This window comes from Duganella sp. CF458 (genome assembly GCF_900113115.1).
In the GTDB taxonomy this organism is placed as follows: domain Bacteria; phylum Pseudomonadota; class Gammaproteobacteria; order Burkholderiales; family Burkholderiaceae_D; genus Rugamonas.
Genome location: NZ_FOOF01000017.1, coordinates 1 through 57,671 on the forward strand (window position 1 = coordinate 1; position 57,671 = coordinate 57,671).

Sequence of the window (57,671 nt, forward strand, 5' to 3'; positions counted from 1 at the left end):
AAGGTACTACGGGGCAGCGCCGAGCAGCTGTTGAGTTGGAAATGGACGCAGCTTAAATTACCCGGCAAAGTGTCTTGACTGATGGGTCCACTTTAGACAACGCATGTCGGATTGAGCCTGAGCAAGGACAATTCGTCCGCGCCAGCATCTAACTCGCCTCGCCCAAATAAGGAAAGGGCCAGGATGCACTCGTGCATCCTGGCTCTTGGCGACTACATTACTGGCGATTGCCGCGGTCGATCAGCTCGTCAGTGGCATCGTCGATCGCTTCACGCAGATCGCCACGCTGCTTCTGCAGCTTGCCTTCGACCTGGTTGGCGACGCCCTTCACCTGCTGCTTCGAGCTGCCCACCAGTTCACCGGCTTCCTCCTGGATCTTGCCGCCGATTTCCTTAGCCTTGCCCTTCACTTGGTCCTTGTTCATGATTGCGCTCCTCTTAAAAAGTTCGCGGTGAGCAAATCATACGGACTGGAATATTTACCAACTGTACGCGAGCTAACAGAACTAGGCCTTACGCCAGACTGAAGCCAACCATGGCTGCTGTTCACGCGGCAAGCCTGCCGGACGGTAATAGTGGGTGATGGGTTCGAAGCCAGCCGCGGTGACTACTTTGGACCAGGTTTCGACATCGTAGTAACAGCCATAGCGCGGGCCATTCCAGCCTTCTTCATTGTGGCCGCGCGGGTTGGAGCTGAACAGCACTCCGCACGGCTTCAAGGCCGCGTGCAGGCGCCCCAGCACATCGGGCAGCACGGCACTGGGAACGTGGAACAGGGATGCGTTGGCGAAGATGCCGTCGAACGATTCCGGCGGCAAGTCCAGCGCGACGAAGTCCTGGTGCAGGACGGTGCAGCCACTCCAGCGCTGCGCCATCTTCACGAAGTGGGCCGAGCCGTCGAGACCGACCGGCTCGTGTCCAAGCGACTTGAAGGTGCACAGGTCGCGGCCGGGGCCGCAACCTAAATCGAGGATGCGGAACGGAGCCGTTCCTTCAATCGCATCGAGCAGTGCCGCAATATTCTGGCTGACGTCGTGATCGCGTGTGCCTTCCAGGAAGGCTTGCGCGTTGCGTTCATAATGTTCCAGCGTGCGGCGGGTGATCTGCTCGATGTCGTCCATCCCCCTACTTTACCAGACGCGTACGCGCTGTTCCGGCGCCAGGTACAGCTTCTGGCCAGGCTTCACGTCGTAGGCCTGGTACCAGGCGTCCAGGTTGCGCACGGTGTAGGTGCGCCACTTCGCCGGCGAGTGGCCATCGGTCATGACCTGGTTACGCAGCGAGGCATCGCGCGCCTTGTTGGCCCAGCTTGCAGCATAGCCGTTGAAGAAGTCGCGGTCCTGTGCCGGAGTGGCTTTGCCGCCCAGCGAAACGTGGTACGCATCCAATGCCGCAGCAAGGCCGGCCAGGTCGGCCAGGTTTTCGCTCAGGGTCAGGGTGCCGTTCAGTTTCAGGTCTGGGAATGCCTCGTACGCGTCGTACTGCGCCACCAGCTTGGTCGCGGCTTGCTTGAAGTGCTCGCCGTCTTCCTTGGTCCACCAGTCGCGCAGGCGGCCTTTGGAGTCGAACTGCGCCCCCTGGTCGTCGAAGCTGTGGCTGATCTCATGGCCGATCACGGCGCCGATCGCGCCGTAGTTCAGCGCATCGCTGGCCTTCATGTCGAAGAATGGCGGCTGCAGGATGGCGGCCGGGAAGTTCAGCGCATTCTGCATCGGCATGTTCACCGCGTTCACCACGTGCGGCGGCATGCACCATTCGGTTGGGTCGACCTTCTTGCCCAGTTTTGCTAGTTGCTGCTTGTAGTGGAATTGCTCGGCGCGCAGGGCGTTGCCCATTGCGTCGTCGGGCTTGATTTCCAGGCCTTCGTAGGAAGTCCATTTATCCGGATAGCCTACGCCCACGTACAAGGTGCGCAGTTTTTCCTGTGCTTCCTTCTTGGTGGCGGGCGCCATCCACTCCAGCGCATCGACGCGCTTGCGGAAGGAGTCGACGATGTTGGACACCATGGTTTGCAGGCGTGTCTTGGCTTCGGCCGGGAAGTAGCGCTCGACGTACATCTTGCCGGCGGCATCCGGCAGCGCGTTATTGACTGCGCCCAGGCCGCGCTTCCAGCGTGGCGACAGCTGCGGCGTGCCGTTCATGGTGCGGCCATAGAATTCGAAACGCTGGTCAACGAAGGCCTTCGGCAGGAAGCCGCCGAAGTGGTTCACGGTGTGGAAGGCCAGGAAGTCTTTCCAGGCTTGCAGCGGCATCTCGTTCACCAAGGCGGCGCCGCCGGTGATGGCGCTTGGGTGGTAGACGATGAATTTGTTCTGCTTGCCCAAGCCTGCCGCGCGGAAGAAGGCGCGCCAGTCCATGCCGGGTGCCTTGGCGGCGAAGTCGCGCATGGTCCAGGTGTTGTTGGCCTTCTGGATATCGGCGGAATCTTCGCGGCTGCCGTGAGCCTGGGCCAGTTTGCGCTCCAGTTCATAGACGCGGGCGGCGCGGGCTTCCGGCTCGCTGTAGCCGGCCAGCTTCAACATGGCGGCGATATGTGCCTGGTAGGCGGTGCGCAGTTGGTGCATGCGCTGGTTGTCATCCAGGTAGTAGGCGCGGTCCGGCATGCCCAAGCCGCCCTGCAGGATGTATGGGGTGTAGTGGTTCGGGTCGGTCAGGCCTTGCGCGATCCAGATGCCGAACAGGTTCTCGGTATAGAAGTTGGTAGAGTTCAGCGGGTCGACGTCGGCGCGGATCGAGGTGGCCAGGGCCCGTACCAGGGCGGCCTTGTCCTTGATGGCGTCGATCTTTTCAAGTTCCGGCTTGAGCGATTTCAGGCCGTGCGCTTCGATTGCCGCTTCGTCCATGAAGCTGCGGTAGAAGTCCGTCACGCGGCGGGTGTCGCCGGTCGGCGATTTGGCGGCGGTTTCGTCGATCAGCTTGACGATGCGCTCATTGGTCGCGTCGCCCAGCGCGGAACCGGCGCCCCAGCTGCCTTTATCGGCCGGGATCTGGGTCTTGGCCAGCCATTCGGCGTTCACATGGCCAAAAAAATCGTCGCCCGGATGCGGGACGGCGTCTTGCGTTTGCGCGGCTGGGGCCGGGGCTGCCTGTTGGGCAATCGCCGGGGCCAGCCCGAAGGCGGCTCCACAGAAGGCCAGGGTAAGGGCCAGCTTGAGCGGCGTGACGCGGGTGGAAGCTTGCATTTTTGTATCCCTATCTAGTTATAAGTGGCGGAATGAGCCAGGCTGCACTCTATCCGCAACGACGGCGTGACTCAGCCCATTTGCGACAGACTGCAAATTTGCGGGATCAACTGCAGAAAGCTGGGAATGCTGTGCAGCGCTGCCAACGTTTGTCGAAAAACTTGCTGCACTCCCCTCTGGAAAGGCTATATAGTTTCACCCACAGCAACGCCGAATTTAGAGGAGATTTTTCATGAAGCTCGAAGCACTGTTCCAGAATCCAACCGCGTTGCCAACCGCTCCGAAGGTTGTTGACGAATTGATCAGCAGCTTCGACAAGGCCAGCGTCTCCACCGAGGAAATTGCAAAGAAGCTGTCGGCCGACCCGGTGCTGAGCGCCAAGCTGCTGCGCCTGGCCAACTCCGCCTATTACCATGTGTCGCGCTCGATCGGTACCGTTGAGGATGCCATCCTGATGCTGGGCTTCGTCACTGTGCGCACGCTGGTGATCAGCTCCGGCCTGGTGAGCGGCTTCAAGACCGTGCCCGGCATGGACCTGCGCCAATTCTGGCGCTACAGCCTGCGCACAGCGGTGGGCGCCAAATTCATCGCCAAGGCTTGCAAGCAAAACACTGACCTCGCCTTCACCATCGGCATGATGCATGCGATCGGCCAGCTGGTGATCCACGCCGGCATGCCTGAGCAGGCGCAGGCGCTGGACAAGGTGGCCGGCCCGCTCGATGAGCGCCGCCTGGAAACGGAAAAAACTGCGCTGGGCTACACCTATGCCGACGTGGGCGCCGAGCTGGCCAGCCGCTGGAAATTCCCTCCCACCTTTGCTGAAACCATTGCCGCCATCCCCAAGCCGGGCGAGAACGACCTGGCCGCAGTGATACATTTGGCTGCCTGGCGCGCCCGCGTCGACGAGAACAAGCTCTCGCCGGAACAGATTGCGGCCTGTTATCCAACCGAGGTAGCGGAAGGCCTGGGCCTGGAAGAAAATGCACTGATTGACCAGATGCCATCGCTGGACGAACTGAGCGCGGGACTTGATGAATTGATCAAATAAGCAATATTTCGTTTCACTCCTGCCGTTGTGACCCTTGGGATGGGGGCGCAACGGCAATTTTTTTGGAATTTTCTCAAATATTTTTCAAAAAGACCCTCAAGTTCCTTTTGAGCCTGACGTTAATCCTGACATGCGGTAATCCGCGCACAGAATCCAAGGCTCAAAATGTCCTCGACCCAAGTTCTCGCTACTTACGAAAAGATTGCCGGTTTGACCAGCCAGATGGTGGGCGCCGCGCAAGCCAGCGACTGGGATTCGCTCGACCGCATGGAAAACCAGTGTGCAGCGGCTTCGGTAGCCCTGATGGGCGGCGCGGCTCCCGCGCAAGGCGATGCCCGCAAACGCAAGATCGAACTGCTGAAACAGATCATGGCCAACGACCGCGCCATCCGCGACGTGACCGACGTTTGGCAGAATCGCCTGCACGGCTGATGCCAGCGAACCCCAAGAAAGCGCCTCCGGGCGCTTTTTTTGTTTCCTGAAAAATGGGGACGTACCCCATTTTTCAGGAAACAAAAAGGCGCCCGCTTGGGGCGCCTTGGAATTCGGAGGGGCGAGCACCAGGTATCTCCTGGTGTCGCCTCAGCGCCGGTTGCACCCGGCGTTCATATCGCCTCAGTCGGCTATGAACTGCTTCCAGAAGGGGTCGTTTCTTCAACGTCGCTCTGCGGTTCGCGTCACACTATCGGTGGTGACTGCGGCAGAACCCGGTCTGTGTGAGCCCAGTATAACGCAGCTAAAAAATTCTTGTCCAGCACTGAAATGCAATGCTAGTTACTAGTGTGCAGCAACCTCCACCGCGTCTTCCAAGGTCGGTACGTCGTCTTCGGGACGGCCCTTCTTCCGGAACGATTGCCAGATCTTCAGCGGGCCTTTTACCTGGCGCTTGCGCAGGAAATAGATGAGGCCGCCGAGTGCGGTCAGGCCGGTGACCACGCCACCTGCGATCATCATCAGGCGTCTGCGCGGGTTGGCTGCCAGGTCGGCCGCGACGCCTGGCTTGACCGGGGTCGCGCCTGGTTTGCTTGGTGCTGCGGCTGGCTTGGCCGGGGCGGCTTCTGCTTTCGGCTCGCTCGGCGGCAACGGCGGCACCGGTGCAGTATTGGCGGGCGCCACTGCGGCGGGTGCGACGATCGCCGTTTGTAGGCGCTGCACCTTGCCTTCAATATCGGACAATTTGCTTGCCATGGCTTCGCATTGCCGGAGCTGCGCCTCCACTTCCTTCGCGGGGGCGCAAGACTGGGCAGGTGCGGAGACCGGCGCGGCAGCCGGCGCAGATGCGGCAGCGGGCGCGGCCACCACAGGCTTCGGCGCCGCTTTGCGGGGTGGCGGCGCCACCTCGGGCTCCCGGACAGGTGCGGCCTTCGGCGCCGCGACGAGTGCATTTTGCGGTGCTGGATTCGTATTTCGTTCCTGGGCTTTCGCCAGGGCGACTTGCTGGCGATGCGCGAATGCGCGTTGCGCAGCTTCGTTCAGTCCCGTCTCGCCGTTATCGGGCGATGCCGGGCTGGCCGTGGCTGGCGCTGGCGCCGGCAACGGCTCCGCCGCCCCCATCGCAGCCACAGTTGCCGCCCGCTGCCCCGGCGGCTCCGGCGTCAGCCAGAGCGAGGCCGCGCGGATGATTTTCCGCCCTCCACTATTCAACTCCAGGAATAGATGCAGAGCGTCGGCATTGACCGGCTGCAGCGTGGTCAGGTGCAGGAAGCGCTTGTTGTCGCGCTTGGCGATGGAAATGTACAGGCCGCCAAGCGCCGGCGGCATAGCCACGTTGGCGCCCTTGAAAACGTCGGGATTTGCGAGCCGCGCCTGGATGTCGGCCAGGTCGGCCGCAGTCAGGTCGACCAGCTCGATATCGGCCGAAAGCTGCTGGCCGATGTGGGAATTGACCTTTATCTCGCCCAGCTCAGCCGCCCGCAACGAACCGCACAGGGCGGCGGCGTGTAGCGCCAACGCAAGGGCGCGAATGGTCAATCGTTTGCTTAGCATGGAGGACAGGCCTGTTTCTTCGATGTATTCATTAACGGCAGAATATCGCGATTTTGTAGGCCTCGGCAGAGTGAGTGGCATTGGCGTTAAAATTCAGACACCACTTTCCAACGAGGGAGCCATACATGAACAGCAGAACCGAGCGCGACAGCTTTGGGCCGATTGAAGTCCCCGCCAGCCAGTTGTGGGGTGCCCAGACCCAGCGCTCGCTCGAGCATTTCCGCATCTCCAGCGAACGCATGCCGGCCGAATTGATTGCGGCGCTTGCCAGCGTGAAGCGCGCCGCCGCCAAGGTCAACGTGGACCTCGGCGTGCTCGATAGCGCCAAGGCCAACGCCATCATGCAGGCTGCCGATGAAGTCCTGGAGGGCAAGCACCCGGGCGAATTCCCGCTGGCGGTATGGCAGACCGGGTCCGGCACCCAGTCGAACATGAATATGAACGAGGTACTGGCCAATCGCGGCTCCGAACTGATGGGCGGCGAGCGCGGTGACGGCCGCAAGCTGCATCCGAACGATGACGTCAACAAGGGCCAGTCGTCGAACGACATCTTCCCCACTGCGATGCATGTGGCAGCCGCACTGGCCATCGCCAACAATGTCCTGCCGGCCCTGCGCCAACTGCGCGCAACGCTGCAGAAAAAGGCGCAGGCGTTTGAGGGCATCGTCAAGATCGGCCGTACCCACCTGCAGGATGCGACCCCGCTGACCCTGGGCCAGGAGTTCTCAGGCTACGTGGCCCAGTTGGACTATGCCGAGAAGGCCCTCGAAGCTACCCTGCCCGCCGTGCTGGAATTGGCGGCCGGCGGCACTGCGGTCGGCACCGGCTTGAATTCGCATCCCGAGTATGCGACGCGCATTGCGGCCGAATTGGCGAGCCGCCTGAAGCTGCCGTTCCGCACGGCCGACAACAAGTTCGCCGCGCTCGCCGGGCACGACGCCCTGGTGTCGGCCCACGGGGCGTTGAAGACGCTCGCCACGGCGCTGATGAAACTGGCCAATGACGTGCGCTGGATGGCATCCGGGCCACGCTCCGGCCTGGGCGAAATCAGCATCCCTGAAAATGAGCCGGGCAGCTCGATCATGCCGGGCAAGGTCAATCCGACCCAGAGCGAGGCGCTGACCATGCTGTGCTGCCAGGTTTTCGGCAACGACGTGGCAATTACCGTCGGCGGCTCGTCCGGCAATTTCGAGTTGAATGTGTTCAAGCCGCTGATCGCCCACAATTTCCTGCAAAGCGCCCGCCTGCTGGCCGACGGCATGCGCAGTTTCGACGAGCACTGCGCCCATGGCATCGAGCCGAACCTGGGCCGCATCGAGGAACTGATGGCGCGCTCGCTGATGCTGGTCACCGCGCTGGCTCCCCATATCGGTTATGATCGCGCCGCGCAAATCGCGAAGCAGGCGCAGCATGAGGGCACGACCTTGAAGGAGGCTGCGTTAGACCTCGGTTTTGTGAACGAAAGCCAGTTCAATGAGTGGATTGTTCCGCTGGAGATGACCAAGCCAGGTGGCAAGGGTTAATGCCAGGTGGAAATACAACACCTCCGCACCAACCCAACAGAAAGAGGATTAAAATGCAGAAAGTAGATTTCGAATTGACAGGCGAGTACATCGAGCTGAACCAGCTCCTGAAGGTGGTTGGCCTGTGCGACAGCGGCGGTGCCGGCAAGCAGATTGTGGCTAGCGGCGATGTCAAGGTCGACGGCAAACAGGAGTTGCGAAAGACGGCGAAGATCCGGGCGGGCCAGAAAGTCCGGCTGGGCGACGTGCAGATCGACGTTCATGCCGAGGGCAGTGCGGCCTGATTGATCCGCGCGGAGGGTTAGCTCCATGGATGGTCCCCACGAGAAGCAAGCGCAGTCCCAGGAACAATTGATCGGTGACCTGCGACAGGTGATCGAGAATGCCGAGGAGCTGCTCAAGAACACCGATCATTACACCAGCGTCTTGTACCAGTCGGCACGCGCCAAGCTCGCGCAAGCCCTGCTGGCGGCGAATGAGGAGCTGGAACGGTGTGAGGATGCGCAACTCTTGCTCAGGATCGAGGCGACCCACCGCGCCAACCTGCTGCACCGGGATTTGTCCGGCGAGGACAAGTTAATGCGGGCGTTTGACTAGGATTTGCTGCTGCAGCCACTGCTGGAGGCTGGCGGCGACGTTGAAATTTTCATCCAGCGCAAAAGCGGCGTCGAGGGCGGCGCCGACTGTTTTCCCCTCCTTGAGTTCATGCAGCGCAGCATACTGCGGCGCTTGCAGCGGCGTGAGCTGGGCTGTCCATTCGGGACGGCTAAGCAAGGCGCGGCTCGCTTCGTTCATGTTTTGCGGGAATGGCATGCCCTGGTGGGCGAGCCAGAGGGGGACTACCGCCCATTCCGATTCGAACAGCTGGGCCGTGGCTTGCCAGACGAAGACTTGCTCTTCCACTGTTTGCGGGTTGATGTCCTGCGCTTGCAGCGCCAGCTCGTGGCGGGCGTAGTGGATGCGGTGCAGTTGCCATTCAAGGCGGGCCATGTCGGGCAGGTAAGGCAAGTCTTTTACGTGCGCGAAGCTGCGTAGGAAAGGCTCGAAATGGGCGCCGAAGCGGTTCAGGTCGCCACTGTCGGACGGGTGGGCGCGGCCGTATTCGCGGGCCATGGCGGCGAAGAATTCTCCGCCAACCAGTTGCGCAATGACGGGATAGGCGGCGGCCAGGGCTTTGGACCAGGTCGAAGCCAGGTTGCCTCGGTAGAGTCCGAAGCGTTCTTTGTGCTTGAGCTGCAACGCGGCTTCGGCCGCAGGCGCGAACAAAGCATCGGAAAACGCTTGCTGCTGGGCTGCCAATGCGTCGCTGCCGGCTGGTAAATTTTGTCCACTTTTGTTCCTGACCCCAAGCGGGACAATTTTTGGCAGATGGAAATTGGTGGCGAGGGTTGAGGCTTTGGCGGCTTCAGCGAGCAGGGTTTCCAGTGGGGGGATGTCGGTGTCCCATTCGATCAGCGTGGGGACGGCGCCGAACCGTGCCAGGGTGGCTTCATATAGGCGCCAGACGGGATCGGCGATGGCTGCACCGTGGTGGTCCACGACTGCATCGGGTGTGACGAGGTGGCCGGCCAGGTGGATTTCACCGACCGTGCCGGGGGCGATTGCGGCCAGTGCGGCCATGGCGTCTTCTTGGTGGTTGCATTGGTTGACGTACAGGTTGTTCACGTCCAGCAGCAGGCCGCAGCCGGTGCGGCGCGCCAGGGCGGTGAGGAATTCGGCTTCGCTCATGGCGTCGTCGGCGAAGCGCACGAAGCTGGAGACGTTTTCGAGCAGGATGGTGCGGCCTAACGCGTCCTGCATGCGACCTACCCGCTGCTCCAGCATTTCGAGCGCGGCGTGGTTCAGCGCCAGCGGCAGCAGGTCGTTCAGGTGACGGTCAAAGACCGCTCCCCAGCATAGGTGCTCGGAAACCAGCGCTGGCTGGATGCGATGGGCGAGACTGGCGACGCGCGCCAGGTGATCGGCGCTGAAGCCGCGGGCGGAGCCGAGGCCGAGGCCGACGCCGTGCAGGCTGATCGCGTAGTCGCGCCGCAGTTCCTGCAATACGTGGAAGTCGCCGCCGGCCTGGTCGAGGTAGTTCTCGGTGTGGACTTCGAGCCAGGCGGCGCGTGACCGCTGTTCGAGGAACTGGCGGTAGTGCGGGGCCCGCAATCCAACGCCAACTCCTTGAACCGCGGCGTGTTGCGTCATTGATTAATTTGCTGGCGCGGTGGTCTTGCCGCCGGCTTTTTCGCAAGTGCCCTTGGCGACGAACTTCCACTCGCTTTCCATATTGTCGGTCTTGGCCTGGTTGGAGCAGCCGTGGGTGCCGGTGGCGCAGTCATTCTGGCCGGCCTTGGCAATGCCATAGCACTTTTCTTTTTCCGCTGGCTTGTCCTGGGCTGCGGATGCAACGGTGCTGGCAGTGGCGCAGACGGTGGCCAGGGCGGCGGCGATCAGGGCTTGACGGTTTTTCATGCGGGGTCTCCTCGATAGGTTGGCAGGTGTGCGATTAGACCATAAAAAAAACCCGCTGGCACCGGTGCCGGTGCGGCGGGTTTCTTGCGGCCTGGGCGACGCTTGGCGATGCGCGTTCAGGCGGTGGTGTTGATGTTCTTGCCGAGGTGGGATGGCAGGTTCGCAGCGGCGGGAGCCGGCGGGATCGCTTCGATCAGGGCCTGGGCGCTGGAGGCTTGCACGTCTTGCGCTCTTTTCAAGACGGCGTAACCGATCTCCGTACGATTGCTCGTATCGGCCATTGTCGTTGCCAGTTTCGCAATGCTCATTGCATCCATTTAAATCTCCCGGGTGTGCCTATCCTAAATTACGGACAGCTTTGGGCAAACTTTAGGCTTGGCGCGGGATTTTTTTGATCAACCAGGCCAGCACGGTGTCGGGCCGGTTCAGGTCTAGCCATTGCAGGCGGGGCGGCAAGCCTTGCGGTGCGGGCTGGTCGGAGGCGACTGCGACGATGGTGTGGTCATCCAGGTAACGCGGCGGTTGGCCGGCGATGGCGCGGTAGACTTCAAGCTTGTCGATTTGCCATGCATGGAAGCCTTCGACCAGGGTCAGGTCGGCGGGCTGCAGGCGGGCCAACTGTTCGTCGGCACCGGGTTCTTCGGCGCCGCGCAGTTCGTGGATGATGGCGAAACGATAAGGCGAGGCGATCATCACTTCGGCAGCGCCGGCATGGCGGAAACGGGCACTATCTTTCCTTGGCGGCTCGAGTTCGAAGTCGTGGTGGCTATGCTTGATGACGTTGACTTTCCAGCCGCGCGCGGCGAGTTCCGTGACCAGGTATTCGATCAGGGTGGTTTTGCCGCTGCCCGAGGGGCCGGTGACGCCGATCACATTCTGTTTGTCGCTCATAGCGGCACCCGGTAGCGGTAGCCGCGGAAGCTGAACACGGCCTGCTTGGGTTGGAGCTTGTCCAGGATCAGGCCGGGGGCGACTTCCTCGCCTTCCCTGCGCAGGACTTTGTCGATCAGCAGCAGGCGATCGGCGGGGTTCTTCGAATACATGTAGCCACCAAGGGTGATCTGGGGGATGGCGCGCTGGATTGGCTCCGGGAGCTCGCGCAAGGATTGCACTTGTTCTTCTATCGGCGCCGGCGTCGGCACCGGGGCGGGCGGCGCGACCGGGGCCGCCTGCGCTTGGTCGCCCCCCCGCCCTGCGGATGCCTGGAGGCCGGCACTTCGCTGCGCCGGCGGCGTGTCTGCCGCGCGGGATGGCGGCGGCGTCGTTGCAGCAGGCGGTGGCTGCTGGACGGTTTTCCGGGCCGGCGGTTGGCCTGCGGCGGCTGGTTCGGCAGTGGGGGCTGCAGTGGGGGCTGCCAACGGGGCGCTGTCGGCACCCGCTGCCGGCTCCGGGGCCGCGACTACCGCGACCGGGGCGGCGGCCGCTTGGGGGGCAACGGTAGGCGCGACGGTGGCTGGTGGCGGGTTCGCGGGGGGCTGCTGGCGTACCAGCATGGTCGCGAGGCCGGCGATGGCGGCGGCCATCAGCGCCATCGCCACGATCACTGGCGTGCGTTTGCTGCGCGCGCCCTGCCCTGCCGGCGCGCTGGCCAGCGTGGGTGCATGGATGGTCGGGGCGCTGCCGATCTGACGCTCGGCCTGCGCTTTTTTCAGTGCTTCGAGAATATAAGACATATTATTTGCCCGCCTCGGCCAACAGGTGCGGCTCGGTCTCCCGGCCCGGCTGCGACAGGCGGATGAAAGTTCGTGGTCCCGCCACGCCGTCGGCCTTCAAGCCTTGGGCAAGCTGGAACTCCTGCAAGTATCGCAAAGTTTCACCGGCCAGTGCCTGGTTCTCACGCGGTTTCTTGACCCCGTTCATTTGTGCCAGTCGGCGCGCGAGCCAATCGACGTCCGGGCCTTTGTCTCCTTCGCGGACTTCTTCGCGCCAGGAACGCGGTGCGCGCCAGAAGGTGGTAAACGTGCCGTCGAAGCGCGCTTCCAATGCGTCGGTCGATACGATTTCGCTGCCGCGGGCGCCGACGAGGGTGGCACGCTTGTCGTCGACGGCGGTGAGCAGGACGTTGCGCGGCAGGGATTCGCCGTCGCGCAGCTTGATGATGACGGGACGGTCAAGCTTGCGGATTTCTTCCAGGCCGCCCTTGGTTTGCATGCAGCGCAAGTTGCGCTTGGCCGCTTCGGCACAGCCCTCACCTTCGGAAAGTTCCACTTCCCACTTTGCGGCCAGCTGGCGCAAGGCGCCGTCCATCGTCAGCCAGCTTGGCGCCGGCGCAGTCGGCGCGACGGGCGTGGCCGCCGGCACAGGCGCGGCGGCTTGCGGCGCTGCCGAATTTGCCGCAGGGCGTGCGGCAGGCATGGCCGCCTGGGCCGGGCTGGCCGACGGTGCTCGCGCGGCAGGCATCATCTGCCATGCCGCCGCCGCAGTCAGCGCGGCACCGGTCAACACGCCGGCAGCGGCCACGCGCCATGCGCGCGCTTTGACTGGGGCGGATTCGCCCGCAAACACCTCCGCTGCCGCGCGGCGCAGGATGGTGGCATTCACCTGGGCGCGGTTTTCCACGTAGGTGCCGAGCAGCGCCCGGTCGCACAACAGGTTGATCCTGCGCGGCACGCCTTTGCTCAATTGGTGGATGCGGCGCAGCAGGCCGCGCGGGAACAGCTCCACCGCGCCAGCGCCAGCCACCGCCAGCCGGTGCTGGATATAGCTTCCGACCTCCGCCTCGGACAATGGTCCCAGGTGGTAGCGCGCAATCACGCGCTGCGCCAGTTGCTCGAGTTCCGGCCGCGCCAGCATCTGCCGCAGTTCCGGCTGGCCGATGAGGATGATCTGCAGCAGCTTGCGCTCGCTGGTTTCCAGGTTGGTCAACAGGCGCAACTGCTCCAGCACATCGGCCGACAGGTTCTGCGCCTCGTCGATCACCAGCACATTGTTATGGCCGGCCGCGTGCGATTCCAGCAGGTAGCTGTTGACCGCGTCCACATAGGACTTGACGCTGGCCCCTTCCGGCGCCACGCCGAATTCATCGCACACCGACTGCAGCAGTTCTTCCACCGTCAGCTTGGGGTTGAAGATATAGGCCAGGCGGCAATCGGCCGGGATCTGCTCCATGAAGCAGCGGCACACGGTGGTCTTGCCGGCGCCGATCTCGCCGGTCAGCAGCACGAAGCCGCCGCCGCTGCCCACGCCATACAGGAGGTGCGCCAGCGCCTCGCGGTGCCGTTCGCTCATGAACAGGTATCGCGGGTCGGGGGCAATCGAAAACGGCTGCTGTTTGAGGTTGAAGTATTGCGTGTACATGATCGGCGCTTAGCGCAGCGCGGGCGGCAGTTGCTTGAATTTGGCGCAGTATATCTTGGAGCGCGTGTTGAAATAGACGATGCGGCTGCCTGGCTTGGACTCCCGCACCGGATAGCGCGAGGTGTCGATTTTCGCATAGGCCTGCCCGTCCTGGCGGAGGATGGCCTTTTCCAGCTCTTCGGGGGTGGTGTCGGTCACGGCGCCGACAAAGCTGTACGGATAACTTTCGTCGCTGATGATCACCTCCAGCACCGGGAAGCCCCACAGGATCGCGTCATTGGTGCGGAACCAGTAGGCGCCGCCCTCCCGCTTGTAGGGGCGCCCGAAGTACTGGCTGAAATAGTCAAAGTAATAACGGTTGGAGGTCTGGTCGCGGCACAGCAAGCCATTGCCGAGTACGTCGCCGAAATGGGATGGCGGCGCTGCCTGCGCCCCGAAACTGGCGGCCAGCAGGCCTGCCGCCGTGAGGAAGCGCCGCATCATTCAGAGCTTCTGGAACCAGGCGCGGTTAGCACTGATCTTGGCCTTGGCCGCAGGAGGCAACGCTTCGTAGCAGCCAGGGTATTGCTTCAGGGAACCCTCGCGGACCTCCTTCTGCAAACCATTGATCAGGAACACGTATACCGTTCCACCCTGGTCGGTCTTTTTGGTTCCTAAGTACTTGATCATAAGTGTCTCTCCTGACGAGCATTATGACATTTCAAGGCGAAATCACAACTTTTTGGCTGGTACCGTGTGCATTTCAGTATCGGAAAAATGCAGTTGGCTCCTCGTTTTTGCGCGTCTGTCTTTTTCCGGCCCGGCGCCGACGCGGATTCGCCTATCGTTCCAGCATCACCAATCCTGAACAGTGACAATCAAAATGAATAAGCTGATCACCTACGGCGCCGCTGCTTCCCTGATCGCACTGGGCGTTACGGCCCTGCATGCGAGCCCTCCGGAAAGCGAAAAGAAGGCCGATGTCACCCCGACCAAGGAAAACCGGCCGGTGACTGCGTTCTCGCGCATTGAAATCGACGGACCATACCGGGTATTGATCAACGCCCAGGGCGAACCGGCGGTGGAAGTCAGCGGGCCGAAACGCCAGGTCGAGCAGCTGGAAACCGTGGTCCAGGGCGATACCCTGCACGTGCGGCCGCTGCGCCGCAACCACTGGGTGTTCAGCTTTGGCAAACAGCGCGAACCGGTGATCGTGAAAATCAGCACCAGCGGCCTGAAAGTACTGAGCAACAGCGGCAGCGGCGACGTGGAGCTGGAGCGCGTGGACAGCAGCGAGCTGAAACTGATCTCCACCGGCCCCGGCGACTTCAGCGCCTCCGGCGCGGCCACCGAGCTGACCGTCAAGGCCAGCGGCAGCGGCGATATGCACCTGCACCGCATGCGTGCCACCAACGTCAACCTGGTCATGACCGGCCCCGGCGACGTGAGCGCACCGGCCATCAGCGGCGACCTGAATGCGGTCTTGTCCGGCTCCGGCGACCTGGAGGCGGGCGATGTGCGCGCCAACAAGGTGAATGCCGCGATGAGCGGCCCCGGCTCGGTCGAGCTGCGCGGCAGCAGCCGCGACATCCGCGTCGACATCAGCGGCTCGGGCGACCTGGAAGCCTGCAGCATGCAGGTGGAGAACGTCAGCGCCATGCTGAATGGCCCGGGCAGCGCCTGCATCAACGGCCAGATCAAGAAGTTCGACGCCGAAGTGCATGGTTCCGGCGACCTGGAAGCACGCGGCCTGCAAACCCAGAATACCCGCGTGAGCCTGAGCGGTCCTGGCAGCATGAACCTGTCCGGCAGCAGCGACACCCTGAGCGCCGATGTCAGCGGCTCCGGCGACCTGGACGCCAAGCATCTCAAGGTGGCCAAGGCGATTGCCCGCAGCAAAGGGCCCGGCAATATCTACCTCAGCAAGGTAAGCGATTCGCTCGATGCCGACGTGCGCGGTTCGGGCGACCTGGAGGCGGAACCGGAATGCAAGGACGTCAAAGTGACCATGAGCGGCCCTGGCGGCGTGCAACTGCGCGGCTGGACCAGCAACCTGAATGCGCAAGTGACCGGTTCCGGCAGCCTGGACGCGCGCGACATGCTTGCCAAGCAGGCCGAGGTCAATGTGCGCGGCCCGGGCAATGCCACCGTCAACGTAGAAGGCAAGATGGCCTCGCAAGGCCAGCAACTGATTTCCGACAAACAGCGTGTGTTAACGGTCGACCGTCGTGGCGCCCACACCGAATGATTGACGACATCGCTGCTGACGCCTGAGGCGCCGGCAGCGATTAGCTTTTTCTCCCTATTGCCCGGCCAGCGTGCCGGGCTTTTTTACGTCTACATTGCAACTTTGGCACCACAGTCCATACCAAAGTGCATACCATTCTTGCGGCTATCTTTTCACATATAAATCAAAGACTTGCCTTTTCAAAGCGATGTTTAGTCTCAGACCTAAACAATACCAGTTAAATACCTGTTGACAAGCTGGTGTGCTCCTCATATAGTCGCCACAGTTCTTTTCATCCCTTGAAAAAATGATCGAATTCCTGATAGGTGTCGACGGTGGAGGCAGCGGTACACGGGTACGCCTGGCGCGTGCCAACGGACAGTTGCTGGGCGAAGGCCAGGCCGGTCCATCGGCCCTGCTGCACGGTATTAAGAATGCGTGGAGCGCGGTCGAGGAAGCCGCGGCGCGCGCCTTCGAGTCGGCCGGCGTAACGCCACCGGCGCGCGCACACATCGCGGTAGGCCTGGGGCTGGCCGGCGTGCATAACCGGCAGTGGGCCGCCAACTTCGTGGCGGCCAATCCCGGCTTTGCCGCCGTGGCGCTGGAAACCGATGCCTTCACCACCGTGCTCGGCGCGCACGAAGGCCAACCGGGCGCCATCATCGCGCTGGGCACCGGCAGCGTGGGCGAAATCCTGCATGCCGATGGCTCGCGTCATGAAGTGGGCGGCTGGGGCTTCCCTTCCGGCGACGAAGCCGGGGGTGCCTGGATCGGCATGAAGGCGATCAACCATGTGCAGCAGGTTACCGACGGACGCGTTGCGGGCAGCGCCTTCTCGCAGGCGGTGGCCGATGCTTGCGGCGGCAGCCGCGACCGCATCCAGGTCTGGCTGGCCAATGCCAACCAGACCGCCTTTGCGCAACTGGCCCGCATCGTCCTGCAGTTTGCCGATAGCGATGCAACCGCGCGCACCATCCTTTCCGAAGCAGGCCGGCAAGTGGCGCTGATCGCCCACGGCCTGGACCCGAGCGGCACGCTGCCGATCGCATTGTGCGGCGGGCTCGGTGAGCCGCTGCGCGCTTTCCTGCCGCCTGCCCTGTTGCAGCGGATTGTTCCACCCAAGGGCGATTCGGCCGCGGGTGGCCTGCGCCTGATCCAACAACATTTGAAGGAGTAGCCCGTGCTATCCCAGTTGAGCGATTTCCGGCCCGACGCCGACAGCGACACCCCTCTGTATATGCAGTTGGCAAACAAGCTGTCCGACGGCATAGCGAGCGGCGACTGGCGCGCCAATGAGGCGCTGCCGTCCGAGCGCGTGCTTTCGGAAATACTCAATATCTCGCGGGTCACCGCGCGCAAGGCAATCGACATGCTGTGCGCACGCGGCATGCTGACGCGCCGCCGCGGTTCCGGCACTTACATCACGCCCAAGCTGGAACAGCCGCTGTCGCGCCTGACCAGTTTTTCGGAGGAGCTGCGCCAGCGCGGCTTTACCGCCGGCTCGCGCTGGCTGCAGCGTGAAATCGGCGTGGCGGCGCCGCTGGAATTGCTGTCGCTGGGCCTGTCGCCGAACATGCCGGTGGCGCGCCTGAAGCGCCTGCGTACCGCCGACGACGTGGTCATGGCGATCGAGACTTCAACCATTCCCGCCATGTACATGCCCGATCCGGGCACGGTGAACGGCTCGCTGTACGGCTACCTGGAAGCCACCGGCAATGTGCCGATGCGCGCGCTGCAGCACATCCGCGCCATCAATGCCAATGCCGAGCAAGCGCGCCTGGCCAATATCGCGCCCGGTACCGCCATGCTGCACATTACGCGCGTGAGCTACCTGGAGGGCGGCGCAGCGGTAGAACTTACCCACTCCTACTGCCGGAGTGACTATTATGAATTTGTAGCGGAGTCGCGTCGATGAACCAGGCAATCCAAGGCAATATCCTGACACCGTCCGGTTGGCTGAACGGAACGATTTCCTTCGGCGAGCGGATCGAAGACGTCGCGGGCAGCGGCACCGATCCGAAGCTGAACGGCGACGACTATATCCTGCCCGGCTTCATCGACCTGCACGTGCACGGCGGCGCCGGCAAGGACGTGATGGAAGGCGGCGACGCGGTGCATGCGATTGCCGCGATCCATGCGCGCCATGGCACGACGTCGATGCTGGCCACCACCATGACCGCCCCGCCCGAAGATATCGACGTGGCGCTGGCCGCCATCGGCAAGGCAGTGCGCCAGCGCGGCAAGGGTGAAGCGCGGGTGCTGGGCGCCCACCTGGAAGGCCCTTACATCAATAGCGGCAAGCTCGGTGCGCAGCCGAACTTCGCGCGCGCCGCCACGATTGAAGAAGTCCATCGCCTGGAGCAACTGGCGCCGATGCGCGTGATCACCGTGGCGCCGGAGATTTCGGGCCACCTGGAACTGGTGCGCGACCTGGCCGAGCACGGCGTTCGGGTGCAGATCGGCCACACCCTGGGTTCCTATGAAGAAGGCGTCGCCGCCCTGGATCATGGCGCCACCGGCTTCACCCATTTGTTCAACGCGATGAGCGGCCTGCACCACCGCGAGCCCGGCATGGTCGGCGCCGCCCTGGCGCACGCCGAATTCGCGGAACTGATTCCCGATCTGCTGCACGTGCATCCGGGTGCGATCAAGGGCGCGCTGCGCGCCATCCCGCGCCTGTACTGCGTGACCGATTCCACGGCGGCCACCGGCATGCCGGATGGCGAGTACATGCTGGGCCGCCACATCGTCCATAAGTGCATGGGCGGCGTGCGCCTGCCCGACGGCACCCTGGCCGGTTCCACGCTGACGCTGGACCAGGCCCTGCGCAACCTGGTCGGGCTGGGCCTCGACCTGGCGGACGCCTCCAAACGAGTTTCCACCCATGCAGCCGACTACCTCGGCCTGCAGGACCGCGGCCGCCTGGCACGCGGCGCGTATGCCGACCTGGTCGTGATGGACCGGGACCTGAAACTGAAAGCCGTTTATATCGAAGGAGAACGTTGTGACCTCAATGATGCTTAAAGAAGCCCTGTCTGCCGCCGACTGCGTGGAACAGCAGTTGGCGAACGACACCGACCGCTACGCGGAACTGGGCCGCAAACTGAGGAGCACTCCGTTCAACTCCGCGTTGACCGTGGCACGCGGCAGCTCGGACCACGCCTGCAATTACATCGCTTACCTGATCATGTCGCGCCTGGGTCGCGTGGTGGCTTCGCTGCCGATGTCGCTGGTGACGCTGCACAAATCGCCGCTGATCACGCGCGACACGCTGGTGGTGTCGGTTTCGCAGTCCGGTCAAAGCCCCGACGTGGTCGAACCGATCCGCTACTTCCGCGATGGCGGCGCCACCACCGTGGCGCTGGTGAACGATGCCGACTCGCCGCTGGCCCACAGCGCCGAGTGGGCGATGCCGCTGCGTGCCGGCAAGGAGCAAAGCGTGGCCGCCACCAAGAGCTTCATTACCTCCCTGGTGGCCGGCGCGCGCATGGTGGCGCACTGGCAGAACGATCCGGAACTGCTGGAGGGCCTGGCCGCCCTGCCCGATGCGCTGCGCGCAGCCTGCAACGTGGATTGGACGCCTGCCATTGAAGTGCTGGCGCCTGCCCGCAACATCATGGTGGTTGGCCGCGGCATCAGCTTCCCGGTGGCACTGGAGGCTTCGCTGAAATTCAAGGAAACCTCGGCACTGCAGGCGGAAGCCTTCTCCGGCGCGGAAATCAAGCACGGCCCGATGGCGCTGATCGAGGAAGGCTATCCCCTGCTGATCTTTGCAACCCGCGGCCCGACCCAGGCCGGCTTGCTGGCGCTGGCCGAAGAAATGCGCGGCCGCGGCGCGCGCGTGCTGCTGGCGGCGCCGGAGGATGTCGCTTCGCGCGACCTGACCCTGCCGGTGGCGGCAACGCCCGATCTCGATCCGATCGTGGCGATCCAGGCCTTCTATGTGATGGCGGCAAAGCTGTCCGCGGCGCGCGGCCTGGACCCGGATCGTCCGCGCCACCTCAACAAAGTCACCAAAACCCATTGATCCACTGAGATTCCCGCGCGCGGCCATCGATGAAGAACAGTCTCCTGCTTGCCGCATTGATGGCCGTTGCCGGCGCCACGCTTGCCGCGCCGCTGCAGCGCATCGAATTCTGGACCTTCAGCATGAAGCCGCGCTTCACGCCCTATTTCGAGGACGTGGTGAAACGCTACGAGGCCGCCAATCCCGGCGTCAAGCTGGAATGGGTCGACTTCCCGTGGGACATCATCCAGACCAAGCTGGTGACGCGCATCGTGGCCGGCAAGCCGCCGGCGCTGGTCAACCTGAACGTGCCGTGGGCCGAGGAATTCGCCCGCGACGGGCTGCTGGCGCCGGTCGATGCGATGCTCGGCGCCGAACGTTCGCGCTACCTGCCCAGCGCCTTGCAGGACCTTTCCTTCGGCGGCAAGACTTACGGCTTCCCGATGTACAGCAACGTTGCGGTGATCGCCTACAACCGCGAGATCTTCAGTGCGGCCGGGATTACCCATGCGCCACGCAATCTCGACGAGCAACTGGCTTTCGCGCGCCAGATCGCCCAACGCACCGGAAAGGCGGGCCTGTGCCCTGCCCTGTCCAAGGTCGATGGGCTGATGCTGCAGCAAGGCTTGCCGGTGCTGTCCGGCGGCCGGGCCGTGTTCAATTCCCCGGCGCACGTGGCGTTTGTCCGCAAACTGGCCGAGACGTATCGCGCCGGCGGCCTGCTGAAAGACGGCCTGTTCGCCGAGGATAACTTCCCGCCGGCCGTGGAGGCTTACAAGAGCGGGCGCTTGGGCATGTTGCTGGCGCCGCCGACAGCGCTGAAGCGCATCCAGGCCGATGCGCGCGATGTGTATGCGGTGACCGATGTGGCGCCGGCGCCGCTTGGGCCGACCGGCATTGCCGATGGTGGATGGCTGATCCACTTTGGCGTGCCGGCACGCGTGCCCGCAGCGGATTTGCCGGGCATCGGCAGGTTTGCGCGCTTTTTGACCAGCGATGCGAACCAGCTCGAATTTGCGCGGCAGGCCAGCGTGTTTCCGGCAGCAGCCCAGGCAGCCAATGATTCCTTCTTCACGGCAGTGCCGGCCAATGCCGGCGCAGCGGAGAAAGCCGTCGCTGCCGGCGCGGTATCAATGCCCTACTCGCGCACCATGTACGTGGCCGGCATCGAGGACTACGACGAATTGCGCCGCGCGCTGGTGAAAGCCGTTGAAGCCGGCGTCACCGGCCGCCAGGACATCCAGCAAGCACTCGACGCCGCCGTCGCGATCTGGAATCGCAAATTGTCCACTTTGCGGGGGATCGCGCCATGAAGCGCGCAGTGACCCCGTGGCTGTTCCTGGCGCCGGCGCTGGTGCTGCTTGCGGTGTTTGCATTCTGGCCGGTGCTGTTTGGGTCGGTGCTGGCGTTTACCGACTTTTCCCTGGTGCGGCCGACGCATTGGGTCGGCTTCGACAACTTCCGCTACATCTTCAACAACGAGATGTTCGTCACGGGCCTGAAGAACTCACTGGTATTCCTGTTGATCGTACCCTGCGTGCAACTGGGCGCCATTGCGCTGGCGGTGATGGTGAACAACCAGCTCCCGGGCATCAAGCTGTTCCGCGCCGCGTACTACGTGCCGGTGGTGACGACGGTCTCCGTGGTGGGCATCATGTGGGGCTTCATGTTCCACGAACAGGGAGCGCTGAACTACATCCTCGGCACCAACATCGGCTGGCTGCAGGACGACACCTTCGCGTTGGCCGCGATCATGTTCGTCACGCTGTGGCGCGGCCTGGGCTGGTATATGGTGATGTACCTGGCGGCCTTGCAATCGGTGCCGCAGGAAATGCAGGAAGCCGCGATCCTCGACGGCGCCTCGCGCTGGCAGCGCTTCTGGCATATCACCGTGCCCATGCTGCGCCCTACCATCATGGTCTGCACCATCCTCTCGGTACTGGGCGCGCTAAAGGCCTACCAGGAGGTCGACGTACTGACCCAGGGCGGCCCGATGAATTCAACGTTTACCGCCCTGTACTACGCCTACGACCAGGGCTTGAAGCACCTGAAGCTGCCGCGCGCGCTGGCCGCTAGCTTCATTGTTTCCCTGATCTGCATCGGCATCGCCCTGCTTTGCCTGCGCTACCTGAAGCCCAAGCACCGATGAAAAAGACCGCACAATACCTGCTGCTGGCCGCCATCGCGCTGCTCTGCATATTCCCGTTCTGGTGGACTCTGGTGACGGCGCTGTCGACGGAAGGCAATATCTTTTCCTACCCGCCGACCTTCTGGCCGAAGCAGCCATCGCTGGAAAACTTCGCCGAAGTATTCCGCGTGATCCCGATCTGGTCTTTCCTGAAAAATTCTATCCTGATCACCACCTTCACCGTGCTGTGGAAACTGGTGCTGTGCTCGATGGCCGCCTATCCGCTGGCGCGCCTGCATTTCAAAGGCAAGAAGCTGGTGTTCGGCCTGATCGTCGCGACCATGGTGCTGCCGTCCGAAGTGAACTTCCTGGTCAACTTCATCACGGTGACCGAGTTGGGCCTGGTCGACACCTATTCCGGCGTCATCCTGCCGAACGTGGTGAACGCCGTCGCGATCCTCCTGCTGAAACAGGCTTTAGAAGAAGTGCCGCAGGACCTGGTCGATGCCGCGCGTGTCGACGGCGCCTCGGAGTGGACCATCTTCACGAAAATCATGCTGCCGCTGATCGCGCCGTGGCTGGCAACAGTCGGCATCCTGACCGCCGTGGAAGCCTGGAACGAATACATCTGGCCATCGATCGTCATGAGCAAGCCGGACGAATTCCCGCTATCGGTGGGCGTGCTGTATTTGCGCGGCACCTTCGGCAGCAGCACGCGCGTCATCGCGGCAGGTACCATCATCACCATCGTGCCGACACTGGCGGCATTCCTTTTCACCCAACGTTACTTCATGCGCGGCATGGACGGAGCAGTTAAATGAGCACACAAGAACTACGAAAAATCGCGGGACAACTGATCATGATCCGTTTCCCCGGCACGGTGCTGGACCAGGCGACGGCCGATTTCATCCGCGCCAACGGTATCCGCGGCGTGTGCCTGTTCCGGGGGAATATGACCGACTCCGTGCAACTGGCCAAGCTAACCGCCGACCTGCGCGACGCCATGGGCCCCAATGCGCTGATCGCCATCGACCAGGAAGGCGGCGCCGTGGTGCGTTCGACCTGGGTACCCGCGCCGCCAGCGGCAATGGGCCTGGGGGCGGCCGACGACACCGACCTGGCTTATCGAACCGGCGCCGCCGTGGCGCGTGCCGCCAAATCGCTCGGCTTCAACTGGAACTTCGCACCGGTGCTGGACCTGAACAACAACCCGGACAACCCGGTGATCGCCGAGCGCTCCTTCGGCGCCGAGCCGCAACGTGCGGTGGAACTGGCCATGGCCTGGATGGCCGGCAGCCATGCCGAAGGCGTGGCCTGCTGCGTCAAGCACTTCCCCGGCCACGGCGATACCCACGTCGACTCGCACCGCGACCTGCCGACCGTCGACAAGACGCTGCCCGAACTGGACGTGCTCGAGCTGGCGCCTTTCCGCGCCGCTGCCCCGGTGGCGCCGGCCATGATGACAGCCCATATCGTCTACCCGGCGATCGATCCGGACAATCCGGCCACCATGTCGCCCGCGATCCTGGACGGCATCCTGCGCAAGCAATGGAACTACAAGGGCATCATCATCACCGACGGCATGGACATGCACGCCATCGCCGGCCGCTACGGCGTGGGCAACGCCGCCGTGCGCGCCCTGCTGGCCGGCGCCGACATGGTGATGGCACTCGGCACCACCGAAACACAGAACGAAACCCTGGATGCCATCGCCGCCGCACTGGCCGACGGCTCCCTGGCGCCAGCTGCCGTCGAAGAACGCCTGGCGCGCCTCAACGCCCTGGCGCAAGCCTATCCTTGCCAGCAGCGCTCTTATAAGGAAGATGCCGCCGACCGCACGATCATGGCCGAAGGCTGGCGCCGTGCACTGACCGCCCGCGGCAATCCACAGCGCCCGGCGCCAGGCAGCAAGCTGCGCCTGGTGGTGCGGCAGGACGTGGTGAGCGACGGCGTATCCGAAGCCGGCGTGCCGGCGGCCGCCGTAGCCGCCTCGCTGGGCAAGCTGTACGACGTGGACCTGGTCACCTTCGCCGACGCCAACACCTTCGACTGGTCGTCGCTGCCGCAGGATGGCCGCTTCACCGTGCTGGCCTCCACGTCCCGCCTGCGCTACGGCGACAACGCCCGTTCCAACTGGAAGCCGGACCTGCACCTGGCCCTGTGGAACCCCTACCAGGCGCTGGACATCCAGTCCCCGGCCCTGATGACCTACGGTTTTGCCGCGCCCGCGCTGGAAGCCGTCAACGCCTGGCTGTCGGGCGAGCTTGAAGCCACCGGCCGTTGCCCGGTTCCCGGCTTTGCTTGAAGTTTAAGGAGACACGATGGACGCCGCACGCCACAACCCGTTGAAGTGGATCCCCACGCTGTACCTGGCGCAGGGCCTGCCCTACTTCGCCATTGCCCTCGTCTTCGGCCAGATGATGAAGAGCATGAACATGTCCAACGCTGAGATCAGCCATTGGCTGGCCTTCCTCGGCGGCGCCTGGATCTTCAAACCCTTGTGGAGTCCCTTCCTGGAACTGGCTTCCAGCAAAAAGCTGGTAGTGGTCAGCCTTCAGCTGTTCGGCGGCGTGTGCCTTGGGCTGGTGGCGCTGGCACTGCAATTCCCGTTCTGGCTGAGTGCCAGCGTGGCAGTGCTGTTCCTGGCGTCGATCGCGTCCGCCACACATGATATTTCCTGCGACGGCCTGTACATCGCCAGCCTGTCGAAGAAAGGTCAGGCACAGTACGCTGGTTGGACCGGCACATTCTTTAACGCCGGCCGCCTTCTAGCACAGGGGGGCTTGCTGACGCTGGCCGGCTATCTAGAGAAGTCGTATGGCGTCACCTCCGCCTGGACGGTCATTTTCGGCATCATCGGACTGACCATGTGCGCGCTGGGCAGCTACAACTTCTGGGCCCTGCCCCTCAGCCCTAACCCGCGCATGTCTGAACACAACGCCGCCGCCGTTGCACGCACGCTGGGCGAAGTCATCATCGACTACTTCCGCAAGCCTGGCATCTGGATTTCGATCCTGTTCATCATTTTGTTCCGCGCTGGCGAGGCGCAGGTGGCAACTATCGGTCCTCTGTTCCTGAGAGAAGCTCGCGCTGCCGGCGGTTTGGGGCTGGATACGGCGCAAGTAGGCATGGTGTACGGTACCGGCGGCACTATCGCCTTCATCATCGGCTCCATCGCAGGCGGTTATTTCACTTCGTGGCTTAGCCTGCGCCGCGCCATCCTGTTCCTGATCCTGGCGGTGAATCTGCCAAACCTGGTGTTCTACTACCTGTCGCACGCGCTGCCGACCGACCTGACAGTGATCGGAGTCGCGTTGAGCCTGGAAATGTTCGGCTACGGCTTCGGCTTCGTCGGTCTCATCCTGTACATGATGCAGGTGGTCGCACCGGGCAAGTACACTACTGCGCATTACGCTTTCTCCACCGGCGTGATGCAGCTGGGCTTTGTGTTCTTCCGTGGGATCAGCGGCGACATTCAGTCCGCGCTGGGCTACAAGAACTTCTTCTTATGGGTGCTGGTGGCCGCCATCCCGGTCACCATCCTGTCGCAGTTCATCCCGATGGAATCGCGCGAACAAGGCAGTGGCGAAGCCGTGCCCGAGGCAGCCTGATTCATGGCGTCGGTCTCGCTGCGCAATATCGCCAAGCGCTATGGCGACAACGCCCCGGTGATCCAGGGCATTGACCTTGACATCGCGGATGGAGAGTTCACCGTATTCGTCGGCCCTTCCGGCTGCGGCAAATCGACGCTGCTGCGCATGATCGCGGGACTGGAGGAAATCAGCGGTGGCGAACTGCATATCGGCGGCCAGCTCGCCAACAACGTACCGCCGGCCCAGCGCGGGCTGGCCATGGTGTTCCAGTCCTATGCGCTATACCCGCATATGACGGTGTACGAGAACATGGCTTTCGGCCTGAAGCTGGCCGGGCACAAGGCCGATGTGGTGCGCGCCGCAGTCGAACGCACCGCCGCCACGCTGCAAATCGACCACCTGCTCGAGCGCAGGCCGAAGGAGCTATCGGGCGGCCAGCGCCAGCGCGTCGCCATCGGCCGCGCCATCGTGCGCAAGCCGCAGCTATTCCTGTTCGACGAACCGCTGTCCAACCTGGACGCCGGCCTGCGCGTGCAGATGCGCCTGGAGATCGGCCGCCTGCACAAAGAACTGGGCACCACCACCATTTACGTGACGCACGACCAGGTCGAAGCGATGACGCTGGGCCAGCGCATCGTGGTGTTCAACGGCGGCAAGGTCGAGCAGGCCGGCACACCGCAGGAGCTGTACAACAAACCGGCCAACCTGTTCGTTGCCGGCTTCCTCGGCGCGCCACGCATGAACTTCATTCCGGCTGAAGTGATCGCCCTGGGCGCCACGCACGTGGCGGTGCTGGTGCCGGGCGGCGCCATTGTGGAAGTGGCGGCCCTGCCCGGCGACGTCGAGCGCGGCAGCCGCGTCACGCTTGGCGTGCGTCCGGAACACCTGCAACTGCGGGAAGAGGCTTACAATGCCGCCGCTGTAGCGATCAGCCATGTGGAGTACCTTGGCGATCAATCGATTGTTTATGCGGCTTTGCCCGGCATGGCGGAGGCGCTGGCGGTCAAACTGGCGCAGGATTCGACCGTGCCGGCGCCCGGCGCGCCTGCCACGCTATTCCTGCCGCCGGAGCGCTGCATGCTGTTTGCAGCCGACGGCACGGCTTTCAACCGGCCATAAGAAATCGTTACAATTGGCTACTTCAGAAAACCGGTCCCATGACGAAATTATGGGAGAATAGACGTTTGCCTCAACCACAAGAAGGATCACATACCATGACCCAACATCGTTTCGCACGTATCGGCTTGCTGCTGGCAGCCATCGGCCTGGGCGCAGTCCCGGCGCTGGTCCAGACCGCCCACGCGCAAGACAAACAGGCTGCCGCCAGCGCTCCACAAGAGACAGTGCGTAAAGATATGGTCAAATTCCTGGACGGTAAAGTCCTGGGGCCCCTGCTGGATTCCAAGAAATTTGGCGAAGTGACCGCCTTGCTGGACCAGGCAGACGCAATGCCGAACAAGACCCCTTACGAACAGTACTTCATCAACCGCATGCGCCTGGCCACTGCCCTGGGCATGAACGACAAGCCGAAGCTGATCGAAATGCTGGAGTACGTGCTGGCTTCCGGCCGCCTGGAAAAAGAAGAGCAAGCCAAGTTCACCCAGGCCCTGGCTGGCTACTACCAGGAACAGAAGAACTACCCTAAGACCATCGAAAACCTGCAGAAGTACAGCCAGATGACCGGCGACCCGAAAGCGGCGCGCCAGATCATGGCGATCCGCTTCGAGTCCGGCGACTACAAGGGCGTGCAAGCCGACCTGCTGAAGAAACTGAACGACAGCATCAAGGCCAAAGAGCCGATGACCCGTGAAGAACTGCACATGCTGGCCGACTCTTCGCACCGCCTGAAAGACAAGGGCACCTACCTGGTCGCGCTGGAAGGCCTGGTACGCTGGCATCCGCGTGACCGCTACTGGTCGGACATGCTGTACCGCACCCGCGGCAAGGAGAACTACTCGACCCGCTTCTCGGCCGACATTATCCGCCTGCAGAAGGTCGCCACCACCAAGATGGAAGAACAGGACTACCTGGAACTGGCCGAAGTCGACCAGCTGGAAGGCCAGTTCATCGAAGGCAAGGCAGTGCTGGACGCCGGCATCGCCAATGGCGCTGTGACCCAGAACGCCAAGGTCAAGAAGCTGAAGTCCGAACTGGACCGCCAGGCAGCCGACGACATGAAGAACATCGCCGCCTCCGAATCTTCGGCGCGCAAGGCCAAGAACGGCACCGGCCTGGTAAACCTGGGCTACGCTTTCGTGACCATGGGCCAGCATGACAAAGGCATCCAGCTGATCCAGGACGGTATCGCCAAGGGCGGCCTGAAAAATGCCGATGACGCCAAGCTGCGCCTGGGCTACTCCTACGCGATGGCAGGCAAGAAGGATGAAGCCGTCAAGATCCTGGAAACCGTGCAAGGCGCCGACGGCCGTGCCGACCTGGCCCGCTACTGGATCCTGTGGGTCAACCGCCCATACCCAGCGACTGCCGGCGACGACGAAAAGCAAGGCTAAGCCGAGCGCCTAAGCGTCTAAGTAATACAACAAAGCGGGAATGGCTTTCGGGCCCTTCCCGCTTTTTTTCGCCCGCTCCCCCCGATTCAATTGAATCACTCTTGCCGTTCACGAAATTCTAGGCTGTAATGGCGGTCCGCACCGTTACAGAAAGAGCAACACCCATGCATGCCCCGCTGTCAGAAGGTGACTTTCAGCAGTCCCTGCGCGATCCCCTGCTTAGGTATTACGGCTACGAAGAAAATTTCAACGACCAGCTCCAGACGTTCGAGCATGTGCGGGAACGCCTGCAGCAAACGCCGGAGATGATTTCGGCGATCCCCCTGTATAACCTGATGAACACGACCAAGCGCCTGGCGACGGATGCAAGCGCGTTCCTGGTGAACTGCTACAGCGGCGGGCACGATATCGCGCAACTGCAATCCTTTTATGACCGTGCGGTCGAATATTGGGAGACCTACGCCCATTACAACCAGGCTTATAACGACAGCAACGACCGCGAGACTTCGTGGCCGCACGTTGCGCTCGCCGGCCCGGAGTACCACCAGGCCCTGACCATGATTTGCATGGGCATCCTGCTGGGCAAACAGGATGTGCTGCACCGCCTGGTGCCGCTGATCGACTACCTCAATGAAAAGCGCGATGCGCTGGTCGAGCGTTTGCTTAGCTGCTGCGTCGAGGGCCGCGATCCTGCTGCCAGCATCTGCCGCCGCAACCTGCCGTATTCGAAAGCGCTCCCGATCTTCGCCGCGCAGCCTTCCGAGCGCCCGGCACTGATGGCGCAATACCTCGCCGAATGGTACGAGGCAAGCCGCCGCGAAAACTACTATGACCTGCACAAGTCAGGCTACCAGTTCGTCGGCTATTGGTCGTGGGAGGCCGCCGCCATCACCCTGGTGCTGGGCATCGACGACGCGAGCTATCGCCACCTGCCCTACTACCCGGCGGACATGGTCGCCTTCGCGCTCCAGGCCAATGCCGGCAAGATGCCCGCCTACGTGGCACCGCCCGTCGAGGAAAGCGCACAACTGCCGCAGCCCCGGACAATCGACGAACTGGCCGAATTCTGGCGACATAAAAAGCTGTCCCCCGCCGACTTCGAGCAACGGCGCCGCTCCAGCCGCATGCGCTATGCCAGCTATGAAGAAAACCTGGTGCACTTCACCGACAAGGTCTGCTACGACTGCGCCGATCCCGACCAGTATGACGGAGCGCACCAGTTGGCATGGGAATCCGTGAATCACCTGCGCAACAGCTACAGCGCGGGTCACGCACTGGAGGACCTCAATACTTTTTTTCCGCTGGCTCTCAGCTTTTGGGAAAGCTACGCGCGCTTCCTAACGCCATTTACGCCGTCGGAGGACGACGAGGACGAGGACTACTACAAGCATTGGCTGGACCTGCAAGACGATGACTATCACACCGGCTTGTCGCTGGTGTGCTTCGCCATCCTGCTGGGCCACCAGGACAAGCTGGCCCGCATCATGCCTATTCTCGACTATGACAATCGTCGTCGCGACGCGCTGCTGGAGCACCTGATCGCGCCTTTCGTGCCAGGCCGTGAAGCGCCGCCGAAGAAATGCACGCGCGGCAAACCATACTCGCAAACCCTGCCGATTTTCGCCTCGGCTCCGGAAAAGCGCCCCGCCATGATGGCCGAATACATGCAGGCCTGGTACGACATGAGCGAGGACGAACCCTACTTCGGCACCAACCGCAAGGGCTTCCAATTCTTCGGCTACTGGTCCTTCGAAGCAGCAGCCATCAGCTCTGTGCTGGGCATCGACGACACATCCTACCGCGACGACATCTTTTACCCGCGCGAACTGGCAGACTTCGCACGCTCGCGTATCGCATAAACCGGAGATTCACCATGAAAGCCCCATTCCTTGGCGCGCTGCTGTTCGCCATTGAGCGGATTTCGCGCCTTCAAGTCAAAGGCTGGCTTGCGCGTGATCTTTGCCCAGCGTGATGGCATGTGGGCCGACGATCGGCGCGTGACATTTACGGTCATGGAACTGAAAGCAAATGACGATCCGGAGACGGTAGATGCGCCGGCCTTGTCCTTCCGGCAGGTCAACAAGTTCACCAGCCAGCGCAAATTCTGCGACGTAGAGGAGGCAATGGACGCGGAAGCCGCTCGCCTGAAGCGATAACTTTCAATATGCAAGTATAGCGATTCAATTGAATCTTTCTTGCTTCAAAAGAACTTCTGGGCTGTAATGGCAGTCCGTATGGTTATCGAAAATACAATCTCATGCTGGACCGCCTCACTCAAGATACACGCCTGCTGCGACTGACCACGCCGCAGGGCGCCGCGCAGCTATTGATCGAATGCGCGCGCGGAGAGGAGTCCATCGGCAAACCGTTCTCCTTCGACATTTCAACCCTATCCAACGACGCCACCATCCCGCTCAAGTCACTGCTCGGGCAGCCGGCATTGCTGGAACTGGTGACTGCCGCAGGGCCGGCAGCACTGCGGCCATTCCACGGCCATATCACCGCCATCGAATTGAGCGGCTCCAATGGCGGCCTGGCGCGCTACGCGGTACGGCTGGAACCATGGACTGCCTTCCTCGCGCAAAACCGCGACAGCCGCGTGTTCCAGGACATGTCGGTGTGCGACATTCTCGATGCCGTGCTGGGAAGCTGGCAAGGCCAAGGCACGCTGGTACCCGAATGGCGATTCGAACTGACCGACCGCGCAGTCTATCCAAAGCGCAGTCTGTGCACGCAATACCAGGAAAGCGACTGGGCCTTCGCCGAACGCCTGATGGCTGAAGAAGGCCTGTTCTATTACTTTGAACATCGCAGCGACGGCCACGTGCTGGTGATCGCCGACCACAATGGTGCCTTCCAGCCGAACGCGCAGGCAGCGGTGCGGTTCACCCAGGCCGGTGCCGTGATGCGCGAAGACAGCATGGACCGCTGGCGCATGCAAGCCAGCCTGCTCACCAACGAAGTCGCACTGCAAAGCTGGGATTACCGCACCCTGGACCAGCGCGCCGCCAATGCAGGCAACGTGGACGTTAGCGGCATACCGCTTGCCGCACGCGACGTGCCGGGCGCTTACGCCTATAGCGGCCGCGAACATGGTCAAAGGCTGGCCGAACGCCGCCTGCAGGCACTCGACGTCGCGCGCAAGAACATGACCGGTGCAGGCACCGTGCGCACCATGGCGCCCGCGACACGCTTTGCCCTGCAGGGCGAACCGGTGACGGGCGACAGCGGCGACTTCATTGTCATTCGCGTACTGCACCTGATGCACAACAACCTGGCCGCGCAAATGCGCTCGAATATCCAGCGCGAGCTTGGCCAGGCCGCGCTGCAATTGCTGAACGACGGCGACCTGGCCGAAAGTCGCCATGCGGTCGGCGACGCCATTGCCGAGCGCCCGCTGTACCGCAACCGCATCGACGCCATCGAAGCCGCCCTACCCTACCGCAGCGCGTCGCAGTGGAAGCGCCCCACCGTGCAGGGGCAACAGACCGCCATCGTGGTCGGTCCCTCCGGTGCGCCGATCCACACCGACCGCGATCACCACGTCAAAGTCCAGTTCCACTGGCAACGCGGCGACAGCAGCCATAGCCGCCTCGCGCCTACGATGCAAGCCGGCGACACCGGTGCCCCGGCCGACGACAGCGCCGGCACCTGGGTGCGCGTCGCCACGCCGCTGGCGCCCATCGCAGGCGCCAACTGGGGCAGCAACACCCTGCCGCGCGTCGGCCAGGAAGTGCTGGTCGACTTCCTCGAAGGCGACATCGACCGCCCCGTCATCATTGGCGCCCTGTACAACGGCGACGGCCAGGCCGACGCCCAACACAACAAGGTTGGCGCAGGCACCGGCGCAGCTACCGGTAACGCGCCCGTATGGTTTCCCGGCGCAGCCGGCGGCCACGCCCACCCGGCATCCCTGTCCGGCCTGAAAAGCCAGGCCATGCAAAGCAGCCAGGCCGGCACCGGCGCTTACAGCCAGCTGGTGTTCGACGACTCTCCCGGCCAGTCACGCGTGGCCCTGCAACGCCACGCCAGGCCGCACCATGGCACGGCGGAACTGAACCTCGGCCACCTGCGCCACCAAAGCGACAACCAGCGCCTGCATGCAGTTGGCTTTGGCGCGGAACTGAAGACCGAACACGCACTCGCCCTGCGCTCCGGCCAGGGCATGCTGCTCTCTACCCACGCCGCGCGCGGCGCCAGCGGCAATGTACTGGATGCCCGCTCGGCGCAAAACCAGGTTGAAAGCGCCAGGCGACTGCAGGTCTCGCTGACCGACCAGGCCCAGACCCACAAGGCCGACTTGCCAAAGCAAGATGTCGCCGACAAGCTGCCTGTGACGGAAGGATTGCAACGCACCGCGGACACCCTCGCCACGCGCACCAATGGCGGCGCGCCAGCCTTCGACGCACCGCTGCTGCAAGTCGACAGCCCATCGGGCATCATCGCAGCCACGCCAGCGGACGCGCTGCTGTCTTCCGAGAGCGCCAGCAGCGTGACCGCCAGCCAGGACATCAACTTCGCCGCGCAGGCGAACCTACTGCATTCGTCGGCTGGCGGCATCAGCCTGTTCACCTTTGGCAAGGCGACCACCAAGGAAAAGCCGAACCAGGAAACCGGCCTGCACCTCCACGCGGCAAGCGGCAAGTACAGCAGCCAAAGTCAGGATGGCGCAACCCACCTTACGGCAGACAAGGCAGTCACATTTGCGAGCATAAGCGACGAAGTAGCTGTCGCCGCAAAGCAGCACATTCTCCTGACCACCCAAGGGGCGGCTATTCGACTTGAGAATGGGGACATCACCCTCAATGCTCCGGGAAAGATCGAATTCAAGGCAAGCGTGAAAGAACTTGGTTCTGGGGCAAAGAGCCAACCAGACCTACCCCGCTTGCCAGTTGCTGCCGACCGACCGGACGTCTACAGCCAAAAGATCAATGTCACCAACCTTATCGGACTGGACGAAACCGGCGCAGTGTTGGCACGGGTGCCCTATTCCATTCGCGCCAAGGACGGGGCGCGAATCGCAACGTCGACTACAGACAAAAACGGGAACACACAACGTATATTTACGAAAGAGAAAGAAGAGGTTGACTTGTATCTAGGCGAAGGCGAGTGGCGCGTGTTTGTGGACGTGAAACATGATATTCCGGTTGCACAGCATCATGATGAAAACAGTACCGATGAAGATAGCAACATATGAGTAATGTTCCATCTTTGCTTGATCCGCCACCAATTGATTCTTCGCTCGAACAGGCGGATCTGGACATGGCGATCGAATCGACTGCGCCACCTGCAACCGCACCTGCCACGCCACCAACCGAGCCGGAATCAGTACCCGAACACTCGCCTGCGAAGAATGCAGATGGGGCTGCTACAGCAAGCAAACAGCAAACCAACGTTGAGTCGACAGAGGCGCTCACAGCGGAGTCTGCAGCAACTACAACCGACGATACGATCGCGTTCAACTTGCAGCTCATCGATTTCGCTGGCGACCCAATTGCCGGGTTGAAGTATCGAATAATCGTAGGTAAGACCGAATATGAAGGCACGACAGACGCTAAGGGAAATGGCCAGGAAATCACCGGCCTGAAGCCGCTTGAGCCGTTGGAAATCCTTGTTCGTAAATCCAATGGTGATTACTCGTCCAAGTACAAGGGCTTTACCGAATGTGCCGACATGAACGTGTGCGGGGTGAGTCCACATATCAAAATACCTGTAACAACCGACCGTCATGAGGGAGAGCCTGCGCCAGCGGCTCCCACTGCGCCAGCTATAGCATCACTGCCACCCGCCCTGGCAATGCCAGCCGAAGTCGCGCAAGTCAAGCCTGCGCCAGCTACCAAAAGTGCTCCCTCGGCAGCGTCAGCGCCCGGTAAGGGGCAGATCGAGTCAGGTGGCAAAGGAACGAACAAAGAAACTACGGAATGTAGGAACTCAAAAGGCAACCCAACTGCTACGTTGAGAGAGCGCGCGATCGACTGGGCTAAGCGCAATCACATCCCCACTTTTGGAATCTGGAACTGGGACGATTTCCGCCCAAATGCACAAGGTTGCACGACACCAGCCTTTAGGGAAAGTGCACTTGGCGGCGATACGCAGCCTAAGGCTCCCAACAAAGACCTTCCAAAAGCAAGTAGTGCTCCAAAAATCAAGGTTTCCGACCCAGAGCAAGCCGCGCCCAAGAAAGTAAAGGAGTTGCTCGAAATCATGGAGGAGCAGACCGGTTGGGAATGGAAGAAAATGTACGAAGAAGACAAACTGATGTCCGTAGAAATCGTGGCGGGTTTGACGAAAAAGACATTTCAACCGAGAACAGGAAAGGATTCAGGCCAATTCGATGGACGATGCTACCCGGCAATAAAAATTGGTTTATGGCGTGCTGGACTCGTTGCTGGAATTAATGACGACATCCCAGCAAAAACAGCGGGGCCGTGGCTCGAGCTAAATGGCTACAAGAACGTAATCAAAGACATCCCTGATGCCCGATGGTCGTTACCCGGTGATGTTATCGTTTATCGTTATCCGGACGAAATAGAAGCCGCAAATAAGAAGAAAGTAGAGGCAGCTGTAAAGCAATATGAGAAAGATCTGGCTGCTTATAATGCACGCAAATCTTCGTTCGAAAATGAAGTAACAGAATGGAAGCTTGCGACCGAGCGCCGAAAACTGGAGAAAGAGGAAGCAAAGAAAAATAAGAAGAGATACAACGGCGGGACAGATCCCAAGAAACCAGTCTTAGGTCCAATGCCTAAGCCGCCGAGTGATAAAAATTATGGCCACATTGATGTTCGATCCTACGACGGATATCTTAGTGACGCTAAAGCGCGCAGACTCCCCCTTGCCACCAAATTTGTAGTCATCGGAATCTATCGGAAGGTGTATGATCCGATTCCGAATCTCAGATTGCGGGCGTTCTTGAAAATATTGCGGGAATGGGAATGCCATGGAGAATCCAATGACGCCAAGCGTTATTTCATGTTGAATCGTCCACAAAATGGTAGCAGAGTATTTGCGGATACTTCAAAGCACCCTTGGGCGCCCGACGGCCCCAATGCAGGAAGTGCAGCTGGCGGATACCAAATACAACTCGAGACCTATGGAGACTACATTAAGCCAATCTGGGGGATAGAGCCCGGATTTTCGCCACAAAATCAAGATCGCATTGCAGTTACAATGTTCGAAAACAGATGGGAAAACGGCCCTGGCTCCATGAACGTTTTGAGTTTAATCCGGACCGGGGAAATTGAGCGTGCGGTAAAATTACTGAAAGGAACTTGGGTGAGTTTACCGGGTGGTTCTCAACCACGTAAAGAAGATAAGACTAGGCGAATCATGACAATGGACGACGTTATGTCTCGTTACAAAACGTTCTTGGCAGAATTAATTGAAAAATAGCATGAATCTAACGAACGTAAACAAATTTTTTGTGATGATTAGTATGGCCGTGTTTGGGACCAACATGGCATATGCGGAATCTCCAGCGATCTGCCAACAGATAGCAAAAGAGAAACACCCCGTTGCATACTTGCTTGATGCCAAGGGAAACATAATTGAAGACGCTGTAAACCTCGGGAGTGTCGCCTACAAGTATCAGAACACGGGTCACTTCACGATACCGACTGACTATAAAATCGTTCTTGCACCGGCAAGGCTACAAATCACGAACTGTCGAGCTGATTGCCTCGTGCTTAAAGAAGTGGCTCCTATGTGCAAAAACGCGAAGACATATAGCGTAAGCTACGTAATGACCGATCGGAATAGTCCCGCGGATCAAGGATGGCTTCCATGGAAGCTAGACGAAAGTGCGGGTGTATTCGTGGTTGAAGACCCCTCGTCTGATTATGACGTCGTTGTCAACTATAAGTTCAAACCGCGTGTAACCGGTGAGCTGTACAACCCGAAAAAGTAACACCGTTAAAGTCTTACGCGATTAAGCCGATCCAATTTGACATGCTGATTGATTTTTTTTCATTCGGCGCATACCGGAACTACTTGCGCTTGATTATGACATGATGGCCGGGTATTAATGTGACTTAGGTCCAGGCTGGCCTTCATCGTATCCGCAAGCTTTGCCCGCTCCGGCTTGGCCTACGATTTCGAGAACGGCGTTCCTTTGACGGTCGGTGCACATATGGGCGAGACAACGATTGAAGCCGTGCAGATTCGCTTGAACGGTCGCGACGTGGAACTGGCCATCTTTTTGAGCAATGCGACCAAGCGCCCGCAAATCAAATATCGCCATCGGGATTAAAGAGAAGGTCAATGAAAATGGATCGACGAGATAAGGGTTGAGAATGCGAATCACGAAAAACTTGATTATTGGAATATTTATTCTTGCCTTATATTCGACAGCCATAGCTGGGTCACAAGAAGGTCCGTACGTAATATGGGTCAATTTATCCGCCAATTCTCATGTAGACGAAGTTGTTCAGAATCATTTGGATTCAAAAGATCGTTGTGATAACCCGACCATGTTAGTCAAGGCACCTCCGGAATGGATTTCAAAAGACCTCATTCGTGACGCGCTGATAAACTCGAACAAAGGCTCGGTCAGGCAACTACAAAAGCTGATCCAGCGTCGATACAGTAATATAATTACCAAGGGGTTTGATGGAGTTTTAATATACGATGACAAACCCAAGCCTAAGTTTTCCATCTTAATCAACGGATGGGAGACGGTTGATCGTGTGAAGCCAAAGAACGAAAGCGACGACTCTCTTTGGGAAGGCTTTTGTTCCGCACTTCCGCCAATAACGCGCCCAATTTGAACTTCACACAACGTTCCTTACTTTATTATCTGTGAAAAATCCTCTATTTATATTTCTTTATTTTCTCCTCATTGCAAATGCAAGTGCTGGCGCGGCAGGCGGTCCTTATGTTGCCTGGATCAATCTCTCCCAAAATACAAGCATTGACCAGATGATAGAATCGAGGATAGCATCGGGCAGCAACTGTAATTACCCGGGCTTGGTTATCGTTTCAGTTCCCGAATGGATTTCTAAGGATATCGTTAAAAGTGCAATAGTGGAGAAAGATAAGAAATCGCTCCGAATATTAAAAGCAAAACTAAGGAAGCATCATAGCAGCTTAATTTCCGACGGATTTGACGGACTAATTTCCTACGAGGAAACAAACACCCGGAAATTTTCGGCTGCGGCATTAGTGTGGCCAAAGGTAATCAGTGAAGAGGTGGCACCGCGTTCAAGCGAAAAGGCGCTGTGGGACCTATTTTGTAGCCTGATTCCACCAGTTGGTAGGTCAGGCCTCTAAGGTAAGTCGAACGAGGGCTGCCACATCTCTAACAGCAAAGTTCCCGGCAGAGTGGAAATCAAACCCGCACACACCGATCCGCCCTGCGGCCGTGCAGCTGAGTCAGAACAATAGCAATTAATTTGAGCCTTCGTGCGAATCTCCTAGTGAAAATCACTGCATCAGCCCTGCTTGCCTTGTCCGCAATGCCCTCGTTGGCCGGAACACGCTCGGGGCCACACCTCATTTGTGTAAAACTGGGTCAGAGCCAGCATGGCTGGAAAACCGTTGTCAGATCGCCGCTTCCAAAGAACGCTTCAGAATCCAAGCGATGGAGTGAGTTCCGCATGTTCGTCCCACGTATCAGGCGGACAATCCGATGAAATTCAATGGCGCGCTTTCGATAGCGCTGATGTTGTCAGCGTGCTGTTTCGCCCGCTTGGGCTTTGCTTACGATTTCGAGAACGGCGTTCCTTTGACGGTCGGCGCACATCTGGGCGAGGCAAGGATTGAAGCTGTGCAGATTCGCTTGAACGGTCGCGACGTGGAACTCGCCATCTCTTTGAGCAATGCGACCAAGCATCCGCAATACGCAGGCTTCTATGCTGTGACGCCCCTGTTCGGCTACCTGGGCGAGGGCGAAGAACATGCGGACAAGACCTTCCACGATTTGAAGGCGTTCCAGGATGGAGAATCGCTACGCGTAATCAACACTCAACGTGCCTATTTTCTCGGGCAGGATGTCACCCATGTTCTGCGCAAGGCAGGCATTGGTCCGATTTACTCGAATGAGATCCATTGGAAAAAGCTCGCGAAACTGCCGTCGCTGCAGAATATTCGGGTAGAGAACTGGCAAAGCCAGGTGTCCTTCGGGTGGAGTGCGAGGATTGCGCCAGAATCGATGGCGGTTGAAACAGTCTCTTATGCGGCCCTGCCCCAGTTCGGAATAGAGTCGCTTGATTCCGACAACTTCTTGCATCTGGTGCAGCAGCATTGTGGCAATCCTGAGGAATTGAAGGGCTTAGTCCAACGCGCTGCGCCTGAGGAAACGGGTGTGCTGGCAGAGGTCTTTCAATTTCCGCTGCCCTTCCTGCAAATGAAAGACGCGCGCATAACGATCGAAAAACCTAAAAGCCGATGGATGCATTCGCGCGCGATTGCTGCCGTGGCATGCGGTTACGACGGAGAAATCGATTTACCTTCAGATGGCGTGATCAAGAGCGCCAACAACTCCATCTCCGTCCTGGTAGTGTCATTGCTGCCAAGCGCGCCCGCTGATGAGAGCCGTGCAATGCCAACGTTGCACTACGAAGTGGGCAAAGTCGCCTTTGCCGAAGACGTCGATCACATTCAGATCCTCAGCAAGCCGCAAGTGGGAATCAAAGTCCTACCGGGAGGGCATACGTGGCCACTCCTTCAGCTCGACGAAGATGGGCGGATCTATGCGGGGAGTACCGCAATCGATCCTGTATCTGGCGAGCCCACCGTTCCGTTCAGGGCAGATACGCGCGATAAAGTGCTGTTCCCCAACGATCTTGCAATAACGCCGACATGCAATGGCTACAAGATACGCCATCGTCAGTCGCAGTGCTCCTTGCCCTACAAGAGCCTTGGCGCCCCAAGTGGCAGGTCTCCATTCGAGGCGCTCCAAGTTGCCAACATTAAGTTGGCCGCATCGCAAGGCAAGGTGCTAGCCCTCGTCACGAGCTTCCTAAGCGACGGCCAGACGTCACAGTATCACGTGCGCTCGATTGACCCGCGAACTTGCAAAGTAAGCCTTACCGCCAAGCTTGGCAATCCGGATTTGCTGGTGGAGCTGGGGCAGTCCAGACGTGGTGGCTGGTGGATCACGGGTTCCATCGAACAGACTCTCTTGACTTCGCAAGATGGTAGGAAATGGAAGAAGGTCAAACTGCCTGAGGGGCTTTCGTCGCTGGTGAGCAGCTACGTGGTGGATAGCAAACAAATCTGGCTGGCCGGTGTTCTCGATAGCTCCGACGAGTATCCCAACCTGCTTGTTTACTCCGCCGATGGCGGTGCCAGCTGGACCAATTTGAAGAAGAACGATCCCCTGCTTGCGAAAGTGCCAGCCGGTTGGCTGGAAGGGCAAAAACGTAAAGTAGCCCAATAAGCGGCTGGCGCGAGGCAGCGCCAGCCAGCGCCGGGCGTCATGCGCCCGTCGCAGTTTTCTCAAGCTTGCTGCGGCTGTATACGCGGCATTCGTTTTTCTTCCAGCGGCCTTCGCACACACGAATACGGCAGCGGGCTGCGTCCTGCTTGCCCTGCTTCTTGCATTGATCGAGCGCCTTCGACAAGGAGACGCGGGCGTTCACCGACGTATCGTACTTGGCGTGCGCAACCAGGGCCGCAAGAAGCTGCAGGTCATTCTCCTCTTCCGCGGATGGCGGCGTGGCGTCTGGCTCGGACTCCTTGGCTGGCTTTTCCTTCACTGGCTTGCGCGCGGCCTTCGGCGCTGCAGGTTTGGCAGCGACAGGCGTACCGCTCTCCAACATCTGCTTCAACGATTCTTTCGGCTTGGGGCCGACGGGCGGCGGAGCTTCATCAATGATGGCCGCGGCTTGCGGCGTGGGCGCATTCAATGCGGCGAGCGGCGAATTGTCGGCGGGCGGCAAAGTCTCCGCTGCTACTGCCCCGGCAGCAGCCGGCGCACTGGCTGCAACCGCTGCTGCGACTGGCGCGGCCGGGGCTGGGGCTGGGGCTGGGGCTGGGGCTGGGGCTGGGGCTGGCGCGGGTGCAGCAGCCAGCGTAGCGGCAGCCGGTTCGCTATCGCCGAAGGACATGAACGCCAAGGCGACGCCGATCACCAGCACGCTGACGCCCCCGGCAATCAAATGTTTGCGGCGCGGCGCTTCCGCTGCCGGTGGTTCGAACGCGGCCGCCGGCGCCGCAGGTTGATTCTCTAGAGCATTTTGCTGCTCAGCCGTAAGCAGGCTTGGACGGCCTGCCGGTTTCCGGGTTTCGTTACTGGATGACAATGGATTACTCCTGGCAAAGGTTATCATTAATATACTTTACCTATGGAAAAAGGTGCGCACTCTAGGGCAAATCGCATTTGACGGGGGTGCGCACGATTGAAATCCAGGCAAAAGCGGATTATCAGAACTTCAAGATATACTTTCCCGCAAATAATTTATTGCTAAGGCGACACACGCCCGCGATGTTATCAAATTAGTAATTTAGATTCCAGGGGTCAATTGTGGTGGTCGTCGCCGTCGTGCTGTATTTCCTGCTGGCTTGCGCGCTGAGCTGGATGGTCCTGTTCCCTGCTGGGCGGGCCTATGTCTCGCGCCGCCTGGAGTTGGTAGGCAGCCGTTTCCAGCGCGGCGTACAAAACTTTGCGCGCCGTGGCGGCGAGCAGGCAGGCGCATTGGGGTCGGAATCGGCAATGGCCATGCGCCAGGGCGGCAACTTCCTGCGTGAGCACAAATGGACCGCGATTGCAGCGCTGGTGATCATGCTGCTGCCGGCGGGCGTTGCATGGATGGCGAGCAGCCGCACCATGGTGGGCGGCTTTGATGCGCCGGTGCGCGAGGCGAACCAGCAGGTATCGGCACTGCTGCAAGGCGAGCAGCTTGTGCCGCCGCCCTCCCTGCCGCCGATGTTGTTCATGACGCCGGAAGTGGAAGTCGTGCGCCCTAACCTGGTGTCGGCAAGCCGCGACTGGGCCCTGCTGGATAAGGAATATTCGCAGCGCTTGCTGCAGGCGTTCCGCATCATGAAGGAGCGCCATGGTTATGACATGGCCATCCTGGAGGGCTACCGCAGCCCCGAGCGCCAGGACGCGCTGGCGGCACAAGGCAGCAACGTGACCAACGCAAAAGCCTTCCAGAGCTGGCACCAATACGGCCTGGCCGCCGACTGCGCTTTCCTGCGCGACGGCAAGCTGGTGATCTCGGAGCGCGACCCTTGGGCCATGCGCGGTTACCAGTTGTTTGGTGAAGTGGCGGAGAGCTTGGGCCTGACCTGGGGCGGCCGCTGGAAGATGATGGATTTCGGCCATACGGAGTTGCGTGTGGACGGCGTGAGAAAGAAATAGGAGTTGCGGTGTGAGGCAGGCATGCAGAATTGGATGAAAAGAAGCTTGATGGTGGTCGGCGTGTTCGGTCTTTGCTGGATTGCGGCCGTCTGGTACTGGCGCACCACCACGCGCATGCCCGACACGAGCGACCTGGCGCTGGCTATGCTGGTCATGCCGCTGACGCTTATCGTGGGCATCGTGGTGACGCGGAAAACTTATGCCGCGCCGGATGCGGCGGCCGCAGGTGCGGGCGGCGCGCAGGCGCCAGCAGCCCCGGTGCAAGCCGGCGAGGCTTCGCAAGTGGCGGCAAACACATCTGATGCTGCCGCACCATGGATGCAGTTCGCCGTTGCCGGTACCGCGCTGCGCATGGCGCACGGCGATTCGCCGGCTGAACTGGCAGCCGCCATGGCCGAAGGAGACGCACGCCTCGACCTCGATCCTGAGCTCACCGATTTGCAAGGCTTCCCGCTGCTCGCCGGCCGCGTAGCGGACATAGCCCTGGAGCCGCTGGAAGAATGGCTATCCACCCTGCAGCCGGCTCCGCGCACGCCGTCGGCGCAGCACATGCGTGCCATGGCGCTGGGCGGCGATATCGCAATCAACCTCGCTTCGCGCGCCACAGCATCCGGTGGCGAAAGCGTGCTGCAACTGCTTCCTCTCCTGCCGCCGGACTGGCCGGCCACCACCCAGGTATTGGCTACGCGCTGGCTTGAACACGCCGTCATCGAAGCTGGCTGGCCGCGCGAGCGTCTGCTTGTCCGCCAGCCCGCTGCGGCGGCGCATGCTTCCGCAACTTCCGCACCGCCGGCTCCGTCAACGCCACTTGCCGCGCTGCGCGCAGTGTCGGCCCAGGCGGCGGATGCCAAGGCGCCGGCACTCAACCTGCTGCTTGCGTGCGGCTCCGATATCGATGCCGATGCCATCGAACACCTGGCCATCAACGGCAAGCTGTATGGTGCGCGCAATCCAAATGGCCGCATGCCGGCGGAAGGCGCGGCAGGCATCCTGCTGCACGCGCGAGCAGAAGCGGGCGAAGAATTGCGCCTGCTCGCGCTGCACGCGAAGCAGGATGCAACGCTGCGCGAACTGGCCGAGCAAGCCCTGGCGCATGCCGATGGCGGGCAGCCAGCCTATATTGCCGCCGATACCGATCACCGCGCGGGTCCGATGTCGGACCTGATGCAATGCGTCGAGGCCGCAGCACCCGGCCTGGATGCCAATACTTCGCTGGCCTGCGTCGGCACAGCCTGCGGCCACACCGGCGCTGTCGGTGCACTGGCCGCGATAGCGCTGGCCCACGAACACGCCATGCACAGCGGTAGCCTCGCGCTCGCGCTGGCCAACAGCGATCCATCCCAACGTTACGCCTTGCTGGTCGGCCCGCTTCCGGCCCCGGCAAGTAAAGCGCCATCCCTTAGCTAACCTTGCAAGAGTAAATAATGATGCACAGAATCCGGGAAATCCTGACCTCGCGCACCGCCTTCCTTATCTACGGCTGGCTTGCCTTTGCGGCATTCCTGCTGGTGACGGCGGTACTGCTGGAATTGCCATACAGCCTGGCCTTTGCCGTGCTGGCAGCCGCCCTGCTGCTTGGCATAATGGTCTGGTCATGGCGCCGCTATCGCGCGCGCCGCGCCGCCACGCAGTTGGGCAGCATGCTGGAACAACAGGCCGTTGCCGCACCGGCCAAGGCAGAACCTGCGCCGCGCCATGAAACGGAAACCCTGCGCAAGCGCATGCTCGATGCGATCCAGACCATCAAGACGTCCAAGCTGGGCCTGCGCTCAGGCAGTGCAGCGTTGTACGAGCTGCCCTGGTATATGATCATTGGCAACCCGGCCGCCGGCAAGAGTACCGCGATCGCCAACTCCGGCCTGCAGTTCCCGCTGGCCGGCAGCCGCATCGTGCAGGGCGTGGGCGGTACCCGTAATTGCGACTGGTTCTTCACCACGGACGGCATCCTGCTCGATACCGCCGGCCGCTATGCAGTCAACGACGAAGACCGGGCCGAGTGGTTCGGCTTCCTCGGCCTGCTGAAGAAGTACCGCAAGAAAGCGCCGATCAACGGCATCATCATCGCCGTCAGCATCGCGGAACTGACCGGCAAGCGCCCGGAATTCGCGATCGAACTGGCCAAGAACCTGCGCCAGCGCGTGCAGGAGCTGACCGAAAAGCTGGAAGTGCATGCCCCGGTCTATATCGTGTTCACCAAGGCCGACCTGATCAACGGTTTCACGGACTTCTTCCACGATACCGAAATCGGTGAGCGCGACCGCGTATGGGGCGCCACCCTGCCCTACAACAAGGCCCAGCCAAACGAGGACTTGCTGCGCCAGTTCGACGCGCGCTTCGATGAGCTGTATGAAGGCCTGAAGGAAATGAGCCTGGCCAATATGGCCCTGCAATGGCGCGAACGCCTGCCGTCCGGCGTCTTCACCTTCCCGCTGGAGTTCAACTCGGTCAAGGCGCCGCTGCGTACCTTCATCGCGACCCTGTTCGAAGAAAACCCGTTCCAGTTCAAGCCTGTGTTCCGCGGCTTTTACTTCACCAGCGCACTGCAGGAAGGCGAAGGCGTTTCCGCCACTTCGCACCGCGTGGCGCAGCGTTTCGACTTGAGCCTGAAACGCGAAGAACACCACGGCAGCGAACAGCAACACGGCTACTTCCTGCTCAAGCTGTTCCGCAACGTGATCTTCGCGGACAAGAACCTGGTGGCGCAGTACGCCAGCCCGGCCAAGGTGCGCATGCGTTATGCAGCCTTCTTCGGCGCCGTGGCGCTGAGCGGCCTGCTGCTGGGCGGCTGGAGCTGGTCCTACATGGGCAATCGCACGTTGGTGGCCAATGTGCAGGCCGACCTGGATAAGGTAGTCAAGCTGCAAAAGCAGCGTCCCGACCTGGCGGCGCGACTGGAAGCGCTGGAAATCCTGCAGGACCGTATCGAACAACTGGACCGCTTCCGCGACAACCGCCCGATGTCGGTCAGCCTGGGGCTGTACCAGGGCGCCTACCTGGAACGCAAGCTGCGCGAGGAATACTTCGCCGGCGTGCGCGAAGTGATGCTGAAGCCGGTCGGCCAATCGCTGGAGACCTTCCTCGGCGAAGTCAATGCCAATGCGGAGCGCCTGCAACCGCTGGCGCGTAATGCCGCTGCGACGCCTGCCGGCGCGGCAGCGCCAGGTGCGGCGGCCGCGACCGCGACTGCTGCGGCAACACCCGCGCCGGCAGGGCCGCAACAGTTCAAGGACGCCTCCCCTGAAAACGTGGAAGACGCCTACAACGCGCTGAAAACCTACCTGATGCTGGGTGATAAATCGCGCGCCGAAGCCAGCCACCTGAACGACCAGTTGACCCGTTTCTGGCGCGTTTGGCTGGAATCGAATCGCGGCGCGATGCCGCGCGAGCAGATGATCCGCAGCGCCGAACGCCTGATCGCCTTCTACCTGTCCGAGATCAACGATCCATCCTGGCCGACGGTCGACAACCGCCTGGCCCTGGTTGACCAGTCGCGCAACACCCTGCGCGGCGTGGTGCGCGGCATGCCGGCGCGCGAACGCGTGTATGCCGACGTCAAGGCACGTGCCGCGACCCGCTTCCCTTCCATGACGGTGGCCCGCATCGTTGGCGACCAGGACCGCGAACTGGTGCTGGGCAGCTACTCGATTTCCGGCGCCTACACCCGTGCGGCATGGGAAGGCTATGTGCGCGACGCCTTCAAGGAGGCCGCCAACCACGAACTGCAAAGCGCCGACTGGGTGCTGAAGACCGCAGCCAAGGACGACCTGACGCTGGAAGGAAGTCCTGAGCAGATCCAGAAAGCCCTGGTCGACCTTTACAAGAACGACTATGCTAAGGAATGGCAAAAGTTCCTGCAGGGCGTGGCGATCCGGGACCTGAATGGCTTTGAAGCGGCAGCCGCCGCAATGAACCGCCTGGGCGACCCGCAGACTTCGCCGGTCTCCAAGCTGGTCACCACCGTGTACCAGGAAACCTCGTGGGACAATCCTTCCCTGCTGGATAGCGGCCTGCAGCGCGCCCAGCGCGGTGTTGGCGACTGGTTCCGCGAAACCATCCTGCGCCAGAAGCCTTCGCAGGTGAACATCAACCTGCCAGCCAACCCGCAAGGCCAGCCAGGCGCACCGCTGCCGCTCGGTCCTGTCGGCCGCGAGTTCTCCGGCGTGGCGCAACTGGTGGTCGTCAAGGACAACAATGCGTCGCTGATGCGCGGCTATATGGACAGCCTGGGCAAACTGCGCGCACGCTTCAACCAGATCAAGAACCAGGGCGACCCGGGGCCGGGTGCCAAGCAGCTGATGCAGCAGACGCTGGACGGCAGCGGTTCCGAACTGGCTGACGCGCTGAAATACGTCGACGAGCAGATGCTGGTCGGCATGAACGACCCGCAGAAACAGGCTATCCGTCCGCTGCTGGTGCGTCCGCTGATGCAAACCTTCGCGGTCATCGTGCAGCCGACCGAAGCCGAGATCAACAAGGTGTGGGCGGCCCAGGTGCTGGAGCCGTTCCGCCGCGACCTGCAAACCAAGTACCCGTTTGCGACCGAATCGAAGCTTGAGGCAAGCAATGCCGAAATCGGCCAGGTGTTCGGTCCGGAAGGCGCAGTGGCGAAGTTCTTCAACACGACAATCGGCCCGCTGGTGGTACGCCGCGGCGACTCGCTGAGCGCCAAGACCTGGGCCAATATGGGCATTACCCTGTCGCCTGCCGTCGCCACCGCCTTCCCGGGCTGGATCGCGCCGCTCAGCGCCAACGGCGTCGCCAACCAGGCGGCCAGCAGCGAAGAGGCGCAAACCCGCTTCGAGCTGCAGACGGTCGCGGTGACCGGCGTCAGCGAATACACCATCGAAATCGACGGCCAGTCGGTGCGCTGGAAAGGCCAGCAACAGCCGTGGGTATCGATGGTATGGCCTAACCCGCAAGGCGTGCCCGGCTCGCGTATTACCGCTTTCACGCCGGATGGCAGGAAAGTGGTGGTGCTGGAAGAGAACGGCCACTTCGGCTTGAAGAAAATGATTGATGCGGCGCAGCGCAAGCGCCGTCCGGATGGCAGCTTTGAGCTGAACTGGACCAACGGCGGCGTGACCGTGGCGGCCAACCTGCGCCTGCTGCCTTCCGCACCGGCACCGGTCGCAGCGCCGGTCCAAGCCAGCCAGGGCTTCCGCAAGCTGCGCCTGCCGGACGCCGTGGTCGGCGGCCCTGCACCGGCCGGCGCCGGTGGCGAGCCGGCGATTGCGGCTGCCGGAGGTGCGCAATGAGTCGCGCTGCTGCTATCGGCTACTTCGGCAAGATTCCGAGCCGCGCCGACTTTGTAAAAGGCGGCAGCGATCCGAAAGTCTTGCAGATGATGGATGACTGGATGGCGCGCTCGATGGACATGCTGAGCATAGATGCGCGCTGGAAGTTGACGTACGACGCTGTGCAGCCGCTGCATTTCGCCCTGTTCGGCCCGCGCCGGCGCGCGGCCATTGCCGGCCATATCGCGGCCAGCAGCGACCAGTCCAGCCGCCGCTTCCCTTTCCTGATGGCAGGCAGCATCGACGTCGACGAACCGTCCTCCTTTGCCGCCAACAGCCCGCTGGTGCTGACGCGCCTGTGGAACCGCCTGGAAAACCTGAGCGGCGGCGTGCTGTCCGCGGAGGATGCGGCCGCGCCGCTGCAGGCCTTGAACGGCAACACGGTGGAACTGGATACCCGTGCCAGCGCCTACGATGCGGCGTTTGCCGATTTCCTGGAGCTGCAGACGGTCGGTGGCCTTGACGCCATGCTGGCGCAGGCCGGCTTTACCGGCAGCGTGCGGCAGGTATTGCTGGCGTTGGGCATCCTGCTGCAGCCGGTGATGGCCAGCAGCTCGAGCCGCCTGGAAAAAAGCCTGGTGCTGCCGCTGCCCACCGACCCGATGTACCGCTACCTGGTGGCGGCATTCTGGATGCACATGGTCACGCCGTTCCTGGCGCGCGCCGACTTCGAACTATCGCTGTTCGTGACAAGACTGGACGACAAGCCGGTGCTGGTGCTGGGCTTCAGCGGCGCGTCGCCGCAAACCCTGTTGGGCATCATGGACCCGCAAGTCGGCGAAGGCCACCACATCGCCTTCGACAACGTCGACTGGGTCGAGGACCAGGTCAACGAAGACTATGCGATACAGAAGGTGTCGGCCTACCTCGCCAATCCCGGACTTTCCCTGAAATCCGCGCACGACTCGTTGCGTACTTCCTTTATCGGAAACTGATATGCGTTACCTTCCCCTCCTCCTGCTGTGCGCCGCCTTTGCGGCGCAGGCGCAAGTACCCGGCCAGGTTGTCGCCAGCGGCACCGTGGCCGACGAAGCCAGCAAGACTGCCGTATTGGCCAAGCTGCGCGAAGTTTATGGCGCCGACAAGGTGCTGGACCAGATTACCGTGGGCCAGGTCACCACGCCGGCCAACTGGGGCGACTATGTGCAAAAGCTGATCACGCCGGACCTGAAACAGGTCAGCCGCGGCCAGCTGAAGATCGACGGCACTTCCGTCAGCGTGCGCGGTGAAGTCGCCAACGAAGCGCAGCGCCAGCGCATTGCCAGCGACTTTGCCACCCGCCTCAATCCTACCTATACCGTCACCAACGGCCTGCGCGTCTCGGCGGCGGACCAGGGCGTGCTGGATCGCACCCTGGCCAACCGTATCGTCGAATTCGAAAGCGGCCAGGCCGTGCTGACCCCGACCGGCAAGACCATCCTCGACGAAATGGGCGCGGCCATGCTGAAGCTGAAAGGCCAGAAGGTGGAAATCATCGGCCACACCGACAACGTGGGCCTGCGCACCAGCAACCAGAACCTGTCGCAGGCGCGCGCCGAAACGGTGCGCAACTACCTGGCCGGCAAGGGTATTCCTGCCGAAACCCTGGTCGCATCGGGCTCCGGCCCGGATCGACCGATCGCCAGCAACGACACCGTGGAAGGCCGTGCACGCAACCGCCGTATTGAATTCCGCATGGCGCAGTAACCAAGGAGATAACCATGTTTAACGCAGAAACCCTGCTGGCGCCGATCTCGCCGGCACAACCGGCCGGCAACGACCTGTCCTTTTCCAGCGACTTCGACGCCATCGCCCAGGCGCGCCGTTTTGACGACCCTTCGCTGGAACAGGGCGAGTGGGTTACGGAACTGAAAGAGGCCGACTGGTCGTTTGTCGTGAAGCGCTGCAGCGCCTTGCTGGGCGAAAAGAGCAAGGACTTGCGGATAGCGGTCTGGCTGGCGGAAGCTGCGGCCAAGCAGCACCGCATGCAAGGCCTGGGCGAGTCGTTCCGCCTGCTGGCTGGCCTGATCCGCGAATTCTGGAACAACGGCCTGTATCCGGAGCCCGATGGCGACGATATGGAGCAGCGCGTCGGCAACCTGGCCTGGCTGCTGGGCCGCACCCCTGCCCTGCTGCGTGAAATGCCGTTGACCGAAGGCCAGGGCACCGCCTTCTCCGCCATCGACTTCGATATGGCGCGCAAGCAGGCCAGCCTGCCGGACCACGCCCGCAATCCGGACTGGCCGAAGCTGGCCGATATGGAAACCGCGCGTTCGCGCAATTCGCCGCGCTTCCGCGAACAGTTCGCGACCGATGCGCGCTATTGCATGGATGCCTTGAAAGAACTGGAACAGGTGTCCGACGAATTCCTGGGCAATGACAGCCCGGGTTTTGCGGCAGCACGCGATGCGGTGCAGGCCATGATCGATGCGATGCCGTCGCATGCGGCATTGCCGGCTACGGTCGGCACGCCGCTCGGCGTGGCGCCGGCAGGTGAGCAGATCATCATTGCGCAGCCTATGGCTGGCGTCGTGCCGCAGGCCAGCGGCCCGGTCGTCTCGCGCGCCCAGGCCATCTCGCAATTGCGCGAGATCGCCAGCTTCTTCCGCCGCACCGAACCGCACAGCCCTGTCTCGTACTTCGCGGACAAGGCTGCCGATGCGGGCGAACAGGACCTGCACACCTGGCTGCGCAGCGTGGTGAAAGACTCCAACTCGCTGCAGCATATCGAGGAGATGCTGGGCATCCCCCCGTCCAACTGATCAGACTACGCTGTAGCTGAAATTCCCCTGCTGGTCGGCCGCGACTTCGATGCGGCCGATCGCACTTCCCTCCGCCATCTTCGCCAGCACCGCTTCCGCCACCTCAGGCAGCAGCGTGCCATTCAGGATATTGTCCACATTGCGGGCGCCGGAATCGACTTCGGTGCAACGCGCCAGCACGGCTTCCACCAGCGTATCGTCGTAATGGAAGGTCGCCTTGTGGTTGGCCGCCACGCGCCGGCCGATGCGGTCCAGCTTCAGGGTGATGATGCTGGCCAGGACGTCGTCGCCCAGCGGATAGTACGGCACCACTTTCAGGCGGCCCAGGAAGGCCGGCTTGAACGCCTTCACCAGTTGCGGGCGGATCGCCGCTTCCAGCTCTTCCGGCGACGGCATCTCTTCCGCTTCCTTGTTCAGGCAAGCCTGCATCATGGTTGCCGAGCCGACGTTGGAGGTCAGGATGATGATGGTGTTGCGGAAGTCGATCTCGCGGCCTTCCGCGTCATCCATCACGCCCTTGTCGAACACCTGGAAGAACAGCTCCAGCACGTCCGGATGGGCCTTTTCCACTTCATCCAGCAGCACCACGCTGTATGGATTGCGGCGCACCGCTTCGGTCAGTACACCGCCCTCGCCGTAGCCGACGTAGCCCGGTGGCGAGCCTTTCAGGCCGGAGACGCTGTGCGCTTCCTGGTATTCGCTCATATTGATGGTGACCATCTTGCGCTCGCCGCCGTACAGCGCATCGGCCAGGGCCAGCGCGGTTTCGGTCTTGCCGATGCCCGATGGACCGACAAACAGGAATACGCCTTTCGGCTTGTTCGGGTCGTCCAGGTTGGCGCGCGCGGTGCGCACGCGCTGCGCCACCGCTTCGATGGCGTACGGCTGGCCGATCACGCGTTCTTCCAGCGCTGGGCGCAGCTTCAGCACCGCCTGGATTTCGTTCTTCACCATCTTGCCGAGCGGGATGCCGGTCCAGCCGGCGACGATTTCCGCCACCACGTTGCCGTCCACCTGCACCGGCACCATAGGCGCCTCGCCTTGCAGCGCGCGCAGTTCCTTGAGCAGGGCCTGGATGTCGTGCGCCTGGCTCGCCGCGCCGCCTTGTTCGGCCGCTGCCGCCTCGACGCTGGCGCGCGCCTCGCCGATCTGCGCCGCCAGCGCCTTTTCCTGCTCCCAGCGCGCTTGCAGCGCAGCCAGTTCCTCCTGCGCCGCGGTGCGGCTGTCGGCCAGTTCCTGAAGGCGTTCTTGATGCGCACCGCCACCGGCCAGCTCGCGCTCCAGCGCGCCGGCTTCCGCAGCCATGCGTTCCAGGCGGCGCTGCAGCGATTCGATCAGTGCCGGGGTGGCGCTCTGGCCCAGTGCCACCTTGGCGCAGGCGGTATCGAGCACGCTGATCGCCTTGTCCGGCAGCTGTCGGCCCATGATATAGCGGTGCGACAGGCGCACCGCCTCCGTGATCGCCTCGTCGAAGATACGCACGTTGAAATGCTGCTCCATCAGGGGAGCCATGCCGCGCAACATGGCGCAAGCCAGCTCCTCGCTCGGTTCTTCAACCTTGATCACCTGGAAGCGGCGTGCCAGCGCCGCATCCTTCTCGAAGTACTTCTTGTACTCGCCCCAGGTGGTAGCCGCGATGGTACGCAGCTCGCCGCGCGCCAGCGCCGGCTTGAGCAGGTTGGCCGCGTCGTTCTGGCCGGCCTGGCCGCCGGCGCCGATCATGGTATGCGCCTCGTCGATGAACAGGATGATCGGCGTCGGGCTCTTGCGCACTTCGTCGATCACGTTCTTCAGGCGGTTCTCGAATTCGCCCTTGACGCTGGCGCCGGCTTGCAGCAGGCCCATGTCCAGGGTGTGGATCGACACGCCTTTCAGCACGTCCGGCACGTCGCCCTGCGCGATACGCAAGGCCAGTCCCTCCACCACGGCAGTCTTGCCGACGCCGGCCTCGCCGGTCAGGATCGGATTGTTCTGGCGGCGGCGCATCAGGATATCGATCGCCTGGCGGATTTCCGCATCGCGCCCGATCACCGGGTCCACCTTGCCGGCGCGTGCGCGTTCGGTCAGGTTGGTGGTGAATTGGTCCAGTGCCGGCGTCTTGCCGGCCGGCTGCTGCATTTCACCGACCGGGTCGCCGCCCAGGGCGCCCTCGCCGCCCGTTACCGCCGCGCGCGTGGCGGCTGCCGCTTCGGCTTCTTCCGAATTGGCGGTCAGCTTGTCCAGGTGGTGCTTGATATCGTCCGCTTGGAAGCGATGGAACAACGCCGAACTGCGGTAGGCGAGCTGCGACAACTCCGGATCCGTCAGCATGGCCTGCAGCAGGTGGCCGCTGCGGATGAAGACTTGCTGGCCGGCCTGCAGGTCGAGCGAGGCGATCAGCCAGGCGTGTTCGAACAGTTTCGGCAGGCGCGCCGAGAAGACCGGGGTGCGCGCATTGCCGCTGCGGAAGCGCGCAATCTCGGCCTGCAAGTCCGCCTGCAGGCGGCTGGTGTCGACTTCGAAATGACGGGCCAGCGCCACCATGTCGCTGCGCGGATTTTCCAGCAATGCCAGCAGCAGGTGTTCCTGGTCCACTTCATACTGGCCAAGGCCAACGCAAATGCTGGCCGCGCGGGTGGCCGCATTGCGGCAGGTGTCGTTCAGTTTCCCGATCAGGGTTTTCAGGTTGATGCTCATCGAGCGGTCCTCACATTGTTAATCCATGGATGAAGTAGCGGACATCGGTGCGGTCTTGATTGGCACCCTCGTCCGGTATAAAACTGTCCCAGCCCAGCCGCGCACCGGCGCCAAGCGACGCGCCGAAGACGTCCTCGGCGCGCAGCACCAGGCAGATTTCGTATTCCAGCGTCACGCCGGTGAACATCGACAGCAGCTTTTCCAGCGCACGTGCCGCCGTACCGCCTGGCAGGAAAGCGTCGAAATCGGCGCGCCGCAGCGGGCCGATGGTCAGGCGCATGCGCAAGTCGCGCTGCCAGACGCGCGAACCGATCATGGCGGTGGCGCCCAACTGCGCCTGCACGCCGCCCAGCACGCTCTGCTGTAACGCCGGCACGGTGCACCAGCAGCCGACAAACTGGGTGGCGGTGATGTCCACGCGGAAGTATTCGCCCAGCACGCGCGCCATGGTCGACGCCGAAGCCGGGCGCTGGCGCAGTGCCGTGGCAAAGTAGGCCAACGTCTCGTCGCGCACCTCGCCGGTGGCACGGGAGTCGCGGCCTGACAGCCTTTGCGTCAGTCCCTTGTTGCCAAGCCCGCCCAACGCCAGCAGCAGCGGCAGGAACCGGTCCTGCCCGTCGACCTGGTATTTGAGTTCCAGCCGGTACTTGCGCCACGCCTCGTAAAACAGCGACAGCGAACGTGTCGAAAACGCGTCGAGGAAAGCGCGCGGCCCTTCATCCTTGGCGTACAACTGGTGCGCAGCGATGGATTCCGTGTAATGGGAAGGCAAGGCGCCGGAGCTGCCCAGGAAGCCCATGAAATTGGGCGTCATGCGCAGGTAGCGCAGCTGCTTGCTCTGCAAGGCATCGGCCAAGGCCGGTGCGGTCGGCAGGATTTCGCGCGGTTCGGGGTGCAGCGACTCGAGCTGGCTGGCCGGGAAGCGCAACGTCACCGAGTTCTGGAAGCGCATGAAGTTCGCCACCGCGCCCTCCTGCGCAACGCCGTTGCGGCGCAGCCATAGCTCCACCATCCGCACCGCCTGGAAAAACTGGAAACGGAACGGCTCGGCGAACAGGCGCTCGATTACAGCAGGCTCAAATCGCCGCTTCGCGGTGTGCATCGCAACAGCTCCTCCCCAGTCCTCTCGGCCACGACGACCAGTTGCGTAAAGCTGTTGGCATGCACGTACAGTCCCAGGAAACGTTCGATCACCTGGGCGAAGGCATGGATGCCGCTGCCGACGAATGCCTCTTCATCGATTGTCAACCGCACTTCCATGCCGCGCACCACGCAGGCGAACGGATTCCCCGCCAGCCAGGCGTTGGCCGGCTTGTATTCAACCGACGCCAGCCCGCGGATCTGGCGCTGGGTGGAGGCCGAGCGCGGCAGGTCGTAGAGTCCCAGCATTTCCTGGAACGCTTCCAGGCCGCCGCCGGACAGCGACAAATGATTCAGCGACAGGTGCGACACCAGGCGCCAATGCGCGCCGTGCCCGCGCTCGAAGCGCTGGGAAGGCGTCGGCTTGCGCAGGAAGCTGATGCTGCGCACGCTGGAGCCGCCTTCGAGGAACAGGTCGCCGCCGCGCAGGCCGTAGGCCAGCGATGCCGGCAGGTCGCGGTTGGTGCAGCTCAGTTGCAGGCTCAGGGTGTCGGTTTCGACCGCCGCCGGATCGAAATCGATGTCGACGATGGTGATCTCGGTTTCATAGCCGGGGCTCTTGTGCGCCATCTGTTCGTCGCGCCGCATGACCCAGTAATGGCCGTGCTTTTCCGGCGTTTCGCCGTGGCGCAGCGAGTAGAACGGCCGGAATTCCACGATCGATTCGCCCTGCGGCGTCTGGCGCACCATGCGCACCGCATCGATCGCATACACCTCGTAGGCATAGGCGCGGCGCGCATCGGCCAGCACCGGATAGCTGGCAGCGGTATGCGAAATGCGGATCGGCTCGCCCCGCTGGCGGAACAGGTTGACCACCGGCGTGCAGCCCAGCAGCAGGTTGTTGGTCGACAGCGTGGACAGCATGCGCGCGACGTGCGAATCGGGGCGCAGGCCGGTCATGGCGATATGCAAGGTCAGGCGCTTGGTGCCGATCGGCAGCATGGCGCACAGCGCCGCCAGGTCGATGTCGAAGAAATTGAACTTCTCGGGGAAGCAGAAATATTCGGTCAGCAGGCGGTAAGCCTGGTGCGAGCGCGCCGAAAAGTCGATCAGCGCGTCTTCCTCTTCAAAACCGGCGGCGGCGACTGGAATGCGCGCCAGCGGCAGCCAGCGGCCGTTGCCGTCGCACTCCACCCAGGCCTTGGCGCTGCGCATGAACAGCGCATCGCGCAGCGCGGCGCAGAACGAAGGCTCGCCGTCGATGAAGACGCGCAGGCTGGACACCTCCATGGCCGGCAGTCCGATCTGCTCGGACAATGAATCGATCGTGATCGCCAGCCCGGCACCGGCCCCTGGCGGCAGCTGCACCGCTTCCGGCGGCGCCAGCGCTGCCGTGAACGAGGCCCGGCTCAATTCCAGCGGCGCCACCGTCACCGGATAGGAGGTGCGGAAAGTACAGGCGACGCCGTTCACGGGGCGCGTGTTGAGCACCGTCCCGCGCGCGATCTCGCTGGCCGCCGTCAACTGGGCGGCGGTAGAGGCGTAGTCCATGCGTGCGATCGAGCAGGATGGAAACGGGCGCAGGTAGTGCGGATAAAGCACTTCGAACAGTGCTTCGGTAAATTCGGGGTAATCGTCGTCCAGGCGCTTCGACACGCGCGAATTCAGCAGCGCGAAGGACTGGATCATGCGTTCGATATGCGGGTCTTCGCACACCTCGCCGCCAATCAGCAGGCGGCCGGCAATCTTGGGATAGCGCTCGGCGAATTCGCGCGCATAGCGCCGCAGGAATCCCAGTTCGCGCTCGTAGTACGGCAGTAACTCTTCCAAATCAAGCTCCCGGCAGCGCGCGGCGTGCCTTGCTAATCGTGTATTGCAGGCTGGATGGTGTCAGGACCGCGTCGAAGTTGACCGGTTCCTGTGCTGCGTGCAGCACCAGCAACGCCGTAATGGCGAAATTCAGGCGGTCGATGCCACCCTCTTGCATTTCAAGTGAAGCCCGTACATTGCGCAGGCGCGGTTCATGCCTTGCGATGGCACGTTCCAGCCCCTGGCAAATGGCGGCGCGGTCGTCCGGGCTCGCCAGCGACATGCCTGCGAAATCATTCAGCCCATAGCTGACGATGGAGCGACCGCACTCCGGAAAGCGTTTGAGCAGATGCTCAGGGATGACGGTGCGGGTATTCAGCAATGCTTCCAGGTCGCGCGCGACGGAATCCTTCATCTCGTCGAGCGACATCCGGTAGACGGCCGCACTGCCGGAGCCGTCACCTGGCTGGAGCAACCGGTCCATCAGCCCCGGTGCAAATCCCCTTACCGTCATTCAGTCCCCGCTTAAGCTACTTTGTTGGACGACAGGTCCCAGCCGCCCGAGGTGTTGCCACCGGTGCCGCCGTTGACTTTCTGCTGGGTGTACTTCCACTTGACTTTGGAGTATTTCAGCGAGACGTCTTCGCCCAGGATGTCGCCCTGCTTGACTTCTGGAGCCACGCTGGAGATCAGCACGTTTTCCAGTTCGATTTCGAAGTACTTGACGCGGTCGCCCTGGCCGTCAGCACGCATGAATTCGATTTTCGCTTTTGGCAGGGTTTTGCCCGAGGAGCAATTCTGCAGCAGCAGCGGCGAAGCCAGGTCGGCCAGTTTGGAAACAACGATATCGCGGTGCTCGGTGCGCTCCGCGGTGTGGCCGCCGCCAGTAGATGCGGTGGCCGACTTTGGCTGCAGCACTTCCCACTGGACGGATTTGACTTCGATCCAATCCTTGTGGGCGGTATCGGTGGACTCGCCTTTGATGCCGTCGATTTGCAGGTAAACGTCGATTGCCATGGTATTCCTTTCTGTGTTGAAAAATAAAAATTAAGACTTGGTCGATTGCGGCAGCTCCGCGACCAGACGGAGTGAGACGGACAGCTCGTCGAGCTGGAAGTGGGGACGCAGGAAGGACACAGCGCGATACACGCCTGGACGGCCAGGCACTTCAGACACTTGCACGTTAGCTTCACGCAGTGGGAACTGCGCTTTTTGCTCCTGGCTGGCGTTATCGTCCAACAGCACGTACTGGGTCAGCCAGCGGTTCAGGTAATCCTCGACGTTGGCGGCAGCGGCGAAGCTGCCGATCTTGTCGCGCATCATGGCCTTCATGTAATGGGCAATGCGCGACACGGCGAAGATGTACTGCAGCTGGGCCGACAGCACGGCGTTGGCGTTGGCAGCGTCGGTGTTGTACTTGCGCGCTTTCTGCGCGGACTGCGCGCCGAAGAAGGCCGCGTAGTCTGTATTCTTGCAATGCACCAGCGAGATGAAGCCAAGGTCGCTCAGCTCCTTCTCGCGGCGGTCGGTAATGGCGATTTCGGTCGGGCATTTCAGCGCGACTTCGCCTTCGTCGGTCTTGAAGGTGTGGGTCGGCAGGTCTTCCACCAGGCCGCCGCCTTCCACGCCGCGGATGGCCGCGCACCAGCCGAAGTCCTCGAAGGCACGGGTCAGGCGCACGCCGAAGGCGTAGGCTGCGTTACACCACAGGTATTTCTCGTGATCGGTACCGTCCACGTCTTCCACGTAGTTGAAGCCTTCTACGGTGGCGCCGTCGGCCGGATTGAACGGCAGGCGACCCAGGAAGCGCGGCAGGGTCAGGCCGACGTAGCGCGAATCCTCGGACTCGCGGAACGACTTCCACTTGGCGTATTCCACGGTGTCGAAGACCTTCGACAGGTCGCGCGGCTTGCCCAGGTCGGAGTAGGTCTCCAGGCCGAACAGCTCGGGCGAAGCGGAGCTGATGAAAGGCGCATGGGCGGCAGCCGCCACGTGCGACATCTGCTCGATGAAGTACATGTCTTCCGGCTGGCGGGTGATCTCGAAATCGCCCAGCAAGGCACCGAACGGCGCACCGCCGAAGGTGCCGAACTCCTCTTCGTAGACCTTCTTGAACATCGAGCTCTGGTCGAATTCCAGGGCGCCCTGGAAATCCTTGACCAGTTCCCGCTTGGTCGCGTTCAGCATCTTGATCTTCAGGCCGGTGCTGGTGGCACTGTTCTTTACCAGGTAATGCAGGCCGGTCCAGCTGCTTTCCAGCTTCTGGAATTCCGGCGCATGCATGATGACCGACAGCTGCGAGGAGATCAGGCGGTCCAGTTCCGCCACGCGGGCGTCGATGGTGGCGGCCAGGTTGTCCGACACCACCACGGTGCCAGCCATGACTTGCTGCGCCAGTTCGGCGATGATGTCCTTGGCACGGGCGTGCTCGGTGGTCGATTTGGCGACCTTACTTTGCTCGACGATCTGGTCGAGCAGGTTGACTTCAGCGGTGGCCAGTGCACCGCCGGCGTTCAGTTGGGCCGACATCTCATTCTCCTTTTTCGGTCTTCTGGCCCAGTTCGGCCAGCTTCTCGGTGCTGCGCAGCACGTCGTTCAGCAAATCTTCCAGCTTGTCGTTGCCGGCCAGCTTGTTGCGCAGGTCGGCCAGCTTGTTGCGCGCTTCCAGCAGTTGGCGCAGCGGTTCCACCTGTTCCACCACCGACTCCGGACGGAAGTCCGAAATGGCCTTGAATTTGAGGTCGACGCCGAACTGGCCTTCGCCGCCCAGCTCATTCGGCACGCGGAAGGCGGCGCGCGGTTCCACGCCCTTCATCACTTCGTCGAAGTTGTC

51 protein-coding genes (1 of these 51 running past the window's edge) are annotated in these 57,671 nt (G+C 61.9%); 30 read left to right on the forward strand and 21 right to left on the reverse strand.

Features of this window, described 5'->3' with window-relative positions; genetic code table 11:
- Window positions 1-217: 217 nt before the first annotated feature.
- From BM269_RS23140 to BM269_RS23150, 3 genes are all read right to left on the reverse strand, one after another.
- The gene (locus tag BM269_RS23140) at window positions 218-424 is read right to left on the reverse strand and encodes a CsbD family protein (protein WP_055936965.1); all 207 of its coding nucleotides are present in this window, start codon (window positions 422-424) and stop codon (window positions 218-220) included.
- Window positions 425-505: 81 nt separating this feature from the next.
- Window positions 506-1,120, reverse strand: a complete 615-nt coding sequence (locus BM269_RS23145) for a class I SAM-dependent methyltransferase (protein WP_090442820.1) — start codon at window positions 1,118-1,120, stop codon at window positions 506-508.
- Between the two features lie 9 nt (window positions 1,121-1,129).
- Window positions 1,130-3,181 (reverse strand): M13 family metallopeptidase, encoded by a 2,052-nt coding sequence (locus tag BM269_RS23150; protein ID WP_090442824.1) that lies wholly within the window; start codon window positions 3,179-3,181, stop codon window positions 1,130-1,132.
- Between the two features lie 232 nt (window positions 3,182-3,413).
- Between BM269_RS23150 and BM269_RS23155 the strand changes: the two genes are divergently transcribed.
- Both BM269_RS23155 and BM269_RS23160 read left to right on the forward strand, forming a co-directional pair.
- The gene (locus tag BM269_RS23155; RefSeq protein ID WP_090442827.1) at window positions 3,414-4,229 is read left to right on the forward strand and encodes an HDOD domain-containing protein; all 816 of its coding nucleotides are present in this window, start codon (window positions 3,414-3,416) and stop codon (window positions 4,227-4,229) included.
- A gap of 165 nt (window positions 4,230-4,394) precedes the next feature.
- A complete protein-coding gene (locus tag BM269_RS23160) occupies window positions 4,395-4,661 on the forward strand; it encodes a flagellar protein FliT (RefSeq protein WP_090442830.1) in 267 nt (88 codons plus the stop codon).
- 345 nt (window positions 4,662-5,006) lie between these two features.
- Here BM269_RS23160 and BM269_RS23165 read toward each other — a convergent pair whose 3' ends face one another.
- The gene (locus BM269_RS23165; protein ID WP_139232844.1) at window positions 5,007-6,215 is read right to left on the reverse strand and encodes a type IV pilus assembly protein FimV; all 1,209 of its coding nucleotides are present in this window, start codon (window positions 6,213-6,215) and stop codon (window positions 5,007-5,009) included.
- Between the two features lie 125 nt (window positions 6,216-6,340).
- On the opposite strand from BM269_RS23165, the gene fumC reads away from it, so the two are divergent.
- From fumC to BM269_RS23180, 3 genes are read left to right on the forward strand one after another with little or no spacing between them, the layout of a single operon-like run.
- Complete coding sequence (gene fumC, locus BM269_RS23170) at window positions 6,341-7,738, forward strand: class II fumarate hydratase (protein WP_090442837.1); 1,398 nt, start codon at window positions 6,341-6,343, stop codon at window positions 7,736-7,738.
- A 53-nt stretch (window positions 7,739-7,791) separates the two neighbouring features.
- Entirely contained in the window at window positions 7,792-8,022 is a 231-nt protein-coding gene (locus tag BM269_RS23175) for an RNA-binding S4 domain-containing protein (protein WP_028100522.1), read from the forward strand.
- 25 nt (window positions 8,023-8,047) lie between these two features.
- Window positions 8,048-8,335: a DUF883 family protein gene (locus BM269_RS23180; RefSeq protein ID WP_090442840.1), complete on the forward strand. Its 288-nt coding sequence runs from the start codon at window positions 8,048-8,050 to the stop codon at window positions 8,333-8,335.
- Here the strand turns inward: BM269_RS23180 and BM269_RS23185 are convergent.
- From BM269_RS23185 to BM269_RS23220, 8 genes are all read right to left on the reverse strand, one after another.
- Window positions 8,315-9,928, reverse strand: a complete 1,614-nt coding sequence (locus BM269_RS23185) for an MNIO family bufferin maturase (protein ID WP_090442843.1) — start codon at window positions 9,926-9,928, stop codon at window positions 8,315-8,317. The two genes, BM269_RS23180 and BM269_RS23185, sit on opposite strands and share 21 nt — an antisense overlap.
- A gap of 3 nt (window positions 9,929-9,931) precedes the next feature.
- Entirely contained in the window at window positions 9,932-10,195 is a 264-nt protein-coding gene (locus tag BM269_RS23190; protein ID WP_090442846.1) for a BufA1 family periplasmic bufferin-type metallophore, read from the reverse strand.
- Window positions 10,196-10,311: 116 nt separating this feature from the next.
- The gene (locus BM269_RS23195) at window positions 10,312-10,503 is read right to left on the reverse strand and encodes a YjfB family protein (protein WP_229204769.1); all 192 of its coding nucleotides are present in this window, start codon (window positions 10,501-10,503) and stop codon (window positions 10,312-10,314) included.
- A gap of 61 nt (window positions 10,504-10,564) precedes the next feature.
- Window positions 10,565-11,086, reverse strand: coding sequence for a molybdopterin-guanine dinucleotide biosynthesis protein B (mobB, locus tag BM269_RS23200; protein ID WP_090442853.1), 522 nt, complete (start codon window positions 11,084-11,086; stop codon window positions 10,565-10,567).
- Window positions 11,083-11,868: a general secretion pathway protein GspB gene (locus BM269_RS23205; protein WP_090442859.1), complete on the reverse strand. Its 786-nt coding sequence runs from the start codon at window positions 11,866-11,868 to the stop codon at window positions 11,083-11,085. The genes mobB and BM269_RS23205 overlap by 4 nt, the downstream gene beginning before the upstream one ends.
- Before the next feature lies 1 nt (window position 11,869).
- Window positions 11,870-13,492 carry an AAA family ATPase gene (locus BM269_RS23210; RefSeq protein WP_090442862.1) on the reverse strand — a complete coding sequence of 541 codons (1,623 nt, stop codon included), beginning with the start codon at window positions 13,490-13,492 and terminating at the stop codon, window positions 11,870-11,872.
- Window positions 13,493-13,501: 9 nt separating this feature from the next.
- The gene (locus tag BM269_RS23215; RefSeq protein WP_090442865.1) at window positions 13,502-13,975 is read right to left on the reverse strand and encodes a hypothetical protein; all 474 of its coding nucleotides are present in this window, start codon (window positions 13,973-13,975) and stop codon (window positions 13,502-13,504) included.
- On the reverse strand, window positions 13,976-14,161 hold the full coding sequence (locus tag BM269_RS23220) for a hypothetical protein (protein ID WP_090442868.1): 186 nt from the start codon (window positions 14,159-14,161) through the stop codon (window positions 13,976-13,978). It abuts the gene before it with no gap.
- Between the two features lie 193 nt (window positions 14,162-14,354).
- On the opposite strand from BM269_RS23220, the gene BM269_RS23225 reads away from it, so the two are divergent.
- From BM269_RS23225 to BM269_RS23300, 17 genes are all read left to right on the forward strand, one after another.
- Complete coding sequence (locus BM269_RS23225; RefSeq protein WP_090442871.1) at window positions 14,355-15,719, forward strand: GIN domain-containing protein; 1,365 nt, start codon at window positions 14,355-14,357, stop codon at window positions 15,717-15,719.
- Window positions 15,720-16,005: 286 nt separating this feature from the next.
- Complete coding sequence (locus BM269_RS23230; RefSeq protein WP_090442875.1) at window positions 16,006-16,875, forward strand: glucosamine kinase nucleotide-binding domain-containing protein; 870 nt, start codon at window positions 16,006-16,008, stop codon at window positions 16,873-16,875.
- A 60-nt stretch (window positions 16,876-16,935) separates the two neighbouring features.
- Window positions 16,936-17,613, forward strand: a complete 678-nt coding sequence (locus BM269_RS23235; protein ID WP_090443172.1) for a GntR family transcriptional regulator — start codon at window positions 16,936-16,938, stop codon at window positions 17,611-17,613.
- A complete protein-coding gene (gene nagA, locus BM269_RS23240; RefSeq protein ID WP_090442878.1) occupies window positions 17,610-18,722 on the forward strand; it encodes an N-acetylglucosamine-6-phosphate deacetylase in 1,113 nt (370 codons plus the stop codon). Before BM269_RS23235 ends, nagA begins: the two co-directional genes overlap by 4 nt.
- A complete protein-coding gene (locus BM269_RS23245; RefSeq protein ID WP_090442883.1) occupies window positions 18,712-19,725 on the forward strand; it encodes an SIS domain-containing protein in 1,014 nt (337 codons plus the stop codon). The genes nagA and BM269_RS23245 overlap by 11 nt, the downstream gene beginning before the upstream one ends.
- 29 nt (window positions 19,726-19,754) lie before the next feature.
- On the forward strand, window positions 19,755-21,017 hold the full coding sequence (locus BM269_RS23250) for an ABC transporter substrate-binding protein (protein ID WP_090442885.1): 1,263 nt from the start codon (window positions 19,755-19,757) through the stop codon (window positions 21,015-21,017).
- Window positions 21,014-21,853, forward strand: a complete 840-nt coding sequence (locus tag BM269_RS23255) for a carbohydrate ABC transporter permease (RefSeq protein WP_090442888.1) — start codon at window positions 21,014-21,016, stop codon at window positions 21,851-21,853. The genes BM269_RS23250 and BM269_RS23255 overlap by 4 nt, the downstream gene beginning before the upstream one ends.
- Window positions 21,850-22,653 carry a carbohydrate ABC transporter permease gene (locus BM269_RS23260; RefSeq protein WP_090442891.1) on the forward strand — a complete coding sequence of 268 codons (804 nt, stop codon included), beginning with the start codon at window positions 21,850-21,852 and terminating at the stop codon, window positions 22,651-22,653. The genes BM269_RS23255 and BM269_RS23260 overlap by 4 nt, the downstream gene beginning before the upstream one ends.
- Window positions 22,650-24,137, forward strand: a complete 1,488-nt coding sequence (locus tag BM269_RS23265; RefSeq protein WP_090442893.1) for a glycoside hydrolase family 3 N-terminal domain-containing protein — start codon at window positions 22,650-22,652, stop codon at window positions 24,135-24,137. The genes BM269_RS23260 and BM269_RS23265 overlap by 4 nt, the downstream gene beginning before the upstream one ends.
- 16 nt (window positions 24,138-24,153) lie before the next feature.
- Window positions 24,154-25,443 carry an MFS transporter gene (locus BM269_RS23270; protein ID WP_090442896.1) on the forward strand — a complete coding sequence of 430 codons (1,290 nt, stop codon included), beginning with the start codon at window positions 24,154-24,156 and terminating at the stop codon, window positions 25,441-25,443.
- Window positions 25,444-25,446: 3 nt separating this feature from the next.
- A complete protein-coding gene (locus BM269_RS23275) occupies window positions 25,447-26,544 on the forward strand; it encodes an ABC transporter ATP-binding protein (protein ID WP_090442899.1) in 1,098 nt (365 codons plus the stop codon).
- A 95-nt stretch (window positions 26,545-26,639) separates the two neighbouring features.
- On the forward strand, window positions 26,640-27,935 hold the full coding sequence (locus tag BM269_RS23280) for a tetratricopeptide repeat protein (protein ID WP_090442901.1): 1,296 nt from the start codon (window positions 26,640-26,642) through the stop codon (window positions 27,933-27,935).
- A gap of 164 nt (window positions 27,936-28,099) precedes the next feature.
- Complete coding sequence (locus tag BM269_RS23285; protein WP_170860463.1) at window positions 28,100-29,794, forward strand: PoNe immunity protein domain-containing protein; 1,695 nt, start codon at window positions 28,100-28,102, stop codon at window positions 29,792-29,794.
- A 51-nt stretch (window positions 29,795-29,845) separates the two neighbouring features.
- On the forward strand, window positions 29,846-30,091 hold the full coding sequence (locus BM269_RS23290; protein WP_090442907.1) for a hypothetical protein: 246 nt from the start codon (window positions 29,846-29,848) through the stop codon (window positions 30,089-30,091).
- Between the two features lie 101 nt (window positions 30,092-30,192).
- Window positions 30,193-33,132, forward strand: a complete 2,940-nt coding sequence (locus BM269_RS23295) for a type VI secretion system Vgr family protein (protein ID WP_090442912.1) — start codon at window positions 30,193-30,195, stop codon at window positions 33,130-33,132.
- On the forward strand, window positions 33,129-35,327 hold the full coding sequence (locus BM269_RS29190; protein ID WP_139232845.1) for a lysozyme family protein: 2,199 nt from the start codon (window positions 33,129-33,131) through the stop codon (window positions 35,325-35,327). The genes BM269_RS23295 and BM269_RS29190 overlap by 4 nt, the downstream gene beginning before the upstream one ends.
- A 1-nt stretch (window position 35,328) precedes the next feature.
- Complete coding sequence (locus BM269_RS23300; protein ID WP_090442915.1) at window positions 35,329-35,841, forward strand: hypothetical protein; 513 nt, start codon at window positions 35,329-35,331, stop codon at window positions 35,839-35,841.
- A 114-nt stretch (window positions 35,842-35,955) separates the two neighbouring features.
- On the opposite strand, the gene BM269_RS29195 is transcribed toward BM269_RS23300, so the two are convergent.
- On the reverse strand, window positions 35,956-36,288 hold the full coding sequence (locus BM269_RS29195; RefSeq protein WP_139232846.1) for a hypothetical protein: 333 nt from the start codon (window positions 36,286-36,288) through the stop codon (window positions 35,956-35,958).
- Between the two features lie 443 nt (window positions 36,289-36,731).
- On the opposite strand from BM269_RS29195, the gene BM269_RS29200 reads away from it, so the two are divergent.
- Complete coding sequence (locus BM269_RS29200; RefSeq protein WP_139232847.1) at window positions 36,732-37,202, forward strand: hypothetical protein; 471 nt, start codon at window positions 36,732-36,734, stop codon at window positions 37,200-37,202.
- A gap of 358 nt (window positions 37,203-37,560) precedes the next feature.
- Window positions 37,561-39,312, forward strand: coding sequence for a hypothetical protein (locus BM269_RS23305; RefSeq protein ID WP_090442918.1), 1,752 nt, complete (start codon window positions 37,561-37,563; stop codon window positions 39,310-39,312).
- Window positions 39,313-39,349: 37 nt separating this feature from the next.
- Here BM269_RS23305 and BM269_RS29205 read toward each other — a convergent pair whose 3' ends face one another.
- The gene (locus BM269_RS29205) at window positions 39,350-40,177 is read right to left on the reverse strand and encodes a hypothetical protein (RefSeq protein WP_139232848.1); all 828 of its coding nucleotides are present in this window, start codon (window positions 40,175-40,177) and stop codon (window positions 39,350-39,352) included.
- 221 nt (window positions 40,178-40,398) lie between these two features.
- On the opposite strand from BM269_RS29205, the gene BM269_RS23320 reads away from it, so the two are divergent.
- Genes BM269_RS23320 through tssA form a run of 6 tightly spaced genes read left to right on the forward strand, consistent with a single transcriptional unit; the run spans window position 40,399 to window position 49,273 of the window.
- Entirely contained in the window at window positions 40,399-41,238 is an 840-nt protein-coding gene (locus BM269_RS23320; RefSeq protein WP_229204771.1) for a M15 family metallopeptidase, read from the forward strand.
- Between the two features lie 33 nt (window positions 41,239-41,271).
- Entirely contained in the window at window positions 41,272-42,645 is a 1,374-nt protein-coding gene (locus BM269_RS23325; RefSeq protein WP_139232849.1) for a hypothetical protein, read from the forward strand.
- 20 nt (window positions 42,646-42,665) lie between these two features.
- Window positions 42,666-46,493 carry a type VI secretion system membrane subunit TssM gene (gene tssM, locus BM269_RS23330; protein ID WP_090443178.1) on the forward strand — a complete coding sequence of 1,276 codons (3,828 nt, stop codon included), beginning with the start codon at window positions 42,666-42,668 and terminating at the stop codon, window positions 46,491-46,493.
- Entirely contained in the window at window positions 46,490-47,467 is a 978-nt protein-coding gene (gene tagF / locus BM269_RS23335) for a type VI secretion system-associated protein TagF (protein ID WP_090442928.1), read from the forward strand. The genes tssM and tagF overlap by 4 nt, the downstream gene beginning before the upstream one ends.
- Window position 47,468: 1 nt before the next feature.
- Window positions 47,469-48,218, forward strand: coding sequence for an OmpA family protein (locus tag BM269_RS23340; RefSeq protein ID WP_090442931.1), 750 nt, complete (start codon window positions 47,469-47,471; stop codon window positions 48,216-48,218).
- 14 nt (window positions 48,219-48,232) lie between these two features.
- Complete coding sequence (tssA, locus tag BM269_RS23345) at window positions 48,233-49,273, forward strand: type VI secretion system protein TssA (RefSeq protein ID WP_090442934.1); 1,041 nt, start codon at window positions 48,233-48,235, stop codon at window positions 49,271-49,273.
- On the opposite strand, the gene tssH is transcribed toward tssA, so the two are convergent.
- The 7 genes in view from tssH to tssB are tightly spaced (at most 41 nt apart) and all read right to left on the reverse strand, a layout consistent with a single transcriptional unit that may run on beyond the window.
- On the reverse strand, window positions 49,274-51,949 hold the full coding sequence (gene tssH / locus BM269_RS23350; protein WP_090442937.1) for a type VI secretion system ATPase TssH: 2,676 nt from the start codon (window positions 51,947-51,949) through the stop codon (window positions 49,274-49,276). It lies immediately after the preceding gene.
- Window positions 51,950-51,959: 10 nt separating this feature from the next.
- Entirely contained in the window at window positions 51,960-53,051 is a 1,092-nt protein-coding gene (gene tssG, locus BM269_RS23355) for a type VI secretion system baseplate subunit TssG (protein ID WP_090442939.1), read from the reverse strand.
- Entirely contained in the window at window positions 53,015-54,859 is a 1,845-nt protein-coding gene (tssF, locus tag BM269_RS23360; protein WP_090442942.1) for a type VI secretion system baseplate subunit TssF, read from the reverse strand. The genes tssG and tssF overlap by 37 nt, the downstream gene beginning before the upstream one ends.
- A 1-nt stretch (window position 54,860) precedes the next feature.
- Complete coding sequence (tssE, locus tag BM269_RS23365) at window positions 54,861-55,322, reverse strand: type VI secretion system baseplate subunit TssE (RefSeq protein WP_229204772.1); 462 nt, start codon at window positions 55,320-55,322, stop codon at window positions 54,861-54,863.
- A 41-nt stretch (window positions 55,323-55,363) separates the two neighbouring features.
- On the reverse strand, window positions 55,364-55,855 hold the full coding sequence (locus tag BM269_RS23370) for an Hcp family type VI secretion system effector (RefSeq protein ID WP_090442946.1): 492 nt from the start codon (window positions 55,853-55,855) through the stop codon (window positions 55,364-55,366).
- A gap of 30 nt (window positions 55,856-55,885) precedes the next feature.
- Entirely contained in the window at window positions 55,886-57,367 is a 1,482-nt protein-coding gene (gene tssC / locus BM269_RS23375) for a type VI secretion system contractile sheath large subunit (protein WP_090442950.1), read from the reverse strand.
- A 1-nt stretch (window position 57,368) separates the two neighbouring features.
- Window positions 57,369-57,671 carry the 3' portion of a type VI secretion system contractile sheath small subunit gene (gene tssB / locus BM269_RS23380; protein ID WP_090442952.1) on the reverse strand. It continues 201 nt past the right edge of the window, so 303 of the gene's 504 nt are visible here — the last part of the coding sequence; the start codon falls outside the window, past its right edge; the stop codon is at window positions 57,369-57,371.

What these genes read in the sequence shown, in the direction of transcription:
- tagF (WP_090442928.1), top strand. Translation starts at nt 46,490, where the DNA reads ATGAGTCGCGCTGCTGCTATCGGCTACTTCGGCAAGATTCCGAGCCGC.
- BM269_RS23340 (WP_090442931.1), top strand. Translation starts at nt 47,469, where the DNA reads ATGCGTTACCTTCCCCTCCTCCTGCTGTGCGCCGCCTTTGCGGCGCAG.
- BM269_RS23190 (WP_090442846.1), bottom strand. Translation starts at nt 10,195, where the DNA reads ATGAAAAACCGTCAAGCCCTGATCGCCGCCGCCCTGGCCACCGTCTGC.
- BM269_RS23235 (WP_090443172.1), top strand. Translation starts at nt 16,936, where the DNA reads ATGCAGTTGGCAAACAAGCTGTCCGACGGCATAGCGAGCGGCGACTGG.
- BM269_RS23230 (WP_090442875.1), top strand. Translation starts at nt 16,006, where the DNA reads ATGATCGAATTCCTGATAGGTGTCGACGGTGGAGGCAGCGGTACACGG.
- BM269_RS23150 (WP_090442824.1), bottom strand. Translation starts at nt 3,181, where the DNA reads ATGCAAGCTTCCACCCGCGTCACGCCGCTCAAGCTGGCCCTTACCCTG.
- BM269_RS23220 (WP_090442868.1), bottom strand. Translation starts at nt 14,161, where the DNA reads ATGATCAAGTACTTAGGAACCAAAAAGACCGACCAGGGTGGAACGGTA.
- tssA (WP_090442934.1), top strand. Translation starts at nt 48,233, where the DNA reads ATGTTTAACGCAGAAACCCTGCTGGCGCCGATCTCGCCGGCACAACCG.
- BM269_RS23145 (WP_090442820.1), bottom strand. Translation starts at nt 1,120, where the DNA reads ATGGACGACATCGAGCAGATCACCCGCCGCACGCTGGAACATTATGAA.
- BM269_RS23285 (WP_170860463.1), top strand. Translation starts at nt 28,100, where the DNA reads ATGCATGCCCCGCTGTCAGAAGGTGACTTTCAGCAGTCCCTGCGCGAT.
- BM269_RS23225 (WP_090442871.1), top strand. Translation starts at nt 14,355, where the DNA reads ATGAATAAGCTGATCACCTACGGCGCCGCTGCTTCCCTGATCGCACTG.
- BM269_RS23280 (WP_090442901.1), top strand. Translation starts at nt 26,640, where the DNA reads ATGACCCAACATCGTTTCGCACGTATCGGCTTGCTGCTGGCAGCCATC.
- BM269_RS23205 (WP_090442859.1), bottom strand. Translation starts at nt 11,868, where the DNA reads ATGTCTTATATTCTCGAAGCACTGAAAAAAGCGCAGGCCGAGCGTCAG.
- BM269_RS29195 (WP_139232846.1), bottom strand. Translation starts at nt 36,288, where the DNA reads ATGGCTGTCGAATATAAGGCAAGAATAAATATTCCAATAATCAAGTTT.
- tssC (WP_090442950.1), bottom strand. Translation starts at nt 57,367, where the DNA reads ATGTCGGCCCAACTGAACGCCGGCGGTGCACTGGCCACCGCTGAAGTC.
- BM269_RS23300 (WP_090442915.1), top strand. Translation starts at nt 35,329, where the DNA reads ATGAATCTAACGAACGTAAACAAATTTTTTGTGATGATTAGTATGGCC.
- BM269_RS23370 (WP_090442946.1), bottom strand. Translation starts at nt 55,855, where the DNA reads ATGGCAATCGACGTTTACCTGCAAATCGACGGCATCAAAGGCGAGTCC.
- tssM (WP_090443178.1), top strand. Translation starts at nt 42,666, where the DNA reads ATGCACAGAATCCGGGAAATCCTGACCTCGCGCACCGCCTTCCTTATC.
- BM269_RS29190 (WP_139232845.1), top strand. Translation starts at nt 33,129, where the DNA reads ATGAGTAATGTTCCATCTTTGCTTGATCCGCCACCAATTGATTCTTCG.
- BM269_RS23275 (WP_090442899.1), top strand. Translation starts at nt 25,447, where the DNA reads ATGGCGTCGGTCTCGCTGCGCAATATCGCCAAGCGCTATGGCGACAAC.
- BM269_RS23155 (WP_090442827.1), top strand. Translation starts at nt 3,414, where the DNA reads ATGAAGCTCGAAGCACTGTTCCAGAATCCAACCGCGTTGCCAACCGCT.
- fumC (WP_090442837.1), top strand. Translation starts at nt 6,341, where the DNA reads ATGAACAGCAGAACCGAGCGCGACAGCTTTGGGCCGATTGAAGTCCCC.
- BM269_RS23325 (WP_139232849.1), top strand. Translation starts at nt 41,272, where the DNA reads ATGAAAAGAAGCTTGATGGTGGTCGGCGTGTTCGGTCTTTGCTGGATT.
- BM269_RS23195 (WP_229204769.1), bottom strand. Translation starts at nt 10,503, where the DNA reads ATGAGCATTGCGAAACTGGCAACGACAATGGCCGATACGAGCAATCGT.
- BM269_RS23210 (WP_090442862.1), bottom strand. Translation starts at nt 13,492, where the DNA reads ATGTACACGCAATACTTCAACCTCAAACAGCAGCCGTTTTCGATTGCC.
- BM269_RS23255 (WP_090442888.1), top strand. Translation starts at nt 21,014, where the DNA reads ATGAAGCGCGCAGTGACCCCGTGGCTGTTCCTGGCGCCGGCGCTGGTG.
- BM269_RS23175 (WP_028100522.1), top strand. Translation starts at nt 7,792, where the DNA reads ATGCAGAAAGTAGATTTCGAATTGACAGGCGAGTACATCGAGCTGAAC.
- BM269_RS23160 (WP_090442830.1), top strand. Translation starts at nt 4,395, where the DNA reads ATGTCCTCGACCCAAGTTCTCGCTACTTACGAAAAGATTGCCGGTTTG.
- BM269_RS23260 (WP_090442891.1), top strand. Translation starts at nt 21,850, where the DNA reads ATGAAAAAGACCGCACAATACCTGCTGCTGGCCGCCATCGCGCTGCTC.
- tssH (WP_090442937.1), bottom strand. Translation starts at nt 51,949, where the DNA reads ATGAGCATCAACCTGAAAACCCTGATCGGGAAACTGAACGACACCTGC.
- BM269_RS23295 (WP_090442912.1), top strand. Translation starts at nt 30,193, where the DNA reads ATGCTGGACCGCCTCACTCAAGATACACGCCTGCTGCGACTGACCACG.
- BM269_RS23270 (WP_090442896.1), top strand. Translation starts at nt 24,154, where the DNA reads ATGGACGCCGCACGCCACAACCCGTTGAAGTGGATCCCCACGCTGTAC.
- nagA (WP_090442878.1), top strand. Translation starts at nt 17,610, where the DNA reads ATGAACCAGGCAATCCAAGGCAATATCCTGACACCGTCCGGTTGGCTG.
- BM269_RS23180 (WP_090442840.1), top strand. Translation starts at nt 8,048, where the DNA reads ATGGATGGTCCCCACGAGAAGCAAGCGCAGTCCCAGGAACAATTGATC.
- tssE (WP_229204772.1), bottom strand. Translation starts at nt 55,322, where the DNA reads ATGGACCGGTTGCTCCAGCCAGGTGACGGCTCCGGCAGTGCGGCCGTC.
- mobB (WP_090442853.1), bottom strand. Translation starts at nt 11,086, where the DNA reads ATGAGCGACAAACAGAATGTGATCGGCGTCACCGGCCCCTCGGGCAGC.
- BM269_RS23140 (WP_055936965.1), bottom strand. Translation starts at nt 424, where the DNA reads ATGAACAAGGACCAAGTGAAGGGCAAGGCTAAGGAAATCGGCGGCAAG.
- BM269_RS23265 (WP_090442893.1), top strand. Translation starts at nt 22,650, where the DNA reads ATGAGCACACAAGAACTACGAAAAATCGCGGGACAACTGATCATGATC.
- BM269_RS23185 (WP_090442843.1), bottom strand. Translation starts at nt 9,928, where the DNA reads ATGACGCAACACGCCGCGGTTCAAGGAGTTGGCGTTGGATTGCGGGCC.
- BM269_RS23215 (WP_090442865.1), bottom strand. Translation starts at nt 13,975, where the DNA reads ATGATGCGGCGCTTCCTCACGGCGGCAGGCCTGCTGGCCGCCAGTTTC.
- tssG (WP_090442939.1), bottom strand. Translation starts at nt 53,051, where the DNA reads ATGCACACCGCGAAGCGGCGATTTGAGCCTGCTGTAATCGAGCGCCTG.
- BM269_RS23245 (WP_090442883.1), top strand. Translation starts at nt 18,712, where the DNA reads ATGATGCTTAAAGAAGCCCTGTCTGCCGCCGACTGCGTGGAACAGCAG.
- BM269_RS23305 (WP_090442918.1), top strand. Translation starts at nt 37,561, where the DNA reads ATGAAATTCAATGGCGCGCTTTCGATAGCGCTGATGTTGTCAGCGTGC.
- BM269_RS23250 (WP_090442885.1), top strand. Translation starts at nt 19,755, where the DNA reads ATGAAGAACAGTCTCCTGCTTGCCGCATTGATGGCCGTTGCCGGCGCC.
- BM269_RS23165 (WP_139232844.1), bottom strand. Translation starts at nt 6,215, where the DNA reads ATGCTAAGCAAACGATTGACCATTCGCGCCCTTGCGTTGGCGCTACAC.